The sequence below is a fragment of the Citreicella sp. C3M06 genome, assembly GCF_018860705.1.
GTDB lineage: Bacteria > Pseudomonadota > Alphaproteobacteria > Rhodobacterales > Rhodobacteraceae > Salipiger.
In genome coordinates, this window is record NZ_JAHKQA010000105.1 from 1 (window position 1) to 56,035 (window position 56,035).

The 56,035-nt window shown below is 64.3% G+C and carries 53 protein-coding genes, 2 tRNA genes and 1 pseudogene (1 of these 56 cut by a window edge); 28 read left to right on the top strand and 28 right to left on the bottom strand.

All coding sequences use genetic code 11. The features are described from left to right. Window positions 1-106 precede the first annotated feature (106 nt). The 3 genes from fusA to rpsL are packed head-to-tail and all read right to left on the bottom strand — an operon-like array spanning window position 107 to window position 3,117. Complete coding sequence (gene fusA / locus KO516_RS23385) at window positions 107-2,230, bottom strand: elongation factor G (RefSeq protein ID WP_216006203.1); 2,124 nt, start codon at window positions 2,228-2,230, stop codon at window positions 107-109. Between the two features lie 30 nt (window positions 2,231-2,260). Beyond that, window positions 2,261-2,731, bottom strand: a complete 471-nt coding sequence (gene rpsG / locus KO516_RS23390; RefSeq protein WP_216006204.1) for a 30S ribosomal protein S7 — start codon at window positions 2,729-2,731, stop codon at window positions 2,261-2,263. A gap of 14 nt (window positions 2,732-2,745) precedes the next feature. Further along, window positions 2,746-3,117, bottom strand: coding sequence for a 30S ribosomal protein S12 (gene rpsL, locus KO516_RS23395; RefSeq protein ID WP_007118826.1), 372 nt, complete (start codon window positions 3,115-3,117; stop codon window positions 2,746-2,748). Window positions 3,118-3,478: 361 nt separating this feature from the next. On the opposite strand from rpsL, the gene KO516_RS23400 reads away from it, so the two are divergent. Then, window positions 3,479-4,279: a putative rhamnosyl transferase gene (locus tag KO516_RS23400; protein ID WP_216006205.1), complete on the top strand. Its 801-nt coding sequence runs from the start codon at window positions 3,479-3,481 to the stop codon at window positions 4,277-4,279. Here KO516_RS23400 and KO516_RS23405 read toward each other — a convergent pair. The 7 genes from KO516_RS23405 to KO516_RS23435 all read right to left on the bottom strand — a co-directional run bounded on the left by KO516_RS23405 (window position 4,255) and on the right by KO516_RS23435 (window position 16,853). Continuing rightward, a complete protein-coding gene (locus KO516_RS23405) occupies window positions 4,255-5,160 on the bottom strand; it encodes a DMT family transporter (protein WP_216006206.1) in 906 nt (301 codons plus the stop codon). The two genes, KO516_RS23400 and KO516_RS23405, sit on opposite strands and share 25 nt — an antisense overlap. A 134-nt stretch (window positions 5,161-5,294) precedes the next feature. Beyond that, window positions 5,295-9,551: a DNA-directed RNA polymerase subunit beta' gene (rpoC, locus tag KO516_RS23410; RefSeq protein WP_216006207.1), complete on the bottom strand. Its 4,257-nt coding sequence runs from the start codon at window positions 9,549-9,551 to the stop codon at window positions 5,295-5,297. Between the two features lie 109 nt (window positions 9,552-9,660). After that, window positions 9,661-13,800: a DNA-directed RNA polymerase subunit beta gene (gene rpoB / locus KO516_RS23415; RefSeq protein WP_216006311.1), complete on the bottom strand. Its 4,140-nt coding sequence runs from the start codon at window positions 13,798-13,800 to the stop codon at window positions 9,661-9,663. A 567-nt stretch (window positions 13,801-14,367) separates the two neighbouring features. After that, window positions 14,368-14,745, bottom strand: a complete 378-nt coding sequence (gene rplL / locus KO516_RS23420) for a 50S ribosomal protein L7/L12 (RefSeq protein WP_216006208.1) — start codon at window positions 14,743-14,745, stop codon at window positions 14,368-14,370. Window positions 14,746-14,817: 72 nt separating this feature from the next. Then, a complete protein-coding gene (gene rplJ / locus KO516_RS23425) occupies window positions 14,818-15,348 on the bottom strand; it encodes a 50S ribosomal protein L10 (protein WP_216006209.1) in 531 nt (176 codons plus the stop codon). A gap of 261 nt (window positions 15,349-15,609) precedes the next feature. Next, window positions 15,610-16,329, bottom strand: coding sequence for a hypothetical protein (locus KO516_RS23430; protein ID WP_216006210.1), 720 nt, complete (start codon window positions 16,327-16,329; stop codon window positions 15,610-15,612). A 447-nt stretch (window positions 16,330-16,776) separates the two neighbouring features. Continuing rightward, window positions 16,777-16,853: transfer RNA gene (locus KO516_RS23435), tRNA-Met, on the bottom strand. Window positions 16,854-17,020: 167 nt separating this feature from the next. Between KO516_RS23435 and KO516_RS23440 the strand changes: the two genes are divergently transcribed. Both KO516_RS23440 and KO516_RS23445 read left to right on the top strand, forming a co-directional pair. Then, the gene (locus KO516_RS23440) at window positions 17,021-18,445 is read left to right on the top strand and encodes an amidase (RefSeq protein WP_216006211.1); all 1,425 of its coding nucleotides are present in this window, start codon (window positions 17,021-17,023) and stop codon (window positions 18,443-18,445) included. Window positions 18,446-18,460: 15 nt separating this feature from the next. Beyond that, entirely contained in the window at window positions 18,461-19,576 is a 1,116-nt protein-coding gene (locus tag KO516_RS23445; protein ID WP_216006212.1) for an alanine racemase, read from the top strand. Window positions 19,577-19,831: 255 nt separating this feature from the next. Here KO516_RS23445 and KO516_RS23450 read toward each other — a convergent pair whose 3' ends face one another. Then, window positions 19,832-20,548, bottom strand: a complete 717-nt coding sequence (locus KO516_RS23450) for a response regulator (RefSeq protein ID WP_216006213.1) — start codon at window positions 20,546-20,548, stop codon at window positions 19,832-19,834. Between the two features lie 130 nt (window positions 20,549-20,678). Here KO516_RS23450 and mce point away from each other — a divergent pair, with 130 nt between their 5' ends. After that, window positions 20,679-21,083, top strand: coding sequence for a methylmalonyl-CoA epimerase (mce, locus tag KO516_RS23455; RefSeq protein WP_216006214.1), 405 nt, complete (start codon window positions 20,679-20,681; stop codon window positions 21,081-21,083). Then, entirely contained in the window at window positions 21,083-21,370 is a 288-nt protein-coding gene (locus tag KO516_RS23460; RefSeq protein ID WP_216006215.1) for a DUF1467 family protein, read from the top strand. Before mce ends, KO516_RS23460 begins: the two co-directional genes overlap by 1 nt. Before the next feature lie 2 nt (window positions 21,371-21,372). Here KO516_RS23460 and KO516_RS23465 read toward each other — a convergent pair whose 3' ends face one another. Then, window positions 21,373-22,074 (bottom strand): EI24 domain-containing protein, encoded by a 702-nt coding sequence (locus KO516_RS23465; RefSeq protein WP_216006216.1) that lies wholly within the window; start codon window positions 22,072-22,074, stop codon window positions 21,373-21,375. Then, window positions 22,071-22,649: a nitroreductase gene (locus KO516_RS23470; protein WP_216006217.1), complete on the bottom strand. Its 579-nt coding sequence runs from the start codon at window positions 22,647-22,649 to the stop codon at window positions 22,071-22,073. Before KO516_RS23470 ends, KO516_RS23465 begins: the two co-directional genes overlap by 4 nt. A 120-nt stretch (window positions 22,650-22,769) precedes the next feature. On the opposite strand from KO516_RS23470, the gene KO516_RS23475 reads away from it, so the two are divergent. Further along, window positions 22,770-23,027, top strand: coding sequence for a DUF167 domain-containing protein (locus KO516_RS23475; protein WP_216006218.1), 258 nt, complete (start codon window positions 22,770-22,772; stop codon window positions 23,025-23,027). On the opposite strand, the gene KO516_RS23480 is transcribed toward KO516_RS23475, so the two are convergent. Further along, entirely contained in the window at window positions 23,024-23,260 is a 237-nt protein-coding gene (locus KO516_RS23480) for a hypothetical protein (RefSeq protein ID WP_216006219.1), read from the bottom strand. The two genes, KO516_RS23475 and KO516_RS23480, sit on opposite strands and share 4 nt — an antisense overlap. A 134-nt stretch (window positions 23,261-23,394) precedes the next feature. On the opposite strand from KO516_RS23480, the gene KO516_RS23485 reads away from it, so the two are divergent. The 4 genes from KO516_RS23485 (at window position 23,395) to KO516_RS23500 (ending at window position 25,114) form a co-directional block, all read left to right on the top strand. After that, the gene (locus KO516_RS23485) at window positions 23,395-24,105 is read left to right on the top strand and encodes a M48 family metallopeptidase (protein WP_216006220.1); all 711 of its coding nucleotides are present in this window, start codon (window positions 23,395-23,397) and stop codon (window positions 24,103-24,105) included. Window positions 24,106-24,242: 137 nt separating this feature from the next. Further along, window positions 24,243-24,500: a DUF6455 family protein gene (locus KO516_RS23490; protein WP_216006221.1), complete on the top strand. Its 258-nt coding sequence runs from the start codon at window positions 24,243-24,245 to the stop codon at window positions 24,498-24,500. Between the two features lie 30 nt (window positions 24,501-24,530). Further along, a complete protein-coding gene (locus KO516_RS23495; RefSeq protein WP_216006222.1) occupies window positions 24,531-24,845 on the top strand; it encodes a DUF6455 family protein in 315 nt (104 codons plus the stop codon). A gap of 5 nt (window positions 24,846-24,850) precedes the next feature. After that, window positions 24,851-25,114, top strand: coding sequence for a DUF6455 family protein (locus tag KO516_RS23500; protein ID WP_216006223.1), 264 nt, complete (start codon window positions 24,851-24,853; stop codon window positions 25,112-25,114). Window positions 25,115-25,178: 64 nt separating this feature from the next. Here the strand turns inward: KO516_RS23500 and KO516_RS23505 are convergent, their stop codons facing one another. Beyond that, a complete protein-coding gene (locus KO516_RS23505) occupies window positions 25,179-26,162 on the bottom strand; it encodes a complex I NDUFA9 subunit family protein (protein ID WP_216006224.1) in 984 nt (327 codons plus the stop codon). A gap of 148 nt (window positions 26,163-26,310) precedes the next feature. Between KO516_RS23505 and KO516_RS23510 the strand changes: the two genes are divergently transcribed. Together KO516_RS23510 and KO516_RS23515 are read left to right on the top strand one after the other, a co-directional pair. Continuing rightward, window positions 26,311-26,396 (top strand) — tRNA-Leu (locus KO516_RS23510). A gap of 386 nt (window positions 26,397-26,782) precedes the next feature. Beyond that, window positions 26,783-27,039: pseudogene (locus KO516_RS23515) on the top strand (hypothetical protein); the annotation flags it as partial. Window positions 27,040-27,183: 144 nt separating this feature from the next. Here KO516_RS23515 and KO516_RS23520 read toward each other — a convergent pair. The 4 genes from KO516_RS23520 to KO516_RS23535 all read right to left on the bottom strand — a co-directional run bounded on the left by KO516_RS23520 (window position 27,184) and on the right by KO516_RS23535 (window position 31,376). Further along, window positions 27,184-28,410, bottom strand: a complete 1,227-nt coding sequence (locus tag KO516_RS23520) for a DUF1501 domain-containing protein (protein ID WP_216006225.1) — start codon at window positions 28,408-28,410, stop codon at window positions 27,184-27,186. 4 nt (window positions 28,411-28,414) lie between these two features. Continuing rightward, complete coding sequence (locus tag KO516_RS23525) at window positions 28,415-29,797, bottom strand: DUF1800 family protein (RefSeq protein WP_216006226.1); 1,383 nt, start codon at window positions 29,795-29,797, stop codon at window positions 28,415-28,417. Window positions 29,798-29,871: 74 nt separating this feature from the next. Continuing rightward, the gene (gene cbiB, locus KO516_RS23530; RefSeq protein ID WP_216006227.1) at window positions 29,872-30,807 is read right to left on the bottom strand and encodes an adenosylcobinamide-phosphate synthase CbiB; all 936 of its coding nucleotides are present in this window, start codon (window positions 30,805-30,807) and stop codon (window positions 29,872-29,874) included. Further along, a complete protein-coding gene (locus tag KO516_RS23535; protein ID WP_216006228.1) occupies window positions 30,804-31,376 on the bottom strand; it encodes a histidine phosphatase family protein in 573 nt (190 codons plus the stop codon). Before KO516_RS23535 ends, cbiB begins: the two co-directional genes overlap by 4 nt. Before the next feature lie 43 nt (window positions 31,377-31,419). Between KO516_RS23535 and cobU the strand changes: the two genes are divergently transcribed. From cobU to KO516_RS23555, 4 genes are all read left to right on the top strand, one after another. After that, window positions 31,420-31,926 carry a bifunctional adenosylcobinamide kinase/adenosylcobinamide-phosphate guanylyltransferase gene (gene cobU, locus KO516_RS23540; RefSeq protein WP_216006229.1) on the top strand — a complete coding sequence of 169 codons (507 nt, stop codon included), beginning with the start codon at window positions 31,420-31,422 and terminating at the stop codon, window positions 31,924-31,926. A gap of 2 nt (window positions 31,927-31,928) precedes the next feature. Then, entirely contained in the window at window positions 31,929-32,927 is a 999-nt protein-coding gene (gene cobT / locus KO516_RS23545) for a nicotinate-nucleotide--dimethylbenzimidazole phosphoribosyltransferase (RefSeq protein WP_371742147.1), read from the top strand. Then, window positions 32,924-33,649 carry an adenosylcobinamide-GDP ribazoletransferase gene (locus KO516_RS23550; RefSeq protein WP_371742148.1) on the top strand — a complete coding sequence of 242 codons (726 nt, stop codon included), beginning with the start codon at window positions 32,924-32,926 and terminating at the stop codon, window positions 33,647-33,649. The genes cobT and KO516_RS23550 overlap by 4 nt, the downstream gene beginning before the upstream one ends. Window positions 33,650-33,750: 101 nt before the next feature. Continuing rightward, the gene (locus tag KO516_RS23555; RefSeq protein WP_216006231.1) at window positions 33,751-34,593 is read left to right on the top strand and encodes an LOG family protein; all 843 of its coding nucleotides are present in this window, start codon (window positions 33,751-33,753) and stop codon (window positions 34,591-34,593) included. A 124-nt stretch (window positions 34,594-34,717) separates the two neighbouring features. Here KO516_RS23555 and KO516_RS23560 read toward each other — a convergent pair whose 3' ends face one another. Beyond that, window positions 34,718-36,595 (bottom strand): nucleoside-diphosphate sugar epimerase/dehydratase, encoded by a 1,878-nt coding sequence (locus KO516_RS23560; RefSeq protein ID WP_216006232.1) that lies wholly within the window; start codon window positions 36,593-36,595, stop codon window positions 34,718-34,720. A gap of 440 nt (window positions 36,596-37,035) precedes the next feature. Between KO516_RS23560 and KO516_RS23565 the strand changes: the two genes are divergently transcribed. After that, entirely contained in the window at window positions 37,036-38,058 is a 1,023-nt protein-coding gene (locus KO516_RS23565; protein ID WP_216006233.1) for an aspartate-semialdehyde dehydrogenase, read from the top strand. Window positions 38,059-38,488: 430 nt separating this feature from the next. After that, window positions 38,489-38,785, top strand: coding sequence for a hypothetical protein (locus tag KO516_RS23570; protein WP_216006234.1), 297 nt, complete (start codon window positions 38,489-38,491; stop codon window positions 38,783-38,785). A gap of 2 nt (window positions 38,786-38,787) precedes the next feature. Here the strand turns inward: KO516_RS23570 and KO516_RS23575 are convergent, their stop codons facing one another. Then, entirely contained in the window at window positions 38,788-39,435 is a 648-nt protein-coding gene (locus KO516_RS23575; protein ID WP_216006235.1) for a carbonic anhydrase, read from the bottom strand. Window positions 39,436-39,626: 191 nt separating this feature from the next. On the opposite strand from KO516_RS23575, the gene KO516_RS23580 reads away from it, so the two are divergent. The 3 genes from KO516_RS23580 (at window position 39,627) to KO516_RS23590 (ending at window position 42,241) form a co-directional block, all read left to right on the top strand. Then, window positions 39,627-39,965 carry a hypothetical protein gene (locus KO516_RS23580; RefSeq protein WP_252737877.1) on the top strand — a complete coding sequence of 113 codons (339 nt, stop codon included), beginning with the start codon at window positions 39,627-39,629 and terminating at the stop codon, window positions 39,963-39,965. 72 nt (window positions 39,966-40,037) lie between these two features. Further along, a complete protein-coding gene (locus KO516_RS23585) occupies window positions 40,038-41,414 on the top strand; it encodes a M17 family metallopeptidase (RefSeq protein ID WP_216006236.1) in 1,377 nt (458 codons plus the stop codon). Beyond that, a complete protein-coding gene (locus tag KO516_RS23590; RefSeq protein ID WP_216006237.1) occupies window positions 41,411-42,241 on the top strand; it encodes an NlpC/P60 family protein in 831 nt (276 codons plus the stop codon). The genes KO516_RS23585 and KO516_RS23590 overlap by 4 nt, the downstream gene beginning before the upstream one ends. A gap of 3 nt (window positions 42,242-42,244) precedes the next feature. Here the strand turns inward: KO516_RS23590 and KO516_RS23595 are convergent, their stop codons facing one another. Genes KO516_RS23595 through KO516_RS23610 form a run of 4 tightly spaced genes read right to left on the bottom strand, consistent with a single transcriptional unit; the run spans window position 42,245 to window position 48,919 of the window. Beyond that, on the bottom strand, window positions 42,245-44,284 hold the full coding sequence (locus KO516_RS23595) for a glutamine amidotransferase (protein ID WP_216006238.1): 2,040 nt from the start codon (window positions 44,282-44,284) through the stop codon (window positions 42,245-42,247). Further along, window positions 44,281-47,046 carry a DUF4159 domain-containing protein gene (locus KO516_RS23600; protein ID WP_216006239.1) on the bottom strand — a complete coding sequence of 922 codons (2,766 nt, stop codon included), beginning with the start codon at window positions 47,044-47,046 and terminating at the stop codon, window positions 44,281-44,283. The genes KO516_RS23595 and KO516_RS23600 overlap by 4 nt, the downstream gene beginning before the upstream one ends. After that, window positions 47,043-47,921, bottom strand: coding sequence for a DUF58 domain-containing protein (locus KO516_RS23605; RefSeq protein ID WP_216006240.1), 879 nt, complete (start codon window positions 47,919-47,921; stop codon window positions 47,043-47,045). Before KO516_RS23605 ends, KO516_RS23600 begins: the two co-directional genes overlap by 4 nt. Next, window positions 47,918-48,919: a MoxR family ATPase gene (locus tag KO516_RS23610; protein WP_216006241.1), complete on the bottom strand. Its 1,002-nt coding sequence runs from the start codon at window positions 48,917-48,919 to the stop codon at window positions 47,918-47,920. The genes KO516_RS23605 and KO516_RS23610 overlap by 4 nt, the downstream gene beginning before the upstream one ends. Window positions 48,920-48,988: 69 nt before the next feature. On the opposite strand from KO516_RS23610, the gene KO516_RS23615 reads away from it, so the two are divergent. Continuing rightward, window positions 48,989-49,543 carry a DUF1285 domain-containing protein gene (locus KO516_RS23615; protein ID WP_216006242.1) on the top strand — a complete coding sequence of 185 codons (555 nt, stop codon included), beginning with the start codon at window positions 48,989-48,991 and terminating at the stop codon, window positions 49,541-49,543. On the opposite strand, the gene KO516_RS23620 is transcribed toward KO516_RS23615, so the two are convergent. Beyond that, the gene (locus KO516_RS23620; RefSeq protein ID WP_216006243.1) at window positions 49,540-50,358 is read right to left on the bottom strand and encodes a sulfotransferase family protein; all 819 of its coding nucleotides are present in this window, start codon (window positions 50,356-50,358) and stop codon (window positions 49,540-49,542) included. The two genes, KO516_RS23615 and KO516_RS23620, sit on opposite strands and share 4 nt — an antisense overlap. Before the next feature lie 141 nt (window positions 50,359-50,499). On the opposite strand from KO516_RS23620, the gene KO516_RS23625 reads away from it, so the two are divergent. Together KO516_RS23625 and KO516_RS23630 are read left to right on the top strand one after the other, a co-directional pair. Continuing rightward, window positions 50,500-52,077, top strand: a complete 1,578-nt coding sequence (locus KO516_RS23625; RefSeq protein WP_216006244.1) for a DUF5928 domain-containing protein — start codon at window positions 50,500-50,502, stop codon at window positions 52,075-52,077. Window positions 52,078-52,085: 8 nt separating this feature from the next. Further along, window positions 52,086-52,454, top strand: a complete 369-nt coding sequence (locus KO516_RS23630; protein ID WP_216006245.1) for a histidine triad nucleotide-binding protein — start codon at window positions 52,086-52,088, stop codon at window positions 52,452-52,454. An 89-nt stretch (window positions 52,455-52,543) separates the two neighbouring features. Here the strand turns inward: KO516_RS23630 and KO516_RS23635 are convergent, their stop codons facing one another. Next, window positions 52,544-53,470 (bottom strand): ABC transporter ATP-binding protein, encoded by a 927-nt coding sequence (locus tag KO516_RS23635; RefSeq protein WP_216006246.1) that lies wholly within the window; start codon window positions 53,468-53,470, stop codon window positions 52,544-52,546. 75 nt (window positions 53,471-53,545) lie between these two features. Between KO516_RS23635 and KO516_RS23640 the strand changes: the two genes are divergently transcribed. The 4 genes from KO516_RS23640 to KO516_RS23655 are packed head-to-tail and all read left to right on the top strand — an operon-like array spanning window position 53,546 to window position 55,747. Beyond that, window positions 53,546-53,725 (top strand): zinc-finger domain-containing protein, encoded by a 180-nt coding sequence (locus tag KO516_RS23640; RefSeq protein WP_216006247.1) that lies wholly within the window; start codon window positions 53,546-53,548, stop codon window positions 53,723-53,725. A gap of 30 nt (window positions 53,726-53,755) precedes the next feature. Next, window positions 53,756-54,679 (top strand): AEC family transporter, encoded by a 924-nt coding sequence (locus KO516_RS23645; RefSeq protein WP_216006248.1) that lies wholly within the window; start codon window positions 53,756-53,758, stop codon window positions 54,677-54,679. After that, on the top strand, window positions 54,676-55,125 hold the full coding sequence (locus KO516_RS23650) for a YaiI/YqxD family protein (RefSeq protein WP_216006249.1): 450 nt from the start codon (window positions 54,676-54,678) through the stop codon (window positions 55,123-55,125). The genes KO516_RS23645 and KO516_RS23650 overlap by 4 nt, the downstream gene beginning before the upstream one ends. 4 nt (window positions 55,126-55,129) lie before the next feature. Then, window positions 55,130-55,747: an HAD family phosphatase gene (locus KO516_RS23655; protein ID WP_216006250.1), complete on the top strand. Its 618-nt coding sequence runs from the start codon at window positions 55,130-55,132 to the stop codon at window positions 55,745-55,747. Window positions 55,748-55,764: 17 nt separating this feature from the next. Here KO516_RS23655 and KO516_RS23660 read toward each other — a convergent pair whose 3' ends face one another. Further along, on the bottom strand, window positions 55,765-56,035 hold the 3' portion of the coding sequence (locus KO516_RS23660) for an MFS transporter (protein WP_216006251.1). It continues 971 nt past the right edge of the window; 271 of the gene's 1,242 nt are visible here — the last part of the coding sequence; the start codon falls outside the window, past its right edge — the gene reads right to left on this strand; it ends in the stop codon at window positions 55,765-55,767.

Genomic DNA, 56,035 nt, shown 5'->3' on the forward strand with positions numbered 1-56,035 from the left:
GCAAACTTTTCCTTTGCCATGGTATTGGCTCCTCTGTCTTGTCGGATGATGCGCGGATGCGCACCCTACGGGAATGGGTAGGGCGGGGTTTCCCCCGCCACCCGTCTTATGCGTATTTCGCTTGGATCTCGTCAGAGATGTTCTGCGGAACCGGGTCGTAATGGTCGAACTGCATCGAGAACTGCGCGCGGCCCGAAGACATCGAGCGCAGGTTGTTGATGTAGCCGAACATATTGGCCAGCGGAACGAAGGCGCTGATCGCCACGGCATTGCCGCGCGTGTCCTGCCCCGACACCTGACCCCGACGCGAGGTCAGATCGCCGATGATCGAACCGGTGTATTCTTCCGGCGTGATCACTTCGACCTTCATCATCGGCTCGAGCAGTTTCGCACCAGCCTTGCGAAGACCTTCACGCATGCACATCCGCGAGGCGATTTCGAAGGCGAGGACCGAGGAGTCCACGTCGTGGAACTTACCGTCGATCAGCTGCACCTTGAAGTCGATCACCGGGAAGCCTGCGAGCGGACCGGAGTCCATCACCGACTTCACACCCTTTTCCACACCCGGAATGTATTCCTTGGGCACGGCGCCGCCGACGATCTTGCTTTCGAAGGAATAGCCTTCGCCAGCTTCTGTCGGCGAAATGACCATCTTCACTTCGGCGAACTGACCCGAACCACCCGACTGCTTCTTGTGGGTGTAGGTGTGCTCGATCTCGTGACCGATGGTCTCGCGATAAGCCACCTGCGGCGCACCGATGTTTGCGTCGACCTTGAACTCGCGCTTGAGGCGGTCGACCAGAATGTCGAGGTGAAGTTCGCCCATGCCCTTCATGATGGTCTGGCCCGACTCGAGGTCGGTCTCGACGCGGAAGGACGGATCTTCGGCGGCAAGCCGCTGCAGACCCTGAGACATCTTCTCCTGGTCGTTCTTGGTCTTGGGCTCGATCGCGATCTCGATCACCGGCTCGGGGAAGGTCATGGTCTCGAGGACCACCTGCTTCTGAGCGTCGCACAGGGTGTCACCGGTGGTGGTCTCTTTGAGACCGGCCAGCGCGATGATGTCGCCTGCGAAGGCTTCGTCGATCTCTTCGCGGTTGTTCGAGTGCATCATCATCATACGACCGATGCGCTCTTTGCGGCCCTTGGTCGAGTTCATGATGCCGTCGCCCTTCTTCAAGGTCCCGGAATAGATCCGGGTGAAGGTCAGCGTACCCACGAACGGGTCGTTCATGATCTTGAACGCGAGGCCCGAGAACGGCTCGCTATCATCGGCATGACGCTCGATGTTGCGGGTTTCCGTCTCATCGTCCGGCGAGAAGCCCGTGTAGGCAGGCACGTCGAGCGGACCGGGGAGGAAGTCGACAACGCCGTTCAGAAGCGGCTGAACGCCCTTGTTCTTGAACGCCGAGCCACCCAGAACCGGAACGAAGGACAGCGACAGCGTGCCCTTGCGGATCAGCTTCCGCAGGGTTGCGATATCGGGCTCTTCGCCCTCGAGATAGGCTTCCATGGCCGCATCGTCCTGCTCGACCGCGTGCTCGATCAGGTGCGAGCGCCACTCGTCGGCAAGATCCTTCAGCTCGTCGCGGATCGGGCCACGGGTCCAGGAGGCGCCAAGGTCTTCACCCTTCCACACCCACTCTTCCATGGTCACGAGGTCGACGATGCCCTCGAGCTGGTCTTCCGCACCGATCGGGAAGTTGACCGGAACCGGAATCGCACCGGTGCGATCCTTGATCATCTTCACGCAGTTGAAGAAGTCGGCGCCGATCTTGTCCATCTTGTTGACGAAGACGATCCGCGGAACCTTGTAGCGGTCAGCCTGACGCCACACGGTTTCGGTCTGCGGCTCGACGCCGGCGTTCCCGTCCAGAAGGCAGATGGCACCGTCAAGCACGGCCAGCGAACGCTCGACTTCGATGGTGAAGTCAACGTGGCCGGGAGTGTCGATGATGTTGTAGCGGAACTTCGTGTCCGAGGTACCTTCCTCGGTCGGATCTTCCTGCCACTGCCAGAAGGTGGTGGTGGCAGCCGAGGTGATCGTGATGCCCCGCTCCTGCTCCTGCTCCATCCAGTCCATGGTGGCGGCGCCGTCATGGACTTCGCCGATCTTGTGCGAGCGGCCGGTGTAGTAGAGGATACGCTCAGTCGTCGTGGTCTTGCCCGCGTCGATGTGGGCCATGATCCCGAAGTTGCGGTAACGTGTGAGCGGATATTCGCGTGCCATAATGGACTGCCTTTCCGGAGGGAAGTTCTGTTACCAGCGGTAGTGGCTGAACGCTTTGTTTGCGTCGGCCATCTTGTGCGTGTCTTCACGCTTCTTGACGGCTGCACCACGCGACTGGACCGCGTCGATCAGCTCGCCCGCGAGGCGCTCTTCCATGGTGTTCTCGTTACGGGCGCGCGATGCGTTGATCAGCCAGCGGATGGCCAGCGCTTCGCGACGCTCGATACGCACTTCGACGGGCACCTGATAGGTGGCACCACCGACGCGGCGCGAACGCACTTCGACGGACGGCTTGATGTTCTCAAGCGCCTCGTGGAACACTTCCACGGGTGCGCGCTTGATCTTGCCTTCGACGCGCTCAAGCGCGTTGTAGACGATCTTTTCCGCGACCGACTTTTTACCGTCGATCATCAGGTTATTCATGAATTTGGTCAGCACGACATCGCCAAACTTGGCGTCGGGCAGGACATCGCGCTTTTCAGCGGCGTGACGACGAGACATATCCGTAAATCCTCTTACTTGGGACGCTTCGCGCCGTACTTCGAGCGACGCTGCTTCCGATCCTTGACACCCTGGGTGTCGAGCACGCCACGCAGGATGTGGTAACGAACGCCCGGAAGGTCTTTCACACGGCCGCCACGGATCAGCACGACCGAGTGCTCCTGGAGGTTGTGGCTCTCGCCGGGGATGTAGCTGATGACCTCGAAGCCGTTGGTCAGGCGAACCTTGGCAACCTTCCGCATAGCGGAGTTCGGCTTCTTCGGGGTGGTGGTGTAGACGCGCGTACAGACGCCACGCTTCTGCGGGCATTCCTGCAGGTGCATGGACTTCGAACGCTTGACTTTCGGCTGCCGCGGCTTGCGGATCAGCTGCTGGATCGTGGGCATGGGTGTCTTCCCCGTTTCTCACATATGTGTGCACGGGAAGCCCGTGCTGGTTCCAAATTTCAAGGCGCCCTGCGCGTCCGCAGGTCACCGGCTTGCGCGCCCCCTGACGGTCATCAGAAAAGACGCAAAGCACCGCACCCGTCCCGATCGGGACGCCGCGGTGGATGTACAGAGGATCGGGGCATTTCGGCCCGGATCTTGACCGCTTCAGTAGTGTAAATTGCGCCGGACGGACTAAGGCCGCGACGAATTGAGGCGCGTATATGAGGAGTCGCGCCCCATGTCAACAACGCCCTGCCCTTGCAAGCGCAATGCTGCGGTGCCATGCACATCAAAGCGGTGTCGCAGAGGAGTTGCCCGAATGCAAGTCATCGGTTTCTGCCGGTTTTCATGGCCTGCCGAGGGAGGATTCCAGGTCGAACACGACGATCTGGCGACTCGCGAGGCCTATCTTTACGCCCCCGCGCGCATGCAAGAACGCTTCGCATATTTCGAGGCCATCTGCCTGCCCGGGCTCAAGGCGCAGACCGATTCAGACTTCCTGTTTCTGGTGCTGGTGGGCACGTCGCTGCCCACCCAATACCGCGCCCGGCTCGAGGCGCTGCTGGCGGATTTCCCGCAGGCGCGCATCGTAGCGCGCCCCGCCGGACCGCATCGGAGCGTCTGTCAGGAGGTCATCAACGAGGCGCGCGATCTGTCCGAACCTTGCCTGCAGTTCCGCCATGACGACGACGATGCGGTGAGCGTGGATTTCGTCGCCACCCTGCGCGAGGCGGCCTCTGACGTGCTGCCGCTGCTGGCCAAGCACCGGCTTGTGGGCTTTGACTGGAACCGGGGCCATGTCGCCCGCCCCGACGCGCAAGGCATCTGCGCCGAGGAAAGCGTGACCCCCTACTGGGGCGTGGCGCAGGCCATGGCGGTGCAGCCGCGGGTACGGCAGAGCATCATGAACTTCGGGCACAACAAGATCCTGCGCTTCATGCCGACGCTCACCTTCACCGATCGTCCGATGTATGTGCGCGGCCACAATGCGCATAATGATTCACGGCAGAAATCCCATGTAAAGCCGGTCTCCCTGCCCCGGCTCGACGCGCAGGGCGAGGCCGAGTTCCGCAGGCTGTACGCCATTGATGCCGATCAGATCAGGCGCATCTTTGCCTGACGCAGCGCACGGCGGCGCAGCTGCGCTTCGCGCACCAGCGTGAACACACCGGTCGCCACGATGATCGCGGCGCCGATCAGGGTCAGCGGGTGCGGCCAGTCTCCGAACACCAGCAGGCCCAGCACCAGCGCCCAGACCAGCCCGGTATAGCGGAACGGCGCGGTAAAGCTGACCTCGCCGTGGCGCATCACCATCACCGACAGGCTGTAGCCCATCGACACCAGCACCGCTGCCAAAGCCAACAGCCCGCCGCTGCGCCCGTCGAGCGGCACCCATGTCTCGCTTAGCGACAGCGCGCCGGCAAACAGGATCACCCCCACAGAGGCCACCCAGACCACCATCAGCGACGGCACATGGCGCGACATGCGCCGGATCAGCAAATCGCGGATGGTCACGAACACGACCGCGATCAGCGCGGACACCGAATACACCGTGAACCCCTCGGTGCCGGGGCGCACGATCAGCAGCATTCCGCAGAACCCTACCCCGATCGCCAGCCATCGCCGCCACCCTACCGGCTCGCGGAACACCACCGCCGAGCCAAGCGTCAGCGTCAACGGCAGCATCTGCAAAAGCGCCGTCACATTGGCCAGCGGCATGTTGCGCAGCGCCACGAAATAGAACCATGTAGAGCCGATCTCGGCCAGCGCGCGGGCCAGCACCAGCAGCCAGTCGCGGCGTCCCAGATCGAAGCGCAGGGCCGTCAGGCGCCACGCCAGCAGGGTCACCAGCCCGGTCGCCAGAAGACCGCGCAACAGCAGCACCTCGCCAAGAGGAAGCGCCGTGCCGATGGCCTTGACGCAGGTATCGCCCATCACGAACGCTGCCATCGAGCCCATCATCAGCAGCGCGCCGCGGGTGTTATCGGAAAGGGTGACCATAGGCCAAGCGGTACGCAAAGCCATCCTGCCGGAAAAGAGGATTTGTTGTACCACGTACAATTTTCCGCCCCTCGGCAGAACGAAAAAGGGCCCCCGCATTGCGGAGGCCCCCGGTTCGTTTCAGGCGGTCGCGATTACTCGCGGCTTTCCGGCGTATCCACCACGAGGTTGTCGAACTCATCGCCGCCGATGACGTCGCTGCTCGACATGTCGGGCTCGGGCGCGGCCAGACGGGCCGCGGCATCCGCCTCGGCGCGCTTGACATCGATGACCTTGCCGTCGCGATCGGTTGCGATCTTGCGCACCCGCTGGGTCGCGCCACCGGTGCCCGCCGGGATCAGGCGGCCGACGATGACGTTCTCCTTGAGGCCCACGAGCGTGTCGCGCTTGCCCTGCACCGAAGCTTCGGTCAGCACGCGCGTCGTCTCCTGGAAGGAGGCCGCCGAGATGAACGACCGGGTCTGAAGCGACGCCTTGGTGATCCCCAGAAGGATCGGCTCGCCCTGAGCAGGACGCCCGCCCTTTTTCTCGGCCTTCTCGTTTGCCGCGATGAATTCCGCCTTGTCGACGTGTTCACCCTTGAGCAGCGTGGTATCTCCCGAGTCCGAGATCTCCCACTTTTGCAGCATCTGGCGGACGATGACCTCGATGTGCTTGTCGTTGATCTTCACGCCCTGCAGTCGATACACGTCCTGCACTTCGTCGATCATGTAGTTCGCCAGAGCCTCGACACCCATGATGGCAAGGATGTCATGCGGCGCCGGGTTGCCGTCCATGATGTAGTCGCCCTTCTGGACGAAGTCGCCTTCGACCACCGGGATGTGCTTGCCCTTCGGGATCATGTATTCCTTGGACTCAAGCGTATCGTCGACCGGATCGATCGCGATGCGGCGCTTGTTCTTGTAGTCCTTGCCAAAGCGCACGTAGCCGTCGATTTCCGCGATGATCGCGTTGTCTTTCGGACGACGTGCTTCGAAGAGTTCGGCCACACGCGGCAGACCACCGGTGATGTCCTTGGTCTTCGCACCTTCACGCGGAATACGCGCCACGACGTCACCGGCCTTGATCTCCTGCCCGTCTTCGCAGCTGAGGATCGCGTCCACAGACATCGGGTAGGTGATCGGGTTGCCAGCGGCGTTGCGCAGCGGCTCGCCGTCGCCATCCATCAGGATGATCTCGGGCTTGAGCTCGTTGCCCTTCGGTGCCGCACGCCAGTCGATCACGATCTTCTGGGACATGCCGGTGGCATCGTCGGTCTCGTCACGCACCGCCATACCCTGAACAAGGTCGACGTGACGCGCGATACCATCCGCCTCGGCGATGATCGGCAGGGTGTAGGGATCCCATTCGAACAGCTTGTCGCCGCGTGCCACGGTGCCGCCATCGGTGACGAACAGCTTGGTGCCGTAACCCAGCTTGTGGCTGGCACGTTCCTTGCCATCCTCGCCCATGATGCGCAGCTTCATGTTGCGGCCCATCACGAGGGTCTCGCCAAGGACGTTCTCGAGCGTCGAGGCGTTCTCGAACTCGATCACGCCTTCTTGCGAGGCTTCGAGGAAGGACTGCTGGCCACCCTGCGCAACGCCGCCGATGTGGAAGGTCCGCATCGTCAGCTGGGTGCCCGGTTCGCCGATGGACTGCGCGGCGATGATGCCGACAGCCTCGCCGGTGTTGACCATGGTGCCGCGCGCGAGGTCACGCCCGTAGCACATGGCGCAAACGCCCTCTTCGGCTTCGCAGGTCAGCGGCGAACGGATGCGCGCCACCTGAACTGCCGCCTCTTCGACCGCATCCGCCATGCGCTCGTCGATGAGCTGGCCATGACGCACGATCACCTCATCGGTGCCCGGACGCAGGATATCCTCGGCCGCGACACGGCCCAGAAGACGCTCGCCAAGGCTCGCCACGACTTCACCGTCATTCACCGCCGCTTCGGCGGTGATGGCGTTGTCGGTGCCGCAATCGTGCTGACGAACGATGCAGTCCTGCGCCACGTCCACCAGACGACGGGTCAGGTAGCCCGAGTTCGCCGTCTTCAGAGCGGTGTCCGACAGACCCTTCCGCGCGCCGTGGGTCGAGTTGAAGTATTCAAGAACGGTCAGACCTTCCTTGAAGTTCGAGATGATCGGCGTTTCGATGATGTCGCCGTTCGGCTTCGCCATCAGGCCGCGCATCCCGCCCAGCTGCTTCATCTGCGTGACCGAGCCACGCGCACCGGAGTGCGCCATCATGTAAACCGAGTTCGGCTCCTTTTCGGCGCCATTGTCATCGGTCTTCTTGGCCGAGATGGTGTTCATCATGGCGTCGGTGACCTTGTCGTTACACTTCGACCAGGCATCGACCACCTTGTTGTACTTTTCGCCCTGAGTGATCAGGCCGTCCATGTACTGCTGTTCGAAGTCCTTGACCTGATCACGGGTGTCCTCGACCAGAGTCCACTTGTTGTCCGGGATCACCATGTCGGCCTTGCCGAAGGAGATGCCCGCCTTGAACGCCTCCTTGAAGCCCATCGACATAATCTGGTCGCAGAAAATGACCGACTCTTTCTGACCGCAGTAGCGGTAGACGGTGTCGATGACCTTCTGCACGTCCTTCTTGCGCAGCAGCCCGTTGACAAGGTCAAACGGCGCCTTGGCGTTCATCGGCAGCAGCGCACCAAGCCGCACACGGCCCGGCGTGGTCTCGTAGCGCTTGACGATCTCGTCGCCATGCTCGTCGATCTGCTTGACCCGGCACTGGATCTTGGCGTGCAGGTGCACTTCGCCAGCGGTCAGGGCGTGCTCGACCTCTTCGATGGACGAGAACAGCATGCCTTCGCCCTTCATGCCCTCGCGCATGATGGTGACGTAGTAGATGCCAAGGATCATGTCCTGCGAAGGAACGATGATCGGCGCGCCGTTGGCGGGCGACAGAACGTTGTTCGTCGACATCATCAGAACGCGCGCTTCAAGCTGGGCTTCCAGCGAGAGCGGCACGTGAACGGCCATCTGGTCACCGTCGAAGTCGGCGTTGAACGCCGAGCAGACCAGCGGGTGAAGCTGGATCGCCTTGCCTTCGATCAGTTGCGGTTCAAACGCCTGAATGCCCAGACGGTGCAGCGTGGGCGCGCGGTTCAGCAGAACCGGGTGCTCACGGATGACCTCGTCGAGGATGTCCCAGACTTCGGGGCGCTCTTTTTCGACCAGCTTCTTGGCCTGCTTGACCGTCGAAGACAGGCCCTTGGCCTCGAGCCTCGAGTAGATGAACGGCTTGAACAGTTCGAGCGCCATCTTCTTGGGCAGACCGCACTGGTGCAGCTTCAGTTCCGGGCCGGTCACGATGACCGAACGGCCCGAGAAGTCGACCCGCTTACCCAGAAGGTTCTGGCGGAAGCGGCCCTGCTTGCCCTTGAGCATGTCGGACAGCGACTTCAGCGGGCGCTTGTTGGCGCCGGTGATGACGCGGCCACGGCGACCGTTGTCGAACAGCGCGTCAACGGCTTCCTGCAGCATCCGCTTTTCGTTGCGCACGATGATATCGGGCGCGCGCAGTTCGATCAGCCGCTTGAGGCGGTTGTTCCGGTTGATCACCCGGCGATACAGATCGTTCAGGTCAGAGGTCGCAAAGCGGCCACCATCCAGCGGCACCAGCGGGCGCAGCTCGGGCGGGATGACCGGGATCACCGTCAGGACCATCCATTCCGGACGGTTGCCGGATTCAAGGAAGGATTCCACCACCTTGAGACGCTTGATGATCTTCTTGGGCTTAAGCTCGCCGGTGGCTTCCTTGAGATCGGCGCGCAGCTGCTCGGCCTCGGCTTCGAGATCGATGGCCGCCAGCATCTCGCGGATCGCTTCAGCGCCGATATTGGCGGTGAAGGCATCCATGCCGAACTGGTCCTGCGCGTCGAGGTATTCATCCTCGGTCATCATCTGGCCATAGGTCAGATCGGTCAGGCCAGGTTCGATCACCACGTAGTTTTCGAAATACAGCACGCGCTCGAGATCGCGCAGCGTCATGTCCAGCATCAGGCCGATGCGCGAGGGCAGCGACTTGAGGAACCAGATATGGGCGCAGGGCGCGGCCAGTTCGATGTGGCCCATGCGCTCGCGGCGCACTTTTTGCAGCGTAACTTCTACGCCGCATTTTTCGCAGACAACGCCGCGATACTTCATGCGCTTGTACTTGCCGCACAGGCATTCGTAGTCCTTGATCGGACCAAAGATGCGCGCGCAGAACAGGCCGTCACGCTCGGGCTTGAACGTGCGGTAGTTGATCGTCTCGGGCTTCTTGATCTCGCCGTAGGACCAGCTGAGAATCCGCTCCGGGGAGGCGAGCGAGACCTTGATCTCGTCGAAAACCTTGGGCGGGGTCAGCGGGTTGAACGGGTTGTTCGTCAGTTCCTGGTTCATGTCGAAACCTTTGTGTCATGGTTGCCGGTGAGGTGGGGCGCCCAAGATCTTTCAGAGGAAAGATCTTGGGACTTCAGGCTCGGAAGAATTTTCGTGGGAAAATCCTTCGTCACTCTTCCCCGCCTTCGGCGTCCAGGAGTTCCATGTTCAGGCCGAGGCCGCGGACTTCCTTGACGAGCACGTTGAAGCTCTCGGGAACGCCCGCCTCGTAATTGTCCTCGCCCTTGACGATGCTTTCGTAGACCTTGGTCCGCCCTGCGACGTCATCCGATTTCACGGTCAGCATTTCCTGCAGGGTGTAGGCGGCGCCGTAAGCTTCCAGAGCCCAGACCTCCATCTCCCCGAAACGCTGGCCACCGAACTGCGCCTTACCACCCAGCGGCTGCTGGGTCACAAGGCTGTACGGCCCGGTCGAACGCGCGTGGATCTTGTCATCCACAAGGTGGTGCAGCTTGAGCAGGTACTTCATGCCCACCGTCACCTTGCGGCTGAACTCGTCGCCGGTGCGCCCGTCGAACAGACGCGACTGCGCCGTCGAGTCGAAGCCTGCGCGCAGCAGCGCGTCATCGATGTCGGCTTCCTTGGCGCCGTCGAAGACCGGGGTCGCGATGGGAACGCCGCGGGTGACGTTGCCAGCGGCTTCCACCAGCTGCTCTTCGTCCATGCCTTCGATGCCTTCGTCGTAGACCTCGTCACCATAGGCGATGCGCATGGCTTCGCGAACCGGCGTCAGGTCGCCAGAGCGGCGATAATCCTGAAGCGCCTCGTCGATCTTGATGCCAAGACCGCGCGATGCCCAGCCCATGTGGGTTTCGAGGATCTGCCCGACGTTCATCCGCGAGGGCACGCCCAGCGGGTTGAGGCAGAAGTCGACCGGCGTGCCATCTTCGAGGAACGGCATGTCTTCCATCGGAACAACACGGGAAATGACACCCTTGTTGCCGTGACGACCGGCCATCTTGTCGCCCGGCTGCAGCTTGCGCTTCACCGCGACGAAGACCTTGACCATCTTCATCACACCCGGCGGCAGGTCGTCGCCACGACGGACCTTCTCGACCTTGTCTTCGAAGCGGGCATCAAGCGTGCGCTTTTGCACCTCGTATTGCTCGTGCAGCGCCTCGACGATCTGCGCGTCCTGCTCTTCTGCAAGAGCAAGCTGCCACCACTGGCCGCGGCTCAGCGTGCCAAGCAGCTCTTCGGTGATCTCGGCATTCGGGCGGACGCCCTTGGGCCCCTTCACCGCGATCTTGCCAAGGACCAGATCGTGCAGACGCGCGTAGATGTTGCGGTCAAGGATCGCCAGCTCGTCGTCCCGGTCACGGGCCAGACGTTCGACTTCCTCGCGCTCGATCTGCAGCGCACGTTCGTCTTTCTCGACGCCGTGACGGTTGAACACCCGCACTTCGACAACGGTGCCGTAATCACCCGGCTTCACCCGCAGCGAGGTGTCGCGCACATCCGATGCCTTTTCGCCGAAGATGGCGCGCAGCAGCTTTTCTTCCGGCGTCATCGGGCTTTCGCCCTTGGGGGTGATCTTGCCCACAAGGATGTCGCCCGGTTCGACGTCGGCGCCGATGTAGACGATACCGGCTTCGTCGAGGTTGCGCAGGGCTTCCTCGCCGACGTTCGGGATGTCGCGGGTGATCTCTTCCGGCCCGAGCTTGGTGTCGCGCGCCGCCACTTCGAATTCCTCGATGTGGACGGAGGTGAACACGTCATCGCGGGCGATGCGCTCGGAGATCAGGATCGAGTCTTCGTAGTTGTAGCCATTCCACGGCATGAAGGCGACCATGACGTTCTTGCCGAGCGCCAGTTCCCCCATATCCGTCGACGGGCCGTCGGCCACGATCTCGCCCTTGTCGACCGTCTGACCCACTTTCACCAGAGGCTTCTGGTTGATGCAGGTGTTCTGGTTCGAACGCTGGAACTTGCGCATCCGGTAGATATCCACCCCGGCGTCGCCCAGTTCCAGATCGGACGTCGCGCGGATCACGATCCGCTGAGCGTCGACCTGATCGACGATGCCCGCGCGCTTGGCCTGAATGGCCGCGCCGGAGTCGATGGCGACCTTGCCTTCGATGCCGGTGCCGACCAGCGGCGCCTCGGCGCGCAGGGTCGGAACCGCCTGACGCTGCATGTTCGCACCCATCAGGGCGCGGTTTGCGTCGTCGTTTTCAAGGAACGGGATCAGCGAGGCACCGACCGAGACCAGCTGCTTGGGCGAGACGTCGATCAGATCGACGGCCTCACGTGCGGCCAGCGTATAGTCGCCCGATTTCCGGGTGTTGACCATCTCGTTGGTGAACTTGCCAGCCTCGTCCAGCGACGCGTTGGCCTGCGCCACGGTGTGACGCATTTCCTCGGTCGCGGACATGTAGTGGACTTCGTCCGTGACCTGGCTGTCCTTGACCACGCGATACGGGGTTTCGATGAAACCGTACTTGTTGACGCGGGCGAATGTGGCGAGCGAGTTGATCAGACCGATGTTCGGGCCTTCCGGCGTTTCAATCGGGCACATCCGGCCATAGTGGGTCGGGTGCACGTCGCGCACTTCAAAGCCGGCACGTTCGCGGGTCAGACCGCCCGGCCCGAGAGCCGACAGGCGACGCTTGTGCGTCACTTCGGACAGCGGGTTGGTCTGATCCATGAACTGCGACAGCTGCGAAGAGCCGAAGAATTCGCGGACAGCCGCGGCCGCCGGTTTGGCGTTGATCAGATCCTGCGGCATGACAGTGTCGATCTCGACGCTGGACATACGCTCCTTGATGGCGCGCTCCATGCGCAGCAGGCCAACGCGGTACTGGTTTTCCATCAGCTCACCGACAGAGCGCACGCGGCGGTTGCCGAGGTGGTCAATGTCGTCGATGTCGCCGCGCCCGTCGCGCAGATCGACCAGCGCCTTGATGCACTTGACGATATCGTCGCGGTCCAGCGTGCGCTGCGTGTCAGGCTTTTCAAGCGCAAGGCGCATGTTCATCTTGACCCGGCCCACGGCCGACAGGTCATAGCGCTCGCTGTCAAAGAACAGCGTGTCGAACAGCGCCGAGGCGGCCTCGACGGTGGGCGGCTCGCCCGGACGCATGACGCGGTAGATGTCCATCAGCGCGCCGCTGCGGTCCATATTCTTGTCTGCCGCCATGGTGTTGCGCATGTACGGGCCGACGGTGATGTTGTCGATGTCCAGCACCGGGATGTCGGTGATGCCCGCATCCATCAGATCCTTGAGCGATCCGCCGGTGACTTCGCCATCCTTGTCGACGACCCAGGTCAGCTCATCGCCAGCCTCGACGTAGATCGCGCCGGTCTCTTCGTTGATGATGTCCTTGGCGACGAACTTGCCGATGATCTGCTCGAACGGCAGCAGCAGGTTCTGCACATTGCCTTCGTCGATCAGCTTCTTGACGGCGCGCGGGGTGATCTTCTTGGTGGCTTCGGCGATGATTTCGCCCGAATCCGCATCGACAAGATCATAGGTCGGGCGGGTGCCGCGCACACGCTCGGGGAAGAACTTGGTGACCCAACCCTCGCCACGGCGCAGCGTGTAATCGACCGTGTTGTAATACGCATCCATGATCTCTTCCTGGCCGAGGCCAAGAGCGTACAGAAGCGTGGTGACCGGCAGCTTGCGGCGACGGTCGATGCGCGCAAAGACGATGTCCTTGGCGTCGAATTCGAAGTCGAGCCACGAGCCGCGGTAGGGAATGATCCGGCAGGCGAACAGCAGCTTGCCCGAGCTGTGCGTCTTGCCCTTGTCATGGTCGAAGAACACGCCCGGCGAACGGTGCATCTGCGACACGATCACGCGTTCGGTGCCGTTCACGATGAACGTGCCGTTCGGGGTCATCAGGGGCATGTCGCCCATGAAGACATCCTGTTCCTTGATGTCCTTGACCGACTTCGCGCCGGTATCCTCATCGACATCGAACACGATGAGACGCAGCGTCACCTTGAGCGGCGCGCTGTAAGTCATGTCGCGCTGCATGCACTCTTCGGTGTCGTATTTCGGCTTTTCCAGATCGTAGGACACGAACTCGAGAACCGCGGTCTCGTTGAAATCCTTGATCGGGAAAACCGATTGGAAAACGCCCTTGATGCCTTCGCCGTCGGACGGCTGGGGCTGGTCGCCGGATTTCAGGAAAAGTTGGTAAGAGGATTTCTGAACCTCGATAAGGTTCGGCATTTCCAGCACTTCACGGATTTTGCCGTAGTACCTGCGAAGACGTTTCTGGCCAAGGAAACTTTGCGCCATGAGGTTGGTCACCTTTTCAGCTTCTCAACGAAGGTGCGGGCCGTCGGGCACCGGCCGCGCCTCCATCCGAGACGGCAATTCATCAGATCCATGCTCGACCTGCGTCCCACCGCGGGTCACTCGATCCGATCCCTGCCTTGGAAAGCTCCCCAGCGGGGGAGCTTGCCAAGTCGGGGAATAGGGTTGTCGACGATTACAGAATCAGGATGCAGGCAATGCCTTTGATCATCCCGAGTTTTCCGCCACTCCTTTCAAGGGTCTCATCCGGCGACCGGCGAAACGCCGAACGGCAGCTTCGAATCGCACGAAGCCGCAGGAAATTCCCAAATAAGGTGTGAACAGATCGAACGCAAGGGCCTCGCACGAAAATCGGCGGCCCGGAACCATATGACAGTCTCAGAATTGTGCCTGCACGTCAAGAGTTCACCAACGCTGCCGCCGCGCCGCCCCCTGCCGCCCATCCCGGACAGGTTTCAACCAAACAGTCCGGCTGATATCCCGCCGCCAGACATGGAAAAAGGCGCCCCGCAAGCGAGGCGCCTTTCGAAAGAACGGTACAGACCGAGATTACTTGATCTCGACTTCTGCGCCTGCTTCTTCCAGCTTCTTCTTGAGCTCTTCGGCTTCGGCCTTGGAGACGCCTTCCTTGACGGGCTTGCCGCCGGCTTCGACCAGTTCCTTGGCTTCTTTCAGGCCCAGGCCGGTGATGCCACGGACTTCCTTGATCACGTTGATCTTCTTGTCGCCAGCGGCTTTGAGGATCACGTCGAACTCGGTCTTTTCCTCTTCGGCTTCGCCTGCGGCTGCTGCCGGGCCTGCCATCATGACGGCGCCGCCAGCTGCGGGCTCGATGCCGTACTCGTCCTTGAGGATGGTTTTCAGTTCCTGAGCTTCCAGGAGGGTCAGACCCACGATTTGCTCAGCAAGTGCTTTAAGATCAGCCATTTTGCTACTTCCGTTTGTTTAGTTGTGTTCCAACGTGCGGGGCTTGACTCCCGCGAAGGTATTCGGGTGCGCTTACGCCGCCTTTTCCTCGATCGTCGAGAGGATGGAGGCGATGTTCGAAGCAGGTGCGCCAATGGCACCGGCGATGTTCGCGGCGGGTGCGCCGATACAGCCGACGATGGAAGCAATAAGCTCATCGCGCGACGGCATCTTCGACACGGCCTCAACACCGGCACGGTCCAGTGCCGTCCCGCCCATATTCCCGCCAAGGACTTCGAGTTTCTTGTTATCCTTGGCGAAATCCTCGATCACCTTGGCAGCTGCCACGGGATCTTCGGAATAGACGAGAACGGTCATGCCCCCGAGATACTCAGCAATGCTTTCGCACGGCGTCCCCTCGAGAGCGATCTTGGCGAGCCTGTTCTTGGCGACGCGGACCGCAGATTCACCAGCGCTGGCGCGCGAGCGAAGGTCCGTCATCTCGGCAACCGTGAGACCCTCGTAGCGGGCAACCACCACGACGCCAGAGCTTGCGAAGATCTGGCCGAGTTCATCGACCAATTTCTCTTTCTGGGCTCTATCCACAGTTTCTCTCCAGTTCATGGAGGGGGAAGACCCCTCCGGCTCGTTATGGTCAGGTTTCCCTGACCGCAAAGGTCCGAAGTCGGGTCGTCGCATCGCGCAGCCGGAACACAAGTATCCGGAACGTTATGTCTCTTCCCGTCTCGGGCAGGAATTACAGGATTGCTCCAACCCACCGTCTCGGACGAAATAGGGCCTTCGCGAATCGCGAACGCCCCAACACGGGTGGCAGTACAGCCTGCGAGTGCTTTTGCCAAGCCGTTTTCACAGCGCCCTGCCCGATCAGCTGGCCATCGACAGGCTGTCATCGCCCTGCCATGCCAGCCACAGGCTTGGCGACATTTCCTCGGGCGACAGGAAGGTGCGAACGCTGAAGGTGGGGATACGCCGGTCACGGTCGGTTTCATAGCGCAGCGGCCAGTGATCGCCGACCATGGAACGATCCATTTGCCCGGCCCAGACCCCATCGTAGCGCGCGGAGCGGTGGTAACATCTGTCCGCGCCAGTTTGCTCCACCAAACCGCGGCCCCCGAACAGCGCTATCGCCTCGTCATCGATAAACCTGAGCAATCCGACAAGGCCGCAGGTCGAGCGCTGCACCAGACGCTGCAGCGCATGAGGGGAAAACGACACCCGTACCATGCTGTAACGTCGACGATGCGGCGCAGGCGCGACGCGCACGCGCGTGTAGACAAGGACCTCTTCGCGAAACTGCTCTCCCTCCTCGTCCAGCAGGATCATCTCGCGCCGGGTGCGCAGCGCCACCGAGAGGCCATCGCCGCTGCGCGCAACCCGTACCACACCCGGCAGCTTGCGCAGCCGCGTTCCGACGCGCCTTTGGTTCGACGCATGGCGGGTAAGCCCAGCGGTGGCCTCGATGACGCGCGCCATGTCGCCATCATCGCGCGCCGCAAGCTCGAAAGCCTCGCGCGCGATGCCACGTGACAGTGACTTGCGCAGGTGAACCGGAACCAGAGGATGAATGTCGGGACAGTCAGTCATGAGAAACGCCTCCATCGCACAATGCATGAAGAAAACGTTAACCCAACAGGGTGACAAAATCCGCCGCACCGCAGCAACAGGCGCGTGCCGCCGCGACATCCACCGGCATTTCGCCTTAAAATGTCGCACGATCGGCAGACTCTAGATCGCCGGACGCCGCCATCACCTTGGCTGGATCAAAGGCTTGACGGGCTCACCTTCCACGATCTGCGTGGCACCGCCGTGACTCGGCTCGCACGGGCGGAATGCACGACAGCGGAAATCGCCACTATCACTGAGCACAGCCTTAAAGACGTCGAGTCGATCCTAGAAGCTCACTATCTGAATCGCGCTTCGGCGCTTGGCGTATCCACCATTCGGAAGCTGGAACTGCACGAAAGGAGAACGAATACTCCCAGCTGCTCAACCCTGCTCTTAGGGCGAGGAGGGGATACTGTTTGGGATTAATGGTAGCGGAGGAGGGACTTGAACCCCCGACACGCGGATTATGATTCCGCTGCTCTAACCAACTGAGCTACTCCGCCAAACCGTGAGGGGCGATCTAAGGGAGCCGCGCGGCTGGGTCAAGCGGAAAAATCGCCCATTTTATTCCATGCGGTGCGGCCTCCGTTGCACCATCCGGCGGCCAAGGGTTCCAGCCCAGCCCGCCGCGTGCCAGAACCGGCGCAACGCCCCAGAGGAGAGCCTGCCGATGACCGCTTTCGACCCCACGACCCTTGCCGCGAGCGACCTTGTGGCCCGGATGCGCGACGGGCTGTCCGCCCGCAGCGTGATGGAGGCATTCCTCGACCGAATCGAGACGGTGAACCCGCAGGTCAACGCCATCGTCTCGCTGCGCCCGCGCGAGGAGCTGATTGCAGAGGCCGAAGCCCATGAGTCCGCGCCCCACCCCGGACCGCTTGCCGGGATGCCGATCGCGGTCAAGGATCTGGTCGAAACCCAAGGCATCCGGACCACCTTTGGATCGCCGGTGTTCGCAGACCACGTGCCCGAGGCCGACGCTCTGGTCGCCGCCCGGCTCAAGGCCGCCGGGGCGATCCTGATCGGCAAGACCAATACGCCGGAATGGGGCCATGGTTCGCACAGTTTCAACCCGATCTTCGGCGCGACGCGCAATCCCTATGATCTGACGCGCAGCGCGGGCGGCTCTTCGGGCGGGGCCGGGGCAGCGCTGGCCACGCGGATGCTGCCGCTTGCAGACGGCTCCGACATGATGGGGTCGCTGCGCAATCCGGCGGCGTTCAACAACGTTTACGGCTTTCGCCCGAGCTGGGGACTCGTGCCGAAGGACGCCGGGGACGAGACATTTCTGTCGACCCTGTCGACCGAAGGGCCAATGGCGCGCAGCCCGCGCGACGTGGCGCTGCTGCTGTCGGTGCTGGCCGGGCCCAACCCCCAAGTGCCCTTTGGCCGACAGCCCGAGGATTTCACTGCCCGTTTTGGCGAAAGTCTTGCAGGCAAGCGCATCGGCTGGCTTGGCGACTGGGGCGGGGCCTACCCCACCGAGCCGGGAATTCTGGAAACCGTAGAACAGGCGCTGCAGGTGTTCGAAACGCTTGGAGCCACGGTCGAGCCGGTGGCGCCGCCCTTCGCCGCCGACGATCTCTGGACAGCCTGGACCACGCTGCGCGCCGGGCTCAACGCCAATACCAAGCGTGCGCTGCGCGACGATCCAGAGAAACGGGCCCTGACCAAGCCAGAATCGCTGTGGGAGATCGAACAGGGCAGCGGTCTGCCCATGGCCGCCTTCTTTGATGCCGCGCGCATCCGTTCGGACTGGTACAGCCGCGCCGCCACGCTGTTCACGCAATTCGATGCGCTGGTCCTGCCCTCGGCGCAGGTCTGGCCGTTTCCGTTCGATTGGCGCTGGCCCTCGACGATCGCGGGCAAGGCGATGGACAGCTATCATCGCTGGATGGAGATCGTCGTGCCGGTAAGCCTTGCCGGCCTGCCCTGCATGGGCCTGCCCGCCGGGTTCTCGGACAGCGGGTTGCCGATGGGCCTGCAGCTCTTTGGCCCCACTGGCAGCGACGCGGCGATCCTTGCCATGTCCGATGCCTATCACCGTGCGACCGACTGGCCCGGGCAACGGCCGCCAGCGCTCGCCCACCCCTGACTTTCCGGAGGTTCCATGCAGGATCTGCACACCCGTGACACGCCCTTCCTTGCGCTCGACAAGGCGCGCCTTATGTCCAATTGCGCTCGAATGCGCGCCCGAGCCGACGCGCTTGGCGTCACCCTGCGCCCGCATCTGAAGACGGTGAAATCGGTGCCTGCCGCCAAGGCGATCCTTGGCGCGATGAGCGCGCCCGCAACCGTCTCGACCCTGCAAGAAGCGGAGGCCTTTGCCGAAGCGGGCGCAACCGACCTGATCTATGCGGTTGGCATCGCGCCAGCCAAGCTGCCACGAGTCGCCGCGCTGCGGGCGACGGGGGTCGACATCGCGGTGATTCTCGACAGCGTGGCGCAGGCCGAAGCGGTTGCCAGCTGTCCCACGCCGATCCCGGCGCTGATCGAGATCGACACCGACGGCGCCCGCGCCGGGCTTGCCCCCGATGCGCCCGAGATCGTGCAGATCGGCCGCATCCTTGACGCGGGTGCCGCGCTGCGTGGGGTTCTCACCCACGGCGGCGCGTCTTACGGCTGTTTCGATCCGGCATCGATGCAGGCGCTGGCAGCGCAAGAACGCGATGGTGCGCTCGTGGCGGCCAAGGCGCTGACGGACGCGGGGCTGCCCTGCCCGGTGATCAGCGTCGGATCGACCCCCACGGCATGGTACGGCACGGACCTTACGGGGATCACCGAACTGCGCGCCGGGGTCTACACCCTGTCCGATCTGATGATGGCAGGGCTTGGCGTCGGCACGGTGGATGACATTGCCGCCAGCGTCGTCACCACGGTTATCGGCCACCAGCCGAGCCGCGGCTGGATCGTCACCGACGCGGGTTTCATGGCGCTGTCAAAGGATCACGGCACCGCGGCGATGCCTGTCGATCAGGGCTACGGCCTTGTGGCTGCGCTGGATGGAACGCCTTTTGGCGATCTTGTCGTCAGAGCTGTGAGCCAGGAACATGGCATCCTCGCCCTGCGGCCCGGCAGCAGTGGCACCCTGCCCGAACTGCCCATCGGCAGCCGCCTGCGCATCTACCCGAATCATGCCTGCGCCACGGTTGCCATGCATCCGGCCTTTGCCGTTTGCGACGGGATGCAGATCACCGAAGACTGGCCCATCCTGCGCGGCTGGTAAAGGCGCGTGACCACCGCCGAGCGTCCGGCACGCTCGGCGCAAACAGCGCTGAGCGACGGGCACGACCGGATGATCTGCGAGCGAGACTCCGCCAAGATTCATGAACCTGCACCGTAGCGAAGCGTTTCGCGCAAAAATCTTTACCCAAGGACTGAAGGACGTCAGCAGTGAGCGCCGATGGCGACACGCCCGGCTTGAGATACGTTCCGCCAGCATGCTTGCACTTGCTGGTCCTGTGGGCGGCGAACGCCCGGTTCAGATCGCAACCCGATCCGCGAGCCTGTCCTGCACCAGCCCGGCAATGCGGGCGATGTCCGACTTAGTCGGACGCCCGTCCGAGCGGGCGTCGGCAAGCCCATCGGCGGCATCGACCAGCGCATGATCCCCCGCGCTGAAAGCCACGCCGCGCAGGAACGCGGTCACGTAGTCCAGCATTCGCTCGTCGCCATCATCGCCCAGCACATCCGCCGCATGGGCCATGTCATCGCGATAGGCCAGCGGGTCGGGCCGCACCGTTTCATCGCAGACCATACGCACCCCGCGCGGGCGACGCTCGGCCGGAAGGTTCGAGATGATCATGTTCTGAAAGCCGATCACGCTGTCCACTGGCTTTGGCAGAAACCCGTCGGCCCCGGCAGCCATCGCCACATCTTCGGCGAAAGTATCGCCGCTGGTGCCAAGGATCACCGAAATCCGCGGCATGGTTGCCGCCAGTTCCGAGATCAGTTCCGCCCCAGAACCATCCGGCAGCCCCATATCGATCACCGCCACCGTCGGGCGATAGACCCGCAGGTGCCGCCGCGCCGATTGCAGGCAATCCGCGCGGCGGATTCGCGCACCGCTGCGCAGGCACAGCAGGCGGATCGCGTCGCAGGCATAACGACTGTCCTCGACCACGAGTACGGTCATGCCAAGCAAAGGACGGCTCGCCGTGGGGCGCGGGATCGAAGGCAGGGCATCCGAGTCGGTCATCACACTCTCCATCAAGGTTCCATCACAGTCTTCACGAATTGTTCCTAATGGCGGGTTAACGTCGCACCCATCTTGTGAGCCTCGCCCCCTTGCGCGATAACCTCAGCGTCAACGTCTGGAGGAGACACCCATGATCGGCCGCCTGAATCACATCGCCATCGCTGTTCCCGACCTTGAAGCCGCCGCGGCTCAGTATCGCGACACGCTTGGGGCCAATGTCGGCGCGCCGCAGGACGAGCCCGACCATGGCGTCACGGTTGTGTTCATCGAACTTCCCAACACCAAGATCGAACTGCTCTATCCGCTGGGCGAAAACTCTCCGATCAAGGCGTTTCTCGACAAGAACCCCTCGGGCGGGATGCACCATGTCTGCTACGAGGTCGAAGACATCATCGCCGCGCGTGATCATCTGAAATCGCAAGGTGCACGGGTGCTTGGCGATGGGGAGCCGAAGATCGGCGCGCATGGCAAACCGGTTCTGTTCCTGCATCCCAAGGATTTTCAGGGCACCCTGACCGAGCTCGAGCAGGTCTAATGGATCCGGTTTCAGGCCTTGTTCTGTTCGCGGTCATCTGGTTCATGACCTTTCTGTGCGTCATCCCGTTCCGGCTGGAAACCCAGGGCGATCGCGGCGAGGTGGTGCACGGCACCCATGCCAGCAGCCCCGAGGTTCACAACCTGCGCCGCAAGGCGCTGATCACCACCGGCATTGCGGCGGTGATCTGGGCACTTGCGGCCTGGGTGATCCTGTCGGGAGTGATCTCGGTGCGCGAACTCGATTCGTGGATGTTCCAGCGGATGAGCCCGCGCCCCGAGCTGTGATCCTAGCGTCTCGCGGCGCGCGCCTCGAGACGGTGGAACAGGTGGGTGAAGGTCGCCGCGCCAAGGATTGGCACCAGCAGATTCACCAGCGGGATGGTCAGCGGCACCGCCATCAGCACGCCCGCGATCCAGATCGTCGGCAGGTAGCGGCGGCGCAGCTGCGCCGCGCCCGTGCGCCCCACCCGGCGGATCGCCGCAAGGGTGAAATATTCCCGCCCGAGCAAAAAGCCGTTCAGCCCCCAGAAGATAAACGGCGCAAGCGGGGCGAGCAGCAGGTACAACACCAGCGCCACCACGTTCGCAAGCACCAGAACCCCAAGAAACCCAAGCGAATCCCGAATGTTGTCCAGCAGGCTCAGCTCGTTTGCCGGGGGCAGCCCCGGATAGTGACGGTCTTCGACCGCCTGCGCCACATCATCGAGAAACAGCCCCGTCACTGCCGAGGCGACCGGCACCATCAGCACCACCGACAGCAGCAGCATCAGCGGGACAGCGCCCCAGCTGACCGCATCATCGACCCAAGTCACCGTGCCGACCCACGGCAGGTTGACCCCATCGCCGATGAACCAGCCGACCACCTGCACGAACAGCACGTAAATCGCCACGAAAATGCCGATGGTGATGCCCACCCCCTTGAGCAGCACCATGCGAAAGCGCGGATCTCCAAGTTGGCCGACGGCGGCCAGAAACGCGCCGGGGATCATTCCGAGACCCAGCTTACGACAGCATCCAGATCCGGGCGCGGGCGATCCGGCGGCGCCGAGGTTTCGGTGCCGATATGCAGGAACCCGGCGATGCGCTCATGCGGGGCAAGGCCCAGTGTCTGCTCGACAAACTCCCGGTCTTCGGCGATCCAGCCGGTCAGCCAGTTCGCCCCCCAACCGCTGGCCAGCGCGGCATTGAGCAGCGCAAGGCAGACCGCGCCGGCGGAATAGGTCTGTTCGATGGCGGGCACCTTGGGGCTGTCCTTGGGCGATTCCACCACGGCGACGCAGAGCGGGCTGTCGGCAAATTGCTTGCGCCCCTTGCCCGCGACGTCCTCGGCCAGACCCAGCGCCGTGCCGCGTGCGCCCGCCGCCTCGGCCAGACGGGCCAGCGCGTCGCCCTGCAGCACGATAAACCGCCACGGTTCCAGCTTGCCGTGATCGGGCGTGCGCGCCGCCGCTTCGAGGATCGGCAGCAATGCCGTGCGGTCGGGGGCCGGGCCGGTCAGCGTCTTGGCCGGACGCGAGCGCCGGCTCAGCAGAAACTCCATCGCTGCGGGATTGGGAACGGGCATGCGCATCTCCTTGAAGGGTCAGCCCTTATGTCAGGCTTTCGGCGCGGGCTTTCAACCCGAAGCCGCCGTTGCCGGGCCTGCCCGCCCCTGCTACCGCTGCTTCAGCCCAACGGAGACCCTATGGCCAAGCCCACCCTGCCCCATCTTGCAACGCCCGGCGCGTTGATCGAGCTGCGCGTGACGCCCAAGGCCTCGCGCAACGAGATCCGCGACGAAGACGGCGCGCTGCGCGTCTATGTCACCACCGTGCCCGAAGACGGCAAGGCCAATGCCGCCGTGATCAAGCTGCTGGCAAAAGCGCTTGGCGTGCCGAAATCGCGGCTGACGCTGCTGCGCGGCGCCACCTCACGCGACAAGCTTTTCCGGGTCGAGCCCTAATCCGCCTTGCTGCGCACGTAGACCCCTTCGGGCAGCGAAAGCGCGGCGGCAAGGTCGCGCATCTGGGTCATCGACAGGGTGATCTTGTTCACGCTGTCGGTGCGCGGGTCGTATTGCTCGACCGTTACGCATTCCTCGAACCCGGAGACGATCACGTCTTCCTGAAGATGTGGGGCGCCCTCGTCGACAAGCGTGACGACCGTGGCGTCGAATTCGTGCTCTATGCTGAACATACCGCCAGCCTAGCCCGTTGCATCAAGGCTGCCTATCCCTGAAATTCGCCGGGCGGCCGGTCGCATGTCTGGCGCCGCCCTTCCGGCGCGCCTATGCTTGGGGCATGATAGTCCCGAATAAGGCATTGTTCGCCATGCGCCGCTTCCTGCCGCTGCTCTTTCTCGCTCTTGCGGCCTGCGGGGCCGTTCCGATCGCGACCACGCCGACCGGCAGCGCCCCATCGACCTTGGCAGAGCAGCGCGCCGAACGGGCGACCCGCCAGTTCATCGACGTTGCCACCACCGTCGAGCCGGTGGTCGAAGACGAATGCCGGCGCAGCACCCGCGGGCTGAACTGCGACTTTCTCATCGTTGTCGACGACCGGCCCGCCGCCGAGGCCAATGCCTTTCAAACGCTCGACGATTACGGGCGCCCGATTCTTGCCTTCAATCTTGCGATGATCGCCTCGGTGCAGAACCCCGACGAGCTGGCATTTGTCATGAGTCATGAATCGGCGCATCACATCCTCGGGCATCTTGCCCGCGTCGAAGAGGATGCGGCGGTTGGCGCTATCATCTTTTCCGGCCTTGCCGCCATGTCCGGCGCCGACGATGCGGCGGTGCGCACTGCCGAGGAATTCGGGGCGTCCGTGGGCGCGCGGACCTTTTCCAAGGAATACGAGCTTCAGGCAGATCAACTGGGCACGATCCTTGCGATCAAGGCCGGGTATGATCCGCTGAAAGGCGCAGCGTTCTTCACCCGCATCCCCGATCCGGGCGATCGTTTCCTTGGCTCGCACCCGCCCAACGCGGCCCGGATCGAGATCGTCCGCCGCACCGCCGAAACCTACCGCGCCACCAACTGACCCCTGCCAGATGCCAGCCACGTCACGCCCCTTGCACGCAAAGGGCGAGCGTTGACCTGCATCAAAGGCACCGCCTCTCCACCTTGCTAGGATGTCGGAACGATCATCCGACATACCCAGCATGGGGGAATGAAGATATGCCCAGCCCCAATCCGCTTGAGCGTCACGCAAAGCTTGTCGACCACATGGCATCCGCCTTGGGGGTCGATCTCGAAGAACAGATCTTGCGCGGCAAACTCAACCTTGACGCGATCGAAGACGCGGTGCTCAGCTGCACCAACTGCACCCAGCCCGGCGCCTGTGAATCATGGCTGGCCGCGCGCACCGATGTTGCCCCCGAAGCCCCGCATTACTGCCGCAACCTGACCCTGTTCGAGGCTTTGCGCGACGCCTGACAGGGCGCACCGATGGGAGAGGAAACCAACATGTTCGACACCCCGCCAACCACGAAGGCGCAAGACACGCGCCGCCCTCGGCCACTGGGCGCACGGACCGATCATTACTGGCTGGTCCAGCGCATGGCACGCGCCAACGGCACCGATCTTGCCACCGCCAGCAATGACGGCCACCTGACGCAAGAGCAATGGGCAGCGATGATCGAACGCTGTCGCGGCTGCGCTTGGGTGCAGGGCTGCCAGCGTTGGCTCGCCCAGCCCGAACAGGCGCTGCGTGACACGCCAGCCAATTGCGGCAACCGCGCGCATTTCGCCGACCTGAGGACCAGACTGCAAGCAGAGTGAGACCGATGCCACGTCCCCTTGGAGATCCCGCGCGACATTTCTGGATGACCCGAAGCGTTGCGCGGGTCATGGGGCTCAGTCTCGCCGAAGAGATGCGCTGCGGCAGGCTCGAGGCCGAGGAATACGCCCGGATGGTCACCAGTTGCCGCGGCTGCCCCGTCGTGTCCTCGTGCGAAAGCTGGCTGGGCCGTCAGACCTGCATCGCGGCCTCTGCCCCGCAGGGCTGCTGCATCAGCGCAACGCTGGCGCGCCTTCGCCGACGTCACTGAGCGCGTTCAGCAGAACAGCGGCCCGCCGTCCTGTCCGATACTGCGCCGCAAGGCGATCTTTCGGTCAGCCCTGCCGCATGTGTTTGGCGGATTCCTTGATCAGGTCGTACTGGCCCGAGGGACGGAACCGCCACAGGTAGTCGGGCAGCACCGCTTCAAGCGAGGTCGGGGTGATCCCAAGCTCGGCAAAACCACGCGCCCCGGCAGACACCACATTGTCGGATTTCAGGCTGGCCACCTGATCGCGGGTGATCTGCGCCGGAATGATGCCGCCGCTCAGCCCGGCCAGCGTCTCGAAAACACTGCCCATCACCGAAGCAAGCCCGAACGGCAGGTTCACCACCGCCCTGCGACGCCGGATCACCGTCAGCATCTGCCCGATCAACGCCCGGAACGTCGCGACCTCTGGTCCGCCAAGTTCATAGACGTCGGGTGCGGCCTCGCCCGTCGCGCCCAGCACGGCGGCATGCGCCACGTCATCGACGTAGACCGGCTGGAATTTGGTCTCGGCGCCGACCAGCGGCAGCACCGGACCCATGCGCGACATGCCGGCGAACCGGTTGAAAAAACTGTCCTCGGGGCCAAAGATCACCGACGGACGCAGGATCACCGCGCCGGGCATGTGCTTGAGCACGGCCTCTTCGCCCTGCGCCTTGGACCGGGCGTAGGCGCTGGCGCTGTCCGTATCGGCACCGATCGCCGAAAGCTGCACCATATGGGCCACGCCCTGTTCGGCGGCGATGCGGGCGATGCGCTCCGCGCCCTGATGCTGGATCGCCTCGAAGCTGTTCTTGCCCTTGGCGTCAAAGGTCCCGACACAGTTCACCACCGCATCCGCGCCCAGCATGACAGAACGCACCGACGCGTCATCGCGGATATTGCAGACCACCGGCTCGACCTGGCCGACGGCGCCATATGCCTTGACGAACAGCGCCTCGTTCGGGCGCCGCACCGCAACGCGAACACGCCATCCAAGCTTGGCCATGCGCCGCGCCACATGGCGCCCGACGAAGCCCGAGCCACCGTAGATCGTGACGAGTTTGCTCATGCTGACTGCTCCTTGTGCGAGGCTGTTGCGCCCTGAATACCGGTCCGGGGTAGCCCCGACAAGGTGCCGTTGCGAAAGAGGGAAAACAATTTGAAAAACTCTGTTGACACTCCCCCCTACCAACTTTAAACGCCCCCTCACCACCTGTGCCCAGGTGGCGGAATGGTAGACGCGCTGGCTTCAGGTGCCAGTGGCCGCAAGGCCGTGGAGGTTCGAGTCCTCTCCTGGGCACCACTACTTCTATGGAATACATTGGTCTATCTACAGCCCTTCTGAGCTGTTAGGATCCGCAGACCATGTAGGAGCCCGTTTCCTCCTCGTTTAGCTACGTTAAATGTGGGATCGACTACTTTAGCCGTTGCATCTCGACCAAGCTGAAGAGCCATTACACCTCACCCCCATCGCATTTTCGCCTCGCACGTGATCCACCCGGATCGCCGAGACGAGAGGCAGACGAGCTGCCGATCAGCTCGACGAGTATTGGCTTCACCTTCTGTCCCAGTCGAAAGAGTTGCCGGGGAAGCACATGCTTCGTCTTCAGCGCGATCCTCGGGCGGCATCGACGGCAACACCTGCTCCTCGCGTCGAAGCGGTCTCCGAGACCATCACCCTGTCCAAACGCTTTACGATACCTAGGGCGCGCACTCTGGCGACGTTGGAGCGGCTGCCCACGCCGAAGCCGCGTCGAGACCAAACCTGTCGTGACATTGCTTTGCGATGCGCGTCCTGCGTTCTGGTCGGTCAGTGGAGGCTCTGCCGGAAACGGACGGGCCAATCTCTCATGGCACGGGACTTCAACAGGCAGGTCGCAGAAATCCAACTCCGTATCGCCGTGCTCAAGCGCTATTCTGCGCTTGGCATGGCTGTCGCTGTGCCTACTCTGAGGAAAGGGAAAAAACGTCCCTCACCCGATTTGTGCGACAAAGCCAGCGAGATCTGTAAACGGTGCAGGCGGACACGCTGCGCGCGCAGCATATCGAGGGGTGTTCAGGGCCTCGGCCAGAGAGCCGCCCCAAGGCCGCTACAGCAATAGACGCGGATCGCCCCCAAGCTCGACGCCGGGAAACACTTCGCGTTCCAGAACCCCGGCCTCGAGCCCGAAGAGGCCGCGCATCAGCCAGCCGACATGAGCGCGCAGATCGCGCGTCGGCATCAGGTCGCGCCGATCATTCAGTGCCGCCTCGTCCAGTCCGGGCCAATCCGTCACCACGCGCCCGCCGCGCAGCGCGCCGCCCGCCATCAGCATCGCGCCCCCGGTGCCGTGATCGGTGCCCCCGGTGCCGTTGAAGCGCACCGTGCGCCCGAATTCCGTCATCGCCACCACCGCCGTGCGCTGCCATGCCTGCGGGCCAAGCTCGTCGCGCAGCGTCAGGATCGCGCTCGACAATCGGCCGAGCGCCCGGCCCAGCGGCGCATCCTGCCGCGCGTGGGTATCCCAGCCGGTGATCGAGAATGCCGCGATCCGGGCATCGGCGCGCAGCTGTTGTGCGACGAAAGCGGCAAGGCGCGCCTCGCCGGGGCCTCTGGCGGCGGCCATGTCGGCGCCCATCATCTCGCCCATCTCCTGCGGGCTGAGCGCGCTCTCCAACGCATCACCGTCACCATCGGCGATGCGAAAGGCCTCGGACATGGCGGCTGCAAAGGCGGGGTCATCCTGCATCACTAGCTCTGCAAGGCGGATCGCCTGCGGGCTCAGCGCCAGATCCGCCTCGGGCGCCCAGCGGGCCACCGGCGCCGCGCCGCGCAGCACCGCCAGCGGATCAGAGCCAATCGCCCATGCGGTCTGCGTGCCGATGCCCGGATAATGTTGCAGCATCCGGTTGAGCCAGCCGTCGCGCCGCGCGCCGCTGGCCAGATCCGCCACCCCGGCTTCGAGCAGATCCTGCCCATCGAAATGGCTGCGCTTGTCGCGATAGGGAGTCGAGACAGCGTGCACCACGCTCAGCTCTTTCGCCTGCCATAGCGGCATCAGCCCGGCCATCGACGGGTGCAGCGCAAAGCGCCCGTCCAGATCAAGCGGCCCGCCGTCGGCATCGGGCAGCGCCGCGCCGCGCAGCGCCTTCCACGCCGGATCGCCCCAAGGCTGCGCCATGGCAAGCCCGTCCATCGCGCCGCGCAGAATGATCACCACCAACCGGTTGTCGCCCGGCGCCGCCGCAAAGGTGACCGGCGTCACCAGCGGGCTGGCGGCCAGGGAACAGCCGATCAGCGCCGAGCGGGTCAGGAAGGCGCGCCGTGATAGCGTCATGGACTCAGCTCCTCTGAAAGGCGGGAGAGGCAAGGATCAGCCCCACCCCATCGGCGCGGCTTTCCGCCGCCTGCGCGGCGAATTGCACCGCCGGCGTTGCCCGCCCAGCCAGAGCGGTGATGAGGAATTCGCGCGGATCGGGCAGCGTGCCGCCTAGAATCTGTGGCACCGAAAGCGCCCATTGCAGCCGCGCGGCAAGGCCCTGCGGCGTGATCCATGCGCTGTCGTCTTCGGACAGCCCGTCAGGGCCGACCGGCCTTTCCCAGCTGTGGCCCATCAGATGGAGCGGATACTGGATGTATTCGCGAAACCGTTTTTCCTTGAGCGGCACGAAGCTTTCGGGCGGCATCGCCAAGGCGCGCAGCGCCGAGGCCATGAATTCAAACGGTCGCTTGACGTTGCCGGGCGCGGCATTCCACGCCGCCGGATGCGCCAGCATCGCCGCATAGCCCGCCGACAGATCACTGCCACTGTCGCGCAAGGCGGTCTCAATCACCTGCACCAGCGCCGGGTCGGGCATATCGGCGACAAAATGCACCGCAAGCTTGCGGGCCAGATGGCGCGCCGTGGCCGGGTGGCGCGCCAGATCGCGTAGCGCCGATTCGATGTCGGTCAGCCGGGCGGGATCGCCGCCATAGTCCTTGCCAAGCACCGTTTCGGGCCCCGGCTCGGCGGAATCCTTGCGAAACACCCGCCCGACCTGCGGATTGAAGGTCAGCCCGGTCAGCAGCTCGGCCAGCGCGCGCACATCGCCCTGCGTGTAGGGGCCGCCAACGCCCAGCGTGTGCAACTCCATGATCTCGCGCGCGAGATTCTCGTTCAACCCGCCCCCGGACTTCTTGCCGCGCGGCGAGTTTGGCCCGACCGAGCCGCGCTGATCGAGATAGCTCACCATCACCGGATGGGTGACGGCGGCAATCAGCAGATCTTCGAAGCGGCCCGACAGATGTGGGCGGATCGCCTCTTCGACATAGGGCGACACGGCGCGGCGCATCAACGCCGCCTTGCCCTGCGCGGTGAAATGATCGGCCCAGAACGCCGACAGCCGTTCGCGAAACGGCGCCTGCGTGGTCACGCAACGGGCCAGCGACTGGCCAAGCCATGTCATCTGCGCCTGCCGCGCCTGCTTGTTCATTACGCGCATCGCCTTGAGCGCGGTCTTCTCAGCGGCGGTCCCGCGCGAATCTCTGCGCAACCTGCCCTGTTCGTTGTACCGCACGATGCGGGCACGGAACGTATCGAACGGCTCGATCGGATGGCGGGCGGCGGCAAGGTCCGGCCCTTGCAGCGTGGCCAGCATCGCCGCCACGCTTTGGGCGGGCGCGATGTTCGGCGACAGGCCGCAGCCAAAGCGTATTTCGGCAAGGGTGGGGTCGAACGCGGGCATAGCAACCTTCCGTCTGATGCACAGAGCCTAGCGCAAGCAGTGCATTCGCACATCCCCACCCCGCACTGAGCTGATCACATCAGCGCCAGACCGCCCAGCAGCAGGGCGGCCAGCAGCATCGCCCGCCGATACAGTGCAATGGCGCGCCGCATCGCCGCCGCATCCGGGTCAGGCGCGCCATCGTTGACCCATGGCTCGTCGGCGACGGTGCCGCCATAGACCCTTGGGCCGGACAGGCGCACGCTGACGGCGGCGGCCAGCGCCGCTTCCGGCCATCCGGCATTGGGAGATCGGTGCTTGCCCGCGTCACGCATCATGGCGCGCAGGCACAGGCGCAAGCGCCCCGATGCCAACGCCAGCAGCGCGCCGGTCAGCCGCGCCGGGATCAGGTTGACCAGATCGTCAAGCCGCGCGGCGGGCTTGCCGAAATCCTCATAGCGGGCGTTACGATGACCGATCATCGAATCCATCGTGTTGATCGCCTTGTAGGCGGCGATCCCCGGCAGGCCCGCGACGGCCCCCCACAGCAGCGGCGCAATCACCCCGTCCGAGGCGTTTTCTGCAAGGCTCTCCAGCGCCGCACGGGCGATCCCCGCCTGCCCGAGCGTCATCGGATCGCGCCCGACGATCCGCGACACGGCGGCACGCGCCTGCGCAAGGTCTCCGCTTGCCAGCGGGCGCGCCACAGCCACGACATGATCGTTCAGGGAGCGCGCGGCGACCAGCGGCCAACTGAACAGCGCCGTCAGCGCCCCGCCCCAGAGCCCGCCCGGCAGCGCCCATTGCACCAGCGCCGCCGGCAGGATCACCACCGCCAGCACCGCACCGACGCAGATCCCGCCAAAAACCCGTCGGCGGGCCGCCGAGCCATGGTTCCAGCGCAGATCAAGCGCCGAGATCAGCGCGCCGATCCACACCACCGGATGCGACAGGCGGCGAAACAGCCAGTCAGGCCAGCCCAGCAGCGCATCGACGATAAGCGCCAGCGCCATGGCTCCGGCGAACATCATGCCAGCAGCCCGTTGACGCTGAGGATTGCATAGCCCGCGTCCAGTCGTCGCAGCCGGGTCACCGACAGCGGTGCGATTTCAAAGGCCAGCCCCTGCGCCGGATCTCCCAGCGCAAGGCCAAGCGCGGCGCGCACCGTTCCCGCATGGGCGACGATCGCCAGCGGGCCGGGGCGCTGCGCGTGTCGCTCCAGCGCCGGAGCCACCCGCGCCACCAGATCGGCAAAGCTTTCGCCGCCGGGGCTGGCGTGACGGGCCAGATCGGAGCGGCTCATCGGGCCAAGGTCGGGCAGTTCTGCAAACGCCATCCCCTCTTGTGCGCCGAAATCCTGTTCCCACAGCGCCGGGTCACAATCCGGCAGCCGATCCGGAAACAGCGCCTGTGCCGTCTGGCGGCAGCGCAGCGCCGGGCTGCACACCAGCGCGCAGGGCGCAAGCCAGTCGCGCAAGGGCCTCGGAATCACGGGCAAGGGCAGGATCGCGGGCACATCGCTGCGTCCGCACAGCCGCCCCTTGTGGTCGGCAGCGGCGTGCCGGATCAGGATCATTTCGGATGGGTCGGGCGGGGTCATAGAGGCTTTCCAAATCACGCAGAACCTGATTTGTCACGGCGCCATGGCAAAGTCGATCCTGATCACCGGAGGCGCGCGTTCTGGCAAGAGCCGCCTCGCCGAAGACATGACGCTGGGGCTTGGCGCCTCGGCGATCTATATCGCCACGGCCGAGGCGCATGACGCCGAGATGGCCGACCGCATCGCCCGACACCAAGCCCGGCGCGGAGCGGAATGGCGCACCGTGGCCGAGCCTCTGGCGCTGGCGCAGGCGCTGCGCGACACCGATGGCGATGCGCCCCGGCTGGTGGATTGCCTGACGCTGTGGCTGAGCAACCTGATGCTGTCAGGTGCCGACTGGCAGGCCGCCACCGACGATCTGGCGGCGCTGATCCCTACGCAGCGCGCGCCGGTGATTTTTGTCACCAACGAGGTCGGCGACGGGATCGTGCCTGAAAATGCCCTCGCCCGCGCCTATCGCGACGCGGCGGGGCTGGTGAACCAATCCATCGCCCGCAGCTGCGACGAGCTCTGGCTCTGCGTCGCGGGCCACCCGATCAAGGTGAAATGACCATGCTGCCGATCCACCATATCGACGATGTCGCCACGCTGGCCCTGCCCGCGCCCGATGCTTCTGCCGCCGCCGCAGCGCGGGCCCGGCAGGCCGAGCTGACCAAGCCCCCGGGATCGCTGGGGCGGCTCGAAGAGCTGGCCGAATTCCTTGCGAGCTGGCAGGGCCGCGCCCTGCCCGCACTGGACGCGGCGCAGGCGCTGGTGTTTGCCGGCAACCATGGCATCTGTGCGCAAGGGGTGAACCCCTTCCCGCAAGCGGTGACCGCACAAATGGTCGCGAATTTCGAACGGGGCGGCGCGGCGATCAACCAGCTGTGTCGGCTCAACGGGGCCGAATTGTCGGTGGTGGCGCTCGATCTCGACCGCCCGACGCAGGATTTCACCGCAGGCCCTGCGATGAGCGAGGCCGAAACGCTGGATGCGATGCAGCGCGGCGCGGCCGCCGTAACGCCGGGCGATGTGCTGATCCTTGGCGAGATGGGCATCGGCAATTCCACCATCGCCGCCGCGCTGGCCCATGCCGCGCTTGGCGGCGATGCTCAAACCTGGGTCGGGCGCGGCACCGGATCGAATCCCGAAGCGGTGGCCCACAAGGCCGAGGTGATCTCGCGCGGTGTGTCGCTGCATGCCGCACGCACCTCGATGGGCAAGCTTGCGGCGCTTGGCGGGCGCGAACAGGCGGCGATCTGCGGCGCGGTCCTGGCCGCACGGCTGCACCGGGTGCCGGTGTTGCTGGATGGGTTCATCTGCACCGCCTCGGTCGCGCCGCTCTGGTCCGCCAACCCCGGGCTGCTCGATCATTGCCTGATCGGCCACGCCAGCGCCGAGCCGGGCCATCGCGGCCTGTGTGAGGCGATGGGCAAGCGCCCCATCCTCGACCTTGGCATGGCGCTCGGCGAAGGCTCGGGCGCTGCGCTGGCGCTTGGCGTGCTTCGCGGGGCGCTGGCCTGCCATTCCGGCATGGCGACCTTTGCCGAGGCCGGGGTCTCAGCCGGGTGAGCCGCCTCGACGAGGCGCGCCTTGCGCTGATGCTGCTCACCCGGCTGCCCGCTGGGCAGATCAAGGGCGACGTTCCCGACATCGCCGCCGCCCGCTGGGCGTTTGCGCTGACCGGCCTGCCGGTGGCGTTGATCGGCTGGGGCGCGCTGTCGGGCGGCGCGGCGCTGGGGCTGGCCCCGCTGCCCTGTGGCTTTGCCGCGCTGGCGGCGATGGCGCTGGCGACCGGCGGGCTGCATCACGACGGGCTCGCCGATATGGCCGACGCCGCCGGAGGCCGTGACCGCGCGCACCGGCTCGAGATCATGCGCGACAGCCGGGTCGGCAGCTTCGGCGTGCTGGCGCTGGTGATGGTCTGCGGGCTGGGCGCATCGGCGCTGTCCACCATGCCACGCGCAGGCGTTGCGCTGATGCTGGCGGCAGTGATCAGCCGCCTTGCCATGGTGCTGGTACTGGCGCTGCTGCCCCCCGCCCGCGCGGGCGGGCTGGGAGCGTCGGCGCAGGGCGGCGGGTCGGCATGGCTGCCCGGTGCGGCGCTGGCGCTATTGCTGGCACTCCCGCTCGGCTGGGCTGGCCTGATCGCCATCGCCGCCGCCACCGCTGCCGCCACTTTGGTAGCATGGCGCGCCAGAACCACCCTTGGCGGGCAGACCGGAGACGTGCTCGGCGCGGTACAGATATGCTCCGAAACCGCCGCCTGGCTGGCGCTGAACGCAGCATTCTGAGCGAATTCGCACAATTTCAAGGCAATTTCGTCTTTGCCCGCTGGCGCGACGCATGGGATGCGACTACCTATGTAAGGCGCAGCAGAAGGGATGCCCTCCGCATGAACGACGAACGCCATTCGATCTTCCGCGACGCTGGTCGCGACCGCAAGACCGCGGAACAGATCCCCGACACGCCGCAGACGCGTGCCCCATCCTACCGGCTGGCCTTTGCCGACGAGTCGTTCCTGTGCAAGGACGAACTGCGGCCGGTGCGTCTGCAACTCGAACTGCTCAAGCCGCAGCTGATCCTCGATGAGCATGACGTGCAATCGACCATCGTGCTGTTTGGCGGGGCCCGCATCCCCTCTCCGGCGGAAAAGGGCGGCGCCCGCACCAAGACCCTCGCCGATCTGTCGCATTTCTACGAAGAGGCCCGCCTTTTCGCGCAGAAGATGACCGAGAAATCCATCGCTTCGGGCAACCGTGAATTCATCGTCGCCACCGGCGGTGGCCCCGGCGTGATGGAGGCAGGCAATCTGGGCGCACAGCAGGCAGGCGGCATATCGATCGGCCTCAACATCGTGCTGCCGCACGAGCAGGCCCCGAACGAATATGTCACGCCCGACCTGTGCTTCAACTTCCATTACTTCGCGATCCGCAAGATGCACTTCCTGATGCGCGCCCGCGCGATCTGCGTGTTTCCGGGTGGCTTCGGCACCCTTGATGAGATGTTCGAGGCGCTCACCCTGATCCAGACCGGCCGGATGAGCCGCGTGCCCTTCCTGCTGTTCGGTCGGGCCTTCTGGGAAAAGATCATCAACTGGGACGCGCTCGAGGACGCAGGCACCATCAGCCCCGAAGATCTCGACCTGTTCCGCTTCGTCGAAACTGCCGACGAAGCCACGGCGATCATCGAGGAGTGGGATCCCTCCCCCGCCCGCGACGATATTCCGGGCCGGTAACGCCCGCCCCGCGCCCGTATCCCGACAACAGAACAGGGGCGCGCCCGGTCCGGACGCGCCCCCTCTTCATCTTGCCAGATAAACTCCCGCCGGAGGCATCCTGCCCCCTCAGCCGGCCCTGCCGTCAGACCCGTTGCGCCTCACTGGCGTCGACCTCGTCTTCGCCATGTTCGACCCAGCGCGCGATGATATCCCGCGCCTGCCCCTCGTCGAGACTGTGAATCGCGCTGCGCAGTTCCCTGAGCGCCGTGGCGATCTCGAATTCCGACAGATAGCCTTCTTGCGCCCGCATGATCTTGTGATGCGGCGTGGTCAGCATGTCGGGAGAGATCAGCAGCTCTTCGTGCAGCTTTTCGCCCTTGCGCAGGCCGGTCACCTCGATTTCGATATCGCCATCGGGGTTCTTGTCGTCGCGCACCGAATAGCCCGCGCCTTCGATCATCTGCCGAGCCAGCTTCTTGATCGGCACCGGCGCGCCCATGTCGAGCACGAAGACATCGCCGCCCCGCGCGAACGACCCGGCCAGAAGCACAAGCCGCGCCGCTTCCGAGATCGTCATGAAATAGCGCGTCACCTTCGGATCGGTCAGGGTGACGGGCCCCCCGCGCGAAATCTGCTCTTCGAACAGCGGAATCACCGATCCGGACGAGCCCAGAACATTGCCGAACCGCACCATCGAAAACCGGGTGCCGGTGCTGCGCGTCGCCAGATCCTGCACCACCAGTTCCGCCAGGCGCTTGGACGCACCCATCACGTTGGTCGGCCGCACGGCTTTGTCCGAAGACACCAGAATGAACCGCTCGACCCCGGCTTCGCGCGCCACCTCGGCCAGTGTCTTGGTGCCGATAACGTTGTTGTTCAGCCCCGACAGCACGTTGCATTCCACCAGTGGCAGATGCTTGTAGGCGGCAGCGTGAAGCACCGCCTCGATGCGGTACACCTCCATCGTCCGCGCCATCAGGTTCGCGTCAAGAACCGAGCCAAGGACCGGCACGATGGTCATGCCGGCGGTCAGGTCCTTCAGCTCTTTCTCGATGTTGTAGAGACCCAGCTCTGAATGATCGACCAGCACCACGCATTCGGGCTTGCAGGCGATCAGCTGGCGGCACAGTTCCGATCCGATGGACCCGCCCGCGCCGGTCACCAGAATACGCCGGCCAGAATAGGCATGGCTGACGCCCGGAAGCTCGGATTCCAGCCGGTTGCGGCCCAGCAGATCGTCCAGCGACACCGGGGTGACGCTTTTGCGCAGCTCGCGCTCGCCAACCAGCTCGGCAAAGGACGGCAGCGCGTGGACCTCGCAGCCGATGGTGCGCAACTTGTGGGCGATGCGCGCCAGCTGCGGCGGGCTGCTCGACGGCATCGCCAGCACCACGCGATCAATGGACCGGCGCTGGATGATCTCGGGGATGGCAGAGGGCGCGTGCACGCGGAGCCCCGCCACGACCTGACTTTGCAACGTCGGGTTGTCATCGACAAAGCAGACCGGGTCGATCTTGTTGTCGTGGCGCAGCGCGGCGGCCAGTTGCTGGCCGGTCTGCCCGGCGCCATAGATCAGCACCCGCATCCGGTTCAGCCCGCGCTTGTAGATTTCAAGCGTCAGGTACCGGGCAAGAATGCGCCAGCTTGCGCCGAGAACCACGAGAATCAGACCGAAGTTGAAGAAGAGCGGCAGCGACAGCTGCGGCGTCATCGTCTTGTTGATCAGCACCGCCACCACCGCGCTGATGGCGGCAAACCCTGCGGTGCGGGTAATGCCCCGCGTGTCATAGGCGTTGAGCGTGAACTTCGGCAGCCCGAAGTACCAGCTTGCGCCCGCCCCGGCCAAACCCGTCGCGGCAATCAGCGGTATCAGTTGCTCAAGGGGCGGATGATCAGGATTGACCGCGGCGTTCAGGAGAAGGGCCGAAACCATGGACAGCACGACCATTGCGATATCTGTCAGCAGAAAGAGGACCTGTTTCTGCGCTCGCGTAAGGGACGTGACGAGCCAATAAAGCATTCCGGTCTTCCTTCCACATACGTGGTACTGTCAAAGTCACTATCGTAAGGCCCCGCACCTGGATGAAAGATCCTGCGGCGGTCTGGCTGGCTTGAAGCAAGCGATGCCTAACCTGTGATCAAAACTACGGATTTCCTACGCGATTGCCCATTCCCTAGACAAGTCTGGAATTTCTGCACTTGCACAAATGGGCGAAAATTCACCGAGCGCGTTGCATTTGGGCAAGACGGGGGGATTTTGCCAGCGCCAATGCCGGCAGTTGCCCGGAAAACCGGCAAACCTTGTCCGAACGCGGGCCGGCTTTGCTGCACCGGGGATTCGCGCGTAGCGAGCCCGCCCCTACTCTCCTCTTTCGCAGACCCAGTCCTTGCGGTATGACGCGCGCCAACCCGCCCGGGTGCCAGGGGGCACCTGAGTGTGAAAGTCTGAAGGAGACTCCGATGGGCTACAAGATCGTCGTCGTCGGCGCCACCGGCAACGTGGGCCGTGAAATGCTGAACATTCTTGCCGAGCGCGAATTCCCGGTGGACGAGATTGCCGTGCTGGCCTCGCGCCGGTCGCTCGGCAGCGAAGTGAGCTTTGGCGAGCGGACTCTCAAGATCAAGGATCTGGCCACCTTCGATTTCACCGGCTGGGACATTGCGCTGTTCGCCGTCGGCTCCGAGGCCACGAAAGAATACGCCCCCAAGGCCGCCAAGACCGGCTGCGTGGTGATCGACAACTCTTCGCTGTATCGCTACGACCCCGATGTTCCGCTGGTGGTGCCGGAAGTGAACGCCGACGCCGTGATGGGCTACACCAAGAAGAACATCATCGCGAACCCCAACTGCTCGACCGCGCAGATGGTCGTGGCGCTCAAGCCGCTGCATGACCGCGCCAAGATCAAGCGCGTCGTGGTCTCGACCTACCAGTCGGTGTCGGGGTCCGGCAAGGAAGGCATGGACGAGCTCTGGGATCAGACCAAGTCGATCTACAACCCCGTGACCGAAGTGCCGCCCAAGAAATACCCCAAGCAGATCGCCTTCAACGTGATTCCGCACATCGACGTCTTCATGGAGGACGGCTCGACCAAGGAAGAATGGAAGATGGTCGTCGAAACCAAGAAGATCGTCGATCCGTCGATCAAGGTCACCGCGACCTGCGTGCGGGTCCCGGTCTTTGTTGGCCACGCGGAATCGATCAATATCGAATTCGAGGAGTTCCTTGACGAGGACGAGGCCCGCGACATCCTGCGCGAGGCCCCCGGCATCATGGTTGTCGACAAGCGCGAAGACGGTGGCTACATCACCCCGGTCGAATGCGTCGGCGATTTTGCCACCTTCATCAGCCGCATCCGTCAGGATTCGACCATCGACAACGGTCTGAACCTGTGGTGCGTGTCGGACAACCTGCGCAAGGGCGCGGCCCTGAACGCGGTTCAGATCGCCGAGGTCCTTGGCCAGAAAGCGCTGAAAAAGGGCTGAAACGACGCCCTTTTCCTGACTTTGACGGGCTGGCGGCGGCGCTCCTGCGGGACGCCGCCGCTTTCGTTAAAAAGAAAGATATTTCGAACATCGCGCACCGCCCCTTTGCCAAAGGCAGGTTTCACGGGGGCTGGCGTGGACCGGTTCACCGGCCTTCCCGGCGGTAAGAACGACGCTGCACACGGACCAGAAGCCGTGACAAAGCAAGCTCCTGTCGGAGCGCGCCTGCATCGAAACCGCTTGTTTCGCCCTCGCCCGCAGCCAGCGGTTCCGCGAGAGACAGCCCCGACCGGCGCGGGAAAGCCAGCTGGCGTGCAGGTTCGTGCTGCCTGGGATTGGCACGGGCAGATCACACAACGAGCGCCACGTCAGGCATTGATTAACCGACGCCCAGCAAGCTTGCACGGCCCCCACCCTGAAAGGTCCGGCCATGTCCAGTTCGCTTCATCGCCCGCTTGATACCGAAACCGCAACGATGCTGCGCATCGTGCTGCGCCCGCTGCTCGACACCGCCCGCGACTGGCAAAGCCTGTCAGCCGCGCTTGCTCTCAAAGGCTATGAGCTGCATTTCCGTGACGGACGCATGCTCTTCGTCGAGAGCTACACCGGGGAAGCGATCAGCACCGGTGCCGCCATCGGCGTTCCACTAAAGACGCTGTCTGACCGCCTTGGCCGCCCGTCGCTGACGATGTCAGCAGACGGACGCTCGGCGGTTCTTCATACCTGAGATCAGATCTCGACGAAGCCGTCCTCGCTGGGATCGAAGACTTCGATCTTGCCGGTGCCAATCTCGTGCCAAAGCCCGTGCAGGGTCATATCCTCGGACTCGACGGCCTCGCGCACGAAGGGAAACGTCAGCAGATTGCCGATCGACGTCAGCACCGCCTCATGTTCCAGCGCCTTCGGACGGGTTTCGGCCGGCAGATCCTTCACCTTCTCATAGCCCGGACGCAGAACATCCATCCAGCGACCGACAAAGCTCGACTGGTCCTCGAGCTCCGGCGCATTGCCCGAGCACATGTCGATGCACCCCTGCACGCCGCCGCAGCTGGAATGCCCCATGACGATGACATGCGCCACCTTGAGCACGCAGACAGCATATTCGATCGCCGCCGAGGTGCCGTGCTGCTTGCCATCGGGCTCGTAGGGCGGCACGAGATTGGCGATATTGCGATGGATAAAGAATTCGCCGGTATCCGCACCAAACAGCGACGTTACGTGAACGCGGCTGTCACAGCATGAGATAATCATCGCCCTTGGATGCTGCCCTTGCGAGGCAAGCCGACGAAACCATGCGTGGTTCTCCGCATAGCTTGTCGCTTTCCAGCCGTGATAGCGCTGGATAAGATACTGTGGGAGAGGTCGCGCTCGGTGCATCACATCCTCCTGGTCGCATGGTGATCCCCCGGGAATACGCTGAATTTTGCTGGAATTCGAGAGAAGAAATGATCCGGGTCTAACGTTTTGGGAACTATGGATCTGTATCCCCTGACAGCGTGGGGTCACGATAAAGGATAGGACGCGTGGTGGAACAGGTTGCAGTGCTTTCGCCGAGCGAGAAGGCTGGTTTGAATCCCGAACGACTGGAAGGACTTTACCAGCGGCTCGGTGCACAAGAGGGCGAAGATGTCCTGTGCCGGGCCATGGAAGAACTTGCCTATCGGCTCGGGCAGGCTGATCGCTTTTACGAAACGTCGGATTTCGCCGAGATGCGCAAATGCACGCATACGCTTGGCGCGATTGCCGACCAGATCGGGATGAGCGCGCTGACGCGGATCTCGGCCGATGTCGTGCAATGCATCGACGATGGCGATGCCGTGGCGCTTGCCGCCACGCTTGCGCGCATGGCGCGGGTGGGCGAACGCTCGCTCTACGCGGTGTGGGATCTTCAGGATATTCCGGTCTGATCCAACCCCTTGCGGGTGGCGATGGGGACGCTAGGCTTGGCGCACCAGACCCACCTGCAAGGAAACACCCAGATGCCATTCCGTTTTGCCGCGCCTGACGCTGACGCCGTGCCTGTACACGTTGTCGAACAGGGCCACCTGCCGGACTGGCTTGCCACTCAGGACGCAGCTGTTCAGACATGGATCGAGGCCGCCGGGTTTTCGGCGGGCATCGGCGAAACCCTCGTGCTGCCCGGCCCGGATGGAACGCCCGCGGGCGCGCTGATTGGCTATGGCACCGACAAAGCCCGCAAGCGGATGCGATTCGTGCTGGCGGCGGGAACGCTGCCCAAAGGCACCTACCGCATTGTTTCGGGCCTGCCCGCCGACAGGGCCGAGGAAGAGGCGCTTGGCTGGCTGCTGGCCTCCTATCGCTTTACCCGCTACGCGGGCAGCGCCCCAGAGATGGCCCAGCTTGTCGCCCCCGAAGCCATCGACGCCGCCCGCGTCGAGATCCTCGCCGAGGCCGAGGCGCTGACCCGCGATCTGGTGAACACGCCTGCCTCTGACATGGGGCCTGCCGAGCTTGCCGCCGCCGCCCGCGACATCGCGGCCCGGTTCGACGCCACCATCGAGATCATCGAAGGCGACGCGCTGCACGAGGGCTTCCCGATGATCCACGCCGTCGGCCGGGCCAGCCCGCGCGCGCCGCGCCTGATCGACATGCGCTGGGGTACGCAAGGCCCTCGGCTGACGCTGGTCGGCAAAGGCGTGTGCTTCGACACCGGCGGGCTGAACCTGAAGCCGGGCGCATCGATGGGGCTGATGAAAAAAGACATGGGCGGCGCGGCCAATGTGCTGGGTCTGGCGCAGATGATCATGGCGCTCGGGCTCGATCTGCAACTGCGCGTGCTGATCCCAGCGGTCGAGAATTCGGTCTCGGGCGATGCCTTCCGCCCGCAGGACATTCTGACCTCGCGCAAGGGTCTTACGGTCGAGATCAACAACACCGACGCCGAGGGGCGGCTGGTGCTCGCCGATGCGTTGGCGCTGGCGGATGAGGAAGCGCCGGATCTGATCATTTCGATGGCGACGCTGACCGGCGCGGCGCGCACCGCTGTCGGGCCCGACCTTGCGCCGTTCTACTGCGATGACGATGGTATCGCGGCGGCGCTGTCCTCGGCGGGCACTGCGGCGGCGGACCCGCTCTGGCGGATGCCGTTCTGGGAACCTTACGAGGCGAAGATCGAGCCGGGCATCGCCGATCTCGACAATGCGCCCGCCGGTGGCATGGCGGGCTCAATCACCGCCGCGCTGTTCCTGCGCCGCTTCGTCACCGACACACCCGCCTATGTGCATTTCGACATCTACGCCTGGAATCCGTCGGCCTTGCCCGCCCGATCCAAGGGCGGGACCGGCCAGGGGCCGCGCGCGATCCTCGGGGCGCTGCCAGCGGTGCTCGGGCTGTGATCGACGCCCGCCAGCGGCCCGCGAATGATCGAGTCGTCAGCCGGGGGTTTTCGGCGCAATACCCCGACCTGACGCCGGTCGACCCGCGCGCCTGTTTTGTCAGCGTCCCGGTGGTCGACCTTGCCGAAACGCCCGGTGGCAAGCGCGCACGGCAGTTGCGCTATGGCGATGCGGTCGATGTGCTCGAAGACCGCGGCGGCGCGCTGTTCGTCTATGCCCCGGGCGCCGACTACGCTGGCTGGCTGGCGGATGGAACCGTGCAACCGGCCACGGCGCGCCCCGCCCCAACGCTGCGTATCGGCGTCCGGCAGACGCATGTCTACCCGCTGCCCGACATGAAGACCCGCGAGCGATGCGCCCTGACGCATCTGTCCACCCTGTCCGCCACCGGGCGGCGCGAGGGAGGGTTTACCGAAACCGAACTCGGCTGGATTCCCACGCCCCACCTTGCCGAGGGGGTTGCGGCGGATCCTGTCGCCATCGCCGGGCTGTACCTAGGCACGCCGTATCTGTGGGGGGGCAACAGCGGCTTTGGCATTGATTGCTCCGGGCTGGTTCAGGCGGCGCTGATGGCCTGTGGCCGCGCCTGCCCCGGTGACAGCGACCTGCAACAGAACACCCTTGGCCAGACCCTGCCGCAAGGCACGACGCCGCAGCGCGGCGATCTGCTGTTCTGGAAGGGCCATGTCGCCCTTGTGAGCGGTCCGGACCAGATCCTGCACGCCAATGCCTTCCACATGGCGGTCGCGTTCGAAGGGCTGACGCAGGCGGTCAACCGCATCAACGCCCAAGGCGATGGCCCCGTCACGCGCCACGCCCGGCTGTGACGTCTAGCGGCGGCCCTCGCGCAGCCATGCACCAATGATGAACGCCGAGGCCAGCAGCAAAGTCAGCCACGCCGGAAGCAGCGGGATCTGGCGCACATCCATGGTCTGATAGGCCTCGCGCGGGGTAATCCCGATCCAGCCGCGCCCTGCCGCGGGCCGCCCCACGGCAACGGCGCGGATGCTCGGCAACCCATCTTCAAGGCGCAACACCCCGCCGCGCAGCGCATCCACCGCAGGTTCAAGCGCCTCGCCGCTGGCGATGGTCTGCTCGAACTCCTTCGGCGCGGCGGGTCCAAGCCCGATCACCGCCATCTCGTCGCCTTCGACCAGCCGGTAAAGCCCGATTTCCGGCCCTTCATATAGCGCCTCGAACCGCCCCGGAGACACCTCTGACAAGCTCACCTCTTCGGTCGTGCCATCGGGCTTGGTGATCGTCACTGTCCCCACGGAATCTTCAAGCGTGCGGCGGATGATCCGCATCGACTGGCCGGATGCCTCGGCCCAGAGCGCCTCTTCTTCCAGATCGGGCTCTTTCATCATCCAATGCGCAAGGCGGCGCAACAGGTCGAGCTGCGGCCCGCCGCCCTCGTATCCACGCGACCAGAGCCACGCCTGATCCGACGCAAGAAGCGCAACGCGCCCCTCGCCCACGCGGTCGAGGATCAGCAACGGCTTGTCGTCGACACCCGACATCAACACCTCGCCATCGCCTGGTTCGACCTCGACCTGCCGCAGCCAGCGGCCCCAGGTTTCGGCCCCGGCCAACCCGGCCGTGACAGGATGGCGCTGCCCAAGGTCGGTGACCTTGGGGCGGAAACCTTCGTCGATGATGCGCGCGGTCGGCTCGGCGGGCAGGATATCGGCCAGCGGCGAGCGATAGATCGAATCCGCACTAGCGAAATCCGGCCCCGCAGCCACCAGCACCGCACCGCCAGTTTCGACATAGTTGCGCACGTTGTCGAGATAGATCGACGGCAGGATGCCGCGCCGCTTGTAACGGTCAAAGATGATCAGGTCGAAATCGTCGATTTTTTCAAGGAACAGCTCGCGGGTCGGAAAGGCGATCAGGGACAGCTCGCTCACCGGCACGCCATCCTGTTTTTCCGGGGGCCGCAGGATGGTGAAATGCACCAGATCGACAGAGCTGTCCGATTTCAGCAGGTTGCGCCAGGTTCGGCCGCCTGCATGCGGCTCTCCGGATACCAGCAGAACCCGCAGCCGGTCGCGCACCCCGTTGATCTGCACCAGCGCCGCGTTGTTGCGATCGGTCAGCTCGCCCGCAGCTTCGGGCGTGGAAAAGCGGATCACGTTCAGCCCACCATGGGGCAGTTCGATCGGCAATTCGACATCCTCGCCGACCGGGATGGTGAAGCTTTGCGCCTCGCCGCCATCGATCTCGATCTCCAGCGGTGCCTGAACGGCGCGCGGCGCGGCGCCGTCGTCGTCGATACGCAGTGTCAGCGTCACCGGCTCGCCCAGGATGGCGAAGGCCGGAGCGTTGCTGACCACCAACCGGCGGTCCCAGTCCTGCTCGCGCCCGGTCAGCAGCAACTGCATCGGCGCAGGCAGGTTCGGCGCGCGGTCCAGATCGTGCAGCCGCCCGTCCGATAGTACGAACACCCCGGCAATCCGCCCGCGCGGCTCTTCGGCCATCGCCGCCGACAGGGCGGTCATCAACTGGGTGCCGGTGTCACCGTCGCCATCGCCAACCTCGATGCGACGCACCTCGGTATTCGGACGCGCCTCGAGGCGCGCGGCAAGGGTCGCGGCGGCGTCCTCGGTTGTCTGCAACCTGCCCGCAAGTCGCTGCGACGCGCTTTTGTCGACCAACATCAACACGATATCGGACAGCGGCGCGCGGTCCTCCTCCTGAAACGAGGGTTGCGCCAGCGCCGCCACCAACACCACGCCAGCAAAGAAGCGCAGCGGCCAGCCGCGCAATCCGCGCCACAGCGCAAGCATCACGCCCAGCGCCGAAAGCCCCCCCAGCACCGCAATTGCGGACCAAGGCAGAAGCGGGTCGAAAACGAGTTGTCCGGTCATTGGCCCAGCCTGTCGAGTAGCGCAGGCACGTGCACCTGATCCGATTTGTAGTTGCCGGTCAGCACATGCATCACGAGATTGACTCCGAAGCGATAGGCGATCTCGCGCTGCCGCTCTCCTGCGAAACCAGAGCCCATGCGGACCAGCGGCGCGCCGCGATCATCCGCCGCCCAAGCCGCGGCCCAGTCATTGCCACCAATCACCACCGGGGTCACATTGTCATTGAGATTGCGAAACGGCATCCCCTCGATCATCTCGGCGTCGGGCGGCGCGGACTCGACCCAGACATCGCGGCTGGCATAGCGACCGGGGAAATCCTGCAGCAGGTAGAAAGTGCGGGTGAGCACATGATCCTGCGGGATCGGCTCCAGCGGCGGAATGTCCAGCGGCGCGGCCAGCTCCTGCAATTTGCGCCCCTCGGGGCTGGATGCGCCGAAGCTGGCAACATCCGCATCGCGCGTGTCGAACAGGATCATCCCACCCGAGCGCAAATAATCGTTCAAACGCGCATAGGCCTCGGAGGACGGGGTCGGCTGGCTCGCCGTCACCGGCCAGTAGAGCATTGGAAAGAAAGCCAACTCATCGGTTTCAAGGTTCACACCCATTGGCTCGGCAGGCTCGACCGAGGTACGAAAGTACAGCACATCCGACAACCCGCGCAAGCCGGCCTGCGCCAGATCATCAAGCTGGCGATCCCCGGTCAGCACATGGGCCAGCGTCACCTCGGATGCGGCAAGGATGGCGGCGGCGTCCTCCTGTGCGCGGGCTTGCGGCGCTGCAAGCGCAAGGGCCAGCAGCACCGCCGCCGCCTTTGTGGCCCGCGCGCCGGACAGACGCCCCGACAAGGCAAGCGACGCGATCGCATCCGCGATCAGCAACAGCAGCGTCAGCGCCAGCAGCCAGCCCGCAAGCGGTGTTTCGTCGGGGCGCGACAGGCCTTCCACGGCGATCCGATCCGGCCAGACCGCAGGCTCGAACGCCATGTCAGGGGTCATCACGTTGCGCGCAAGGCTGCGATCTTCGCCCCGATACAGCCCGGGCTGAAGATCAGGGCCAAGCGAAGCCCCCATCAGGTTCTCTCCGGCGACGCCGGGCAGATTGCCCGCATCGACGACGCGGCCAAAGGCGTCGAGCACACGGATCGGCTGCCAGATTGTGCCCACAAGGTCTGCGGGGTCCGGTGAGGCTGGCATCGACGACACTGCGAGCCGCTCGAGCATCTGCACGAACAGCCCCGAAAGCGGCAGCGAGGACCATTCCGCATTGGCGGTGACATGGAACAGCACCACCTGCCCCTGCCCCATGCGCTTGCGGGTCACCAGCGGCGTGCCATCGGTCAGCTGCGCGATCACCCGTGCAGCGAGCGTCGGATCCGGCTGCGCCATGACTTGCGAGGAAATCGTCACGTCTGCCGGAATCCGAAGGCCGTAGAACGGGCTGTCCTCGGTGAAGGGCGCAAGGGTCTTCGGCTCGCCCCAGCTCATGGCGCCGCCAACGCTTCGGCCGCCGACACGCAGGCGAACAGGCATCAGAGGGTCTTCGCCGTCGCGGCTGACATCGCTGGCGGCAAGGCGCGGCCCGGCAAAACGCAGCAGCGTGCCGCCCTCTTCGACCCATTGCAGCACGCCCGCTTCCTCGCCGGGCGACAGCGTCGCCACATCGGCCAGCACGATCACATCGGGGTTGGCGGGCAGCACATCCCCAAGCGCGCCGTCAAGCAGATCGGCTGTCGGTTCCAGGGCCTTGTGCAGGAAATGCAGCGGCGACAGCAGTTCCAGCCCCTCGCGGTTCTCGTTCCCGGCCAAAAGCGCAACTTCGCGGCGGCGCAGGCTGTCGTCGGGCAGGCTCACGGCTCCGGCGCTACGCGCGCCTTCGATTTCAAAGCGAGTGATGCGGGAGCGCAATTCGGCGGGCATGGCAAGCGCCAGTGCGGCCTCGGTGGCAGATGGGTCAAAGACTGCCGTTGCCCGCATCAGAACCGCGGGGTTGCCCGCCGGATCAAGCCCATGGGCCGCAACGGAGATCTCGGCCTCTGGCCCCGGACGCAGGCGGCGCAGCGTCAGGGTGACGCTGCCATCCTCATAAGTCGCGGGGAGCAACGCGTAATGCGCACGCGGACCTTCGAAGACCGTCACCCTGCCGTGGGTTTCAAGCGCCGACAGCATCGCGGCGCGGCTATCGCGGGCAAGCCCGTCGGACATCCAGTAACTGTCGAACTCCTGATCCGGCAGCAGCGAAATCGCCCGGTCCATGCGCGCCGCGTCGGGTTGCCACGGTTCGGGCAAGATGCCCTGAAGCCGGGTCTTCAGCACGTCGGCGCCCTGAAACCTCACCTCGTCGGGCGCGGTCAGGCGCAACAGCGCGACCGGACGCCCGGCGCGTTCGGCGCGGGTCAACAGCGCCTCAAGCGCCTGCTGACGCTGGGTCCAGTCGATCGCAGAGGACCAACTGGCATCCATCACCACCAGCAGCGGGCCATTGCCCGCCTGCTCGCCCGCTTCGCCGCGCGGGTTCAGCACCGGCCCGGCAAGGCCAAGGATGACCGCCGCCACCGCCAGCATCCGCATCAACAACAGCCACCACGGAGTGCGGTCGGTAACAGTGTCGTCGTCGCTGAGCCCCAGCAGCAGCGCGACCCCCGGAAACCGCCGCCGGATCGGCGCAGGCGGCACCGCGCGCAGGATCAGCCACAGGATCGGCAAGGCAAGAAGCCCCAAAAGCAGCCACGGCGCGGTAAAGCCCAGCGGGCCAAGCATGATCATCCGTGGCCTCCATCCATCGCGCGCCACACCCACAGCAAGGCGTTCTGCGCGCTGTCGTCAGTATGGTGGCACAGATATTGCCAGCCCGTCAGCCGCGACAAATGGTCGAGACGCGCCTTTCTTTCGATCAGGCGTTCGAGATACCTCTCGCGCAGATCGCCCGCCTTGAGCGTTTCATGCGCAAGACTGCCGCCGACGCTTTCGAAAATGGTGCGCCCCTTGAACGGAAAGCTCTCCTCGGTTGGGTCGAGCACCTGAAGCAGCACGCCGCGCACGCCGCGATCCGCCGCCTTGGTCAGCGCCAGTTCCACGGTATCGAGATCGCCAAGGAAATCCGACACGAACATCGCCCGCGAATGCGGAATGATGCCGCGATGTTCGGGCAGCGCGTAATCCTCGGCGGTGTCTTCGGACAGGGCCTCGGCAAGGCGCAGCACTTGCACATCGCCATTGCGCGGCGGCAACGACCAGCCGGTGAAGCCGACCCGCTCACCGCCCCGGATCAGCAGGATCGAGGCCGCAAGCGCGATCAGCCGCGCCCGATCACCCTTTTGCGGCAAGTCTTTGGACGATGAAAACCGCATCGACGCCCCCGGATCGACCCAGAGCTGCACCGATTGCGCGATCTGCCATTCGCGTTCACGTACGAATTGTTCGTCACCGCGTGCGGACCGGCGCCAGTCGACGCTGCGCAGCGAATCGCCGCTGCGCAGCGGGCGGTATTGCCAGAAATCATCGCCCATCCCCGAACGCCGCCGCCCGTGTTCGCCCAGCAGAACAGTTCCGGCCAGTTGCTCGGCCCGCGCGAGCAGCGCCGGGAATCGCGAGGCCTCGATCTGCGCATCCCGGCGCAGATAGGTGACGGTGTCGCTCAAGCCGCCGCCTCGGTGCGGGCAAGCCCGCTTGCGACCTCGTCGATGATCGCGCCAAGATCCTCGCCGCGCGCCCGCGCCGAGAAGGTCAGCGCCATGCGATGCACCAGCACCGGGCGCGCCATGTTGATCACATCCGCCGGAGACGGCGCCAGCCGCCCTTCGAGCAGCGCCCGCGCCCGGACCGTCAGCATCAGCGCCTGCGCCGCGCGCGGCCCCGGCCCCCATGCCACGGTGTCGCGGACCCGTTGCGAAACCCCCGGCTCATCGGGGCGGAAGGCGCGCACCAGATCGAGGATCATCTCGACCACGGCATCCCCCACCGGCATCCGCCGCAGCAGCGTCTGCGCCGCCATCAGCGAGGCCGCATCGAACACCTGATGCGCCTGCGCCTCTTCGGTGCCAGTGGTGGCAAGCAGGATATCCTTTTCGGTCTTGCGGTCCGGGTAGGCCACGTCGATCTGCACGAGAAACCGGTCAAGCTGCGCCTCGGGCAGCGGATAGGTGCCCTCCTGTTCGATCGGGTTCTGGGTTGCCAGCACATGGAAGGGCGCTGCCAGATGCCGCGTCTCGCCCGCCACGGTCACCACCTTTTCCTGCATCGCCTGAAGCAGCGCCGATTGCGTGCGCGGCGAAGCTCGGTTGATCTCGTCGGCCATCAGCAGCTGGCAGAAGATCGGCCCTTGAATGAACTTGAACGCCCGGCTGCCATCCATGCCGGTTTCCAGCACCTCGGAGCCGAGAATATCGGCGGGCATCAGGTCGGGCGTGAACTGGATGCGGTTGCCATGCAGCCCCATCACCGTCGACAACGTGTCGACCAGCCGGGTCTTGCCCAGCCCCGGCAGACCGATCAGCAGCCCGTGCCCACCACACAGAAGCGCGGCAAGGGTCAGCTCGACCACCCGTTCCTGACCGATGAAGCGGGCGTTGATCGCACGCTTGGCCTCCGCCAGCTTGTCTTCGAGTGCCTCGATCTCGGCAACCAGGTCCTCGGCCATCATGCGACTCCTTGCTTTTCGGTGATCTTGGTTCAAACTGTATCGCGGGGTTGGGGAAGTGCCAAAGAAATGACATCACAAAATTCCGTTACAACGCCACTCGACACGCTCGCTGCCTCTGCAAGCGCCAAGAAAGGCCTGCCACCGGTCCACAAGTGGCACCCGCCCTTGTCGGGCACGATGGACATGGTGATCCGCCGCGACGGCAGCTGGTGGCACGAGGGCACACAGATCCAGCGCGAGGCGCTGGTGCGCCTGTTCTCCACGATTCTGCGAAAAGATGGTAAAGAATTCGTTCTGTTGTCTCCGGTCGAGAAATGGATCATCACCGTCGAAGATGCGCCTTTTGTCGCCGTCGATGTCGATGTGATCGGGGATGGCGACGCTCAGGTCCTGCGCTTTACCACCAATGTCGGCGACACCACCGATGCAGGGCCAGACGCCCCGATCCGCGTCAGTGAAGACCCCGCAACCGGCGCGCCCTCGCCCTATGTCATGGTGCGCGACGGGCTCGAGGCGCTGATCGACCGCAAGACGTTCTACCGGCTCGCAGAGCTTGGGGAAGAGCACGACGGGCGCATTGGCGTGCGCTCGAATGGGGTGGTCTTCGCGCTGGAAGGCTAGTCGCCAAGCTTGGCGTGCACCTCGTCGAGGTCGATCTCGCCCAGCGGCATCTTGTTGCCCGGATTGGCGAAATCGTAGCGGAACAGCTCGAAATCGCGTTTGTAGATCTCGTAGATCAGATGCATCGACAGATCGTCGAAATAGTCTTCGACCGGGTGCAGACGCTTGGGGCCATGGCCTTCGGATTCGTTGAACCGGGGGATCTGCGCCAGATCGACGTTGTGCGGCGTGCGGATGTTATCAAGCACCACCTGCATGCCGTCGTTGAATTTCTCCGTCCAGAAGATCTGATCGTAGCGCCCACCGTTGACGATAAAGGTCGACACATGCCCCGACACCGAAGACCAGTGAATATCCGGCTCCATCGGGCGGCGCCAGCGGATGGTGTCGCGCACGAACAGCAGAAAACGGCGAAAACTGCGGATCTGGTCGAAATCTTCCGAGCCATCCTCGCCGCCGACCTCGATGCCGTATTTCTGCATCAGCAGCGGCACGAGATTGCCGCGGTAGCGCTTGCCGTTGCGCTGAATGCCGCAGATCTTGTCGAAAAACGATGACAGCACCCGCGTATAGGGGTTGCGCACGCAGGTGAACGCATAGGCCCCGCGCGTCTTGACGTTGGCCTTGATCGCCGCCTGACTGTCCTCGCGCGCCCATTTGTGCAGGCCGTCGGTTGCGTCGTGGATATCCCCGTCGAAAAATCGGCCGTGATCGGAGTAATACATGATCTGCCCGATCGTAGAGCAGGCACATTTGGGCACCACGCGGTACACCGTGCTCTCGCTCTCGGTCATCCAGGTGCCCGGAAAACCCATTCGCTCTTCCCTCTTCTCAAGGCCTGTGTCTTGCTTGTAGCCCCTTGGGATGAAAGAAATCAGAACAACACGGTTTCTTCAACGCCCGTTCAGCTTTATCACCGAAACACTCACCCGGAACGATAGCAACCCACGGGGCCTATGGCCAAGATCGCCTTCATCCTGCTGTGTCACAAGGACCCTGACGCCGTCATCAAGCAGGCGCAGAGCCTGACCGCCGTGGGCGATTGCATGTCGATCCATTTCGACGCGCGCGCCCCGCAGGCCGATTTCGACAGGATCCATAAGGCGCTGGCAGACAACCCCAATGTCACCTTCGCGCCGCGGCGCGTCAAATGCGGCTGGGGTGAATGGTCGCTGGTGCAGGCAACGCTGCACGCCCTCGGCGCAGCCATCGATGCCTTCCCGCGCGCCACGCATTTCTACATGCTCTCGGGCGATTGCATGGCGATCAAATCGGCGCAATACGCGCATGATTTTCTGGATCGGCGCGAAATCGACTACATCGAAAGCTTCGATTATTTCAAATCCGACTGGATCAAGACCGGCTGGCGCGAAGAGCGCCTGATCTATCGCCACTGGTTCAACGAACGCACCCAGAAGAAACGCTTCTACGCCCTGTTCGAGCTTCAGAAAAAGCTCCGCCTTACGCGCGAGATCCCCAAGGACATCGAGGTGATGATCGGCTCGCAATGGTGGTGCCTGCGTCGGCGCACGGTGGAATGGATCCTCGATTTCTGCAAGCAGCGCCCTGACGTGATGCGCTTCTTCCGCAGCACATGGATTCCCGACGAGACGTTCTTTCAGACCCTCGTGCGCCATCTCGTGCCGGAACAGGAAATCGACAGCCGCACGCTGACCTTCCTGATGTTCACCGATTACGGCATGCCGGTGACCTTCTACAACGACCATTACGACCTGCTGCTCAGTCAGGATTTCCTGTTTGCCCGCAAGATCTCGGCCGAAGCGCGCGACCTGCGCCGCCGCCTCGGCGTGCTCTATTCCACCGAAGGCGCGCAGTTTCAGATCTCGAACGAGGGGCGCTCGCTCTTCACCTTCCTCACCGGCAAGGGCCGCACCGGCCGCCGTTTCGCCCCGCGCTTCTGGGAAACCGAATCAACCCTCGGGCGCGAACGCGAATTGCTGATCGTGATCTGCAAGAAATGGCACGTGGCGAAACGGCTGGTGAACCGCATGCGCCAGATGACCAATGTTCCCTGCATCGAATACCTGTTCAACGAAGACAGCTGCGCGCTGCCCGACCTCGGCGGCATTCAGGCCACCATGGACAAACGCCACCGCCACCGGCGCGCATTGCTGCGGATGCTCTACGATTATTATGACAGCGACCGGCTGCTGATCTGCCTCGATCCCTCCAACCTCGACCTGATTGAGGATTTCTGCCGCGACCGCTCGCTCACCCGGCTGCTGGAAATCGACTGCCAGTTCTCCGATCCCTACCTGATCGGTCACGCCATGCGCGTCGGGCTTGCAGGCGAGCGCACGCCGCGCGAAACCCTGTCACGCCTGCTGCCCACGATCCGCACCGACACCGTGCTGGAAAGCGACAATATCCGCGACAAGAGCTTCGCCAACCACCACCGTCTGCGCGAAATCGCCGACCCAGACCAGAACGCCCGCGCCATCGCCGCCTTTCTTCAGATCAGCGAAGACAAGGCCATGGCACTTGCCACCACCAACCATCTCTTTGCCGACTGAGGACAAAAATGGCCTACACCTACGACGATCAGAACATCTTCGCCAAAATCCTGCGCGGCGAGATCCCCAACGATACCGTGCTCGAAACCGATCACAGCCTCGCCTTCAACGACATCCGCCCGCAGGCGCCGATCCACGTTCTGGTGATCCCCAAGGGCGCCTACGTCAACTACGACGACTTCGCCCGCAACGCCTCCGACGCCGAAATCCTCGATTTCACCCGCGCCATCGGCGAGGTCTGCAAGATAAAAGGCGTCGAGACAGACGGATTCCGTGCAATCTCGAACGCCGGGCAGCACGGCGTGCAGGAAGTCCCCCATCTGCACATCCACATCCTCGGCGGCCGCCCGCTTGGACGAATGCTGCAGCAGGGCTGAGCCGCCCCTTCATCTTGCCAGACAAACTCCGGGGGTGAGCCCGCAAGGGCGAGGGGGCTGGCCCCCTCCCTCCCGGCACCGCACGCTGCTCAGGCGGCCCCGCGCGCCCGGGTGATCTCCAGAAACACATCTTCAAGGTCGGCTTGCTCGGTGCGCACATCGCGGATGCCGATGCCCGCGTCCTGTACCAGCGCCAACACCTGCCCGGCCGAAATCTGCGAGGCGCGATAGCTCAGCGCGATCAGTCCGCCGGGGCGGCGCTCGGCGGTGATGCCCGGCGCCTGCGGAAGCATTTCGGGCATGCTCACAGGCTCGATCACCAGCGTCTTGGCGTCAAGCTGTCCCAGCAAGTTGCGGGTGCTGTCACGGGCGACCACCGTGCCCTGGCTGATGATGGCGATCTCGTCGCACATCTCTTCAGCCTCCTCAAGGTAATGCGTCGTCAGGATGATCGTCATGCCGCGCTCTTCGTTGAGCCGGCGCACATTGCGCCAGAGCATCTGGCGCAGCTCAATATCCACCCCCGCGGTCGGCTCGTCGAGCACGAGGATATGCGGGTGATGCACCAGCGCCTTGCCCAGCAACAGCCGCCGCCGCATGCCGCCCGACAGGGTGCGGGCATAAGCATCGGCCTTGTCGGTCAGCCCGATCATCTCCAGAATCTCGTCCGAGCGCCGCTCGCGCTTGGGCACGCCATACAGCCCCGCCTGCACCTCGAGCGCTCCGCGCGGCGTGAAAAACGGGTCAAGGTTCAGCTCTTGCGGCATCACGCCGATGGCGCCGCGCGATTGGCGCGGATTGCGGTCCTGATCCCAACCCGCGATCGTCACCTTGCCCGCCGATTTAACCACCAGCCCGGCAAGAATGTTGATCAGCGTCGACTTGCCCGCCCCGTTCGGCCCCAGCAGCCCAAAGATCGCTCCTTGCGGGATCGTCAGGTCGATGCCCTTCAGCGCCTGTTTGCCGCCTGCATAGGTCTTGCTCAGACCCTCGATCCGGATCGCGTCGCCAGTCATCCCGAGCCTTGCTCCTGTGGTTTTTTCCGCCCATAACGCAGGTAGTGCAGGTGCGACGAAAAGGAAACCTCGGCCATGACGACGCAAGCCCCCGAAACCAAGGTTGTCGACAGCTGGCGCATCGCCTGCGACGGTGGCGAAGGCGCGCTTGGCCATCCGCGGGTGTGGCTGCTGATCCCGCAGACCGAAGGCTTTGTCGAATGCCCCTATTGCGATGCGAAATACGTCCACAAGGATTTCGAGGGCAAGGTCTGAGCCCGGCGCGGCCGCATCGGCCCGCCTGACATGCTTGCCATCTTTCTCGAAACCGTGCCGTTCTTTGCCCTGATCGGCCTTGGCTATGGCGCGGCGCGGCGCGGCTTCTTTTCGGAGACCGCCACCGCCGCGCTGACCAAATTCGTGTTCTTCTTTGCGCTCTCGGCGATGCTGTTTCGGTTTTCCGCCTCGCTGACCATCACGGAAATCTTCGACGCACGCCTTGCCTCGGCCTACCTGCTGGGGACCCTTGCGGTCTATGGTATCGCCACCGCCGTCGCCTTTGCCCGTCGGCAGGATCTGCAAACCGCCGCCATCGAGGCGCAAACCGCCGCCATCGGCAACGCCGGGTTTCTTGGCTTGCCGATGCTGTCGTTGCTTTATGGCGATGCGGCTGTGCCGTCGATCATCCTGATGCTGACCATCGACCTCGTGGTCTTTGCCACGCTGCTGGTCGTTCTTGTCGCCGGCGCGCGCGAAGGGCGGATCAGCGCGCAAATTTTCCGCTCGGTGGCGTTGGGGCTGCTGCGCAACCCGATGATCATGTCGATCAGCGCCGGGCTTGCGGTCTCGGCGCTTGGCCTGCCGGTGCCACATGTGATGAGCGAATTCGTCACCCTGCTCGGCAATGCCGCAACCCCCTGTGCCCTGTTCGCAATCGGTGCCTCGCTGGCGTCGAAATCGGCAGAGCGGCTGGCGGTGGCGGGCTGGCTCAGCTTTGCCAAGCTGGTGCTGCACCCGCTTTGCGTCGCCGCTGCGGTGTTCCTGATCTTCCCGGTAACACCGTTTCAGGCCGCCGTCGCCATCAGCGCCGCCGCGATGCCGGTGGCGGGCAATGTCTTTATGATGGCCCAGCATTACGGCATCGCGCCGCAGCGGGTGTCGGCGGCCATCCTTATATCAACCGCGCTCAGCATCGTCACGCTGAGCACCATCATAGGACTGGTGCGATGAGCCTTTACATCGACGCCGACGCCTGCCCCGTCAAGGACGAGGCCGAGCGCGTCGCAACCCGTCATCGCTGTGTCATGTATGTGGTGTCAAACGGGGGTCTGCGCCCGTCGCGCAACCCGCTGGTGGAAACGGTGATCGTTCCCGACGGGCCGGACGTGGCCGATATGTGGATCGCAGAGCGCTGCGGGCCAGGGGATGTGGTGGTGACCGGAGACATTCCGCTTGCCGCAAAATGTATCGAGGCGGGCGCGCAGGTTTTGCGTCACAACGGCGAGCGGTTCACCGCCGCCAACATCGGCCAGCAGCTTGCCATGCGCGATCTGATGGCCGACCTGCGCGCCGCCAATCCTCTGGGATCAGGGGGCAGCGGCAAGGGATTCACCAAAGCAGACCGCTCGCGGTTTCTGGGCGCGCTGGAACAGGCGCTACGACAGGCTAAGGGATAGACATATGGCCATTTCCGCCGTGATTTTCGATATCGGCAACGTGCTGATCCGCTGGCAGCCCGAGCTGTATTACGATGCGCTGATCGGCGAAGAGCGTCGCCGCGCCATGTTCGACGCCGTCGATCTGCACGCCATGAACGAAGGCCTCGATGCGGGCGAGCCGTTCCGCAAGCAGGTTTATGATTGCGCCGAGGCCCACCCCGAATTTGCCGCCGAAATCCGCCATTGGCATGACAACTGGACTTCGCTCGCCGCGCCGGCCATCGACGGATCGGTCAGCATCCTGATGGCGCTGCGCGACGCCGGGGTGCCGGTTTTCTTTCTGTCCAACATCGGCATGGGTCCGTTCGAGCAGGGGCTCGAGGTTTACCCCTTCCTGCGCGAATACGACCGCGCCTATATCTCGGGCGAGATGAAGGCGGTGAAACCCCATGAAGACATCTACCGCATGGTCGAGGAAGATTGTGGGCTTGCCCCTTCGACCCTGCTGTTTGCCGATGACCGCGAGGACAACATCGCCACGGCCGCCGCGCGCGGCTGGCAAACCCATGTGTTCAAACACCCCGAGGGCTGGCAGGACTGCCTGCTGAAGCATGGCGTCCTGCAAGCACCGGTGATCTGATCAGGCCGAGGCTTAGATCAGGCGGGGGCCAGCTTTGGCCCTCGCACTTCGCGGATCGGCAGGTGCACCACCGCGCTCAGCGCACCGACGCCAACGCCGATCCACCATACCAGCGTGTAATCGCCGTTCAGGTCATACATCCGCCCGCCCAGCCAGACGCCGAGGAAGCCGCCCAGCTGGTGCGACAGGAAGACGATACCATACAGCGTGCCCATGTAGCGCAGCCCGTAGATATGCGCGATCAGCCCCGAGGTCAGCGGCACCGTCGCCAGCCACAACGAGCCCATC

Coding starts and splice junctions, on each gene's coding strand:
- KO516_RS23585 (WP_216006236.1), top strand. CDS start 40,038: ATGCCATTCCGTTTTGCCGCGCCTGACGCTGACGCCGTGCCTGTACAC.
- KO516_RS23520 (WP_216006225.1), bottom strand. CDS start 28,410: ATGACGCTATCACGGCGCGCCTTCCTGACCCGCTCGGCGCTGATCGGC.
- rpoB (WP_216006311.1), bottom strand. CDS start 13,800: ATGGCGCAAAGTTTCCTTGGCCAGAAACGTCTTCGCAGGTACTACGGC.
- KO516_RS23485 (WP_216006220.1), top strand. CDS start 23,395: ATGCGCCGCTTCCTGCCGCTGCTCTTTCTCGCTCTTGCGGCCTGCGGG.
- KO516_RS23645 (WP_216006248.1), top strand. CDS start 53,756: ATGCTTGCCATCTTTCTCGAAACCGTGCCGTTCTTTGCCCTGATCGGC.
- KO516_RS23615 (WP_216006242.1), top strand. CDS start 48,989: ATGACATCACAAAATTCCGTTACAACGCCACTCGACACGCTCGCTGCC.
- KO516_RS23640 (WP_216006247.1), top strand. CDS start 53,546: ATGACGACGCAAGCCCCCGAAACCAAGGTTGTCGACAGCTGGCGCATC.
- rpoC (WP_216006207.1), bottom strand. CDS start 9,551: ATGAACCAGGAACTGACGAACAACCCGTTCAACCCGCTGACCCCGCCC.
- cobT (WP_371742147.1), top strand. CDS start 31,929: ATGCTGCCGATCCACCATATCGACGATGTCGCCACGCTGGCCCTGCCC.
- KO516_RS23460 (WP_216006215.1), top strand. CDS start 21,083: ATGGATCCGGTTTCAGGCCTTGTTCTGTTCGCGGTCATCTGGTTCATG.
- KO516_RS23560 (WP_216006232.1), bottom strand. CDS start 36,595: ATGCTTTATTGGCTCGTCACGTCCCTTACGCGAGCGCAGAAACAGGTC.
- KO516_RS23400 (WP_216006205.1), top strand. CDS start 3,479: ATGCAAGTCATCGGTTTCTGCCGGTTTTCATGGCCTGCCGAGGGAGGA.
- KO516_RS23570 (WP_216006234.1), top strand. CDS start 38,489: ATGTCCAGTTCGCTTCATCGCCCGCTTGATACCGAAACCGCAACGATG.
- KO516_RS23500 (WP_216006223.1), top strand. CDS start 24,851: ATGCCACGTCCCCTTGGAGATCCCGCGCGACATTTCTGGATGACCCGA.
- mce (WP_216006214.1), top strand. CDS start 20,679: ATGATCGGCCGCCTGAATCACATCGCCATCGCTGTTCCCGACCTTGAA.
- KO516_RS23625 (WP_216006244.1), top strand. CDS start 50,500: ATGGCCAAGATCGCCTTCATCCTGCTGTGTCACAAGGACCCTGACGCC.
- KO516_RS23635 (WP_216006246.1), bottom strand. CDS start 53,470: ATGACTGGCGACGCGATCCGGATCGAGGGTCTGAGCAAGACCTATGCA.
- KO516_RS23475 (WP_216006218.1), top strand. CDS start 22,770: ATGGCCAAGCCCACCCTGCCCCATCTTGCAACGCCCGGCGCGTTGATC.
- rpsG (WP_216006204.1), bottom strand. CDS start 2,731: ATGTCTCGTCGTCACGCCGCTGAAAAGCGCGATGTCCTGCCCGACGCC.
- KO516_RS23405 (WP_216006206.1), bottom strand. CDS start 5,160: ATGGTCACCCTTTCCGATAACACCCGCGGCGCGCTGCTGATGATGGGC.
- KO516_RS23565 (WP_216006233.1), top strand. CDS start 37,036: ATGGGCTACAAGATCGTCGTCGTCGGCGCCACCGGCAACGTGGGCCGT.
- KO516_RS23525 (WP_216006226.1), bottom strand. CDS start 29,797: ATGCCCGCGTTCGACCCCACCCTTGCCGAAATACGCTTTGGCTGCGGC.
- KO516_RS23620 (WP_216006243.1), bottom strand. CDS start 50,358: ATGGGTTTTCCGGGCACCTGGATGACCGAGAGCGAGAGCACGGTGTAC.
- KO516_RS23505 (WP_216006224.1), bottom strand. CDS start 26,162: ATGAGCAAACTCGTCACGATCTACGGTGGCTCGGGCTTCGTCGGGCGC.
- KO516_RS23490 (WP_216006221.1), top strand. CDS start 24,243: ATGCCCAGCCCCAATCCGCTTGAGCGTCACGCAAAGCTTGTCGACCAC.
- KO516_RS23655 (WP_216006250.1), top strand. CDS start 55,130: ATGGCCATTTCCGCCGTGATTTTCGATATCGGCAACGTGCTGATCCGC.
- KO516_RS23450 (WP_216006213.1), bottom strand. CDS start 20,548: ATGACCGACTCGGATGCCCTGCCTTCGATCCCGCGCCCCACGGCGAGC.
- KO516_RS23480 (WP_216006219.1), bottom strand. CDS start 23,260: ATGTTCAGCATAGAGCACGAATTCGACGCCACGGTCGTCACGCTTGTC.
- KO516_RS23610 (WP_216006241.1), bottom strand. CDS start 48,919: ATGGCCGAGGACCTGGTTGCCGAGATCGAGGCACTCGAAGACAAGCTG.
- KO516_RS23595 (WP_216006238.1), bottom strand. CDS start 44,284: ATGACCGGACAACTCGTTTTCGACCCGCTTCTGCCTTGGTCCGCAATT.
- rplL (WP_216006208.1), bottom strand. CDS start 14,745: ATGGCTGATCTTAAAGCACTTGCTGAGCAAATCGTGGGTCTGACCCTC.
- KO516_RS23650 (WP_216006249.1), top strand. CDS start 54,676: ATGAGCCTTTACATCGACGCCGACGCCTGCCCCGTCAAGGACGAGGCC.
- KO516_RS23630 (WP_216006245.1), top strand. CDS start 52,086: ATGGCCTACACCTACGACGATCAGAACATCTTCGCCAAAATCCTGCGC.
- KO516_RS23445 (WP_216006212.1), top strand. CDS start 18,461: ATGCAGGATCTGCACACCCGTGACACGCCCTTCCTTGCGCTCGACAAG.
- KO516_RS23430 (WP_216006210.1), bottom strand. CDS start 16,329: ATGACTGACTGTCCCGACATTCATCCTCTGGTTCCGGTTCACCTGCGC.
- rpsL (WP_007118826.1), bottom strand. CDS start 3,117: ATGCCCACGATCCAGCAGCTGATCCGCAAGCCGCGGCAGCCGAAAGTC.
- KO516_RS23600 (WP_216006239.1), bottom strand. CDS start 47,046: ATGATCATGCTTGGCCCGCTGGGCTTTACCGCGCCGTGGCTGCTTTTG.
- KO516_RS23535 (WP_216006228.1), bottom strand. CDS start 31,376: ATGACCCCGCCCGACCCATCCGAAATGATCCTGATCCGGCACGCCGCT.
- cbiB (WP_216006227.1), bottom strand. CDS start 30,807: ATGATGTTCGCCGGAGCCATGGCGCTGGCGCTTATCGTCGATGCGCTG.
- rplJ (WP_216006209.1), bottom strand. CDS start 15,348: ATGAACTGGAGAGAAACTGTGGATAGAGCCCAGAAAGAGAAATTGGTC.
- KO516_RS23575 (WP_216006235.1), bottom strand. CDS start 39,435: ATGCACCGAGCGCGACCTCTCCCACAGTATCTTATCCAGCGCTATCAC.
- fusA (WP_216006203.1), bottom strand. CDS start 2,230: ATGGCACGCGAATATCCGCTCACACGTTACCGCAACTTCGGGATCATG.
- cobU (WP_216006229.1), top strand. CDS start 31,420: ATGGCAAAGTCGATCCTGATCACCGGAGGCGCGCGTTCTGGCAAGAGC.
- KO516_RS23555 (WP_216006231.1), top strand. CDS start 33,751: ATGAACGACGAACGCCATTCGATCTTCCGCGACGCTGGTCGCGACCGC.
- KO516_RS23440 (WP_216006211.1), top strand. CDS start 17,021: ATGACCGCTTTCGACCCCACGACCCTTGCCGCGAGCGACCTTGTGGCC.
- KO516_RS23470 (WP_216006217.1), bottom strand. CDS start 22,649: ATGCCCGTTCCCAATCCCGCAGCGATGGAGTTTCTGCTGAGCCGGCGC.
- KO516_RS23465 (WP_216006216.1), bottom strand. CDS start 22,074: ATGATCCCCGGCGCGTTTCTGGCCGCCGTCGGCCAACTTGGAGATCCG.
- KO516_RS23495 (WP_216006222.1), top strand. CDS start 24,531: ATGTTCGACACCCCGCCAACCACGAAGGCGCAAGACACGCGCCGCCCT.